This is a genomic window from Actinomyces sp. 565, from assembly GCF_010365615.1.
In the GTDB taxonomy this organism is placed as follows: domain Bacteria; phylum Actinomycetota; class Actinomycetes; order Actinomycetales; family Actinomycetaceae; genus Actinomyces.
The window spans coordinates 1-57671 of sequence record NZ_PIZD01000018.1 but is presented as its reverse complement, the minus strand read 5'-3'; the positions used below and the strand labels follow the sequence as shown (position 1 = coordinate 57671).

The following is a 57671-nucleotide window of genomic DNA, read 5'->3' as shown; positions in this document are numbered from 1 at the left end:
GGATCATTCAAGGCGAGGTGCGTGGTATGCGCCTTGCGGCGGTAGGACCATGTGGTTTCGCCGGTGCTGGGGTCCAGGCCCTCGGCGCCGTGTTCGGTGATGGCAATTGGCCCGGCCGAACCCGGGATGATGCCGTGGATCCGGTCCTCGGCTCGACGATCGAATACGCGTTGCCAAGTGAATTGGCTGCCGAGCGTCTCAGGCACGGGCTGTCCGGCCGCGGCGGCTACTTGGACCGACTGCGACACATAGACTCGGGCCGGTGCCGCTAGGGCTGTTACCGCTAGACCGACAGTCAGAATCATGGCGATCATCGCGGGCCAGTCCGCGCGCGGGCGCCTGAGTGTGCGACGCCGTACCCCGGGGGCCGCCACACTGGCTGCGCGCAGAAGCACTCCGGCCACTGCGCCCACTCCTAGTCCGGCGACGGCGACGGCATACTGCAATAGCACCGGGTAAGGGAGCCCGATGTCTTCCGACTGCTGCCACCACGATCTGCCGAGCAGGTAGGCGCTGATGGCGGGCGGTGCCGCCAGCAGAACCGTCATGAGCGCCATGGGCGCGTGCCTCCAGCGAGGACTCGCGCGAAGATCCTCCGCCATAGAAACGGCCGCTGCCCAGAAGATCGGGGCGAGGACTGCCAGGATCAGGATGAGGGATATGTCATCAATGGGCATTAGACCGATCAACGACCAGCAGGCGGCGACGATAAGCAGCATGCCCAACAGCAGCGCAGCCCGGACGCTGCGTCCGGTGAATGGCCTTCGCCCGCCTTCTGGGAGCGTACTCATCGTTATCCAAATGGCCGGGGCGAGAAGAATTAGGACCGGAATGAGCCCGGCGTCCGGTTGCAGCCTCTCCGGGAGTTCCGTATTGACGGTGATCCCGCGGCGCGCCCAGACTCCGGCAGTCCCTGCGATGGCGGCGGTAAGTAATCCGCCGGCCCGCAGTCCGCGCAGGAAGCCGGTGCGCTGGGCCTGGCCTCGGACCAGGTTCCTGCGCGGGGACCGCGAGCGGGTCCTGGCCGGGGAGGGCGTGGCGTCGTCGTCGGCGGCGGGGGAGGTGCGCATGCTGCCAGGGTGGCAGGAGGCGCCGCCCCCGGCCATGGGGCGCACTGCCCGCGGGCGGGCGTGGCGAGTCGGCCGTGGGCGGCCGACACCGCCACCCACGGCCGCCGGCACGCCATCTGCCCCGGCCCCGCGGCCCGAGCGCCTACGGAAGTGCAGGCAAGGGCTCTGCACTGCCGCGGCGCTCGGTGCGCGCGCCCTGCGGACACGGGGCTCGCGCCCGCAGGCCGGGATGGCATCACACGTTGGTTATGCCCAGGTGGTCCAGCAGGCCGGGCATGTTGATGCCGACCCCGTCCGCAGGGGTGCGTACCACGTACGCGGCGATGGTGGCCAGAGGGTCGGGGCCGAGGGCTGCCTGTACGTGGGCGAACTCCTCGGGCAGTCGGGCCCTCGTTCCGGCGTAGACCCGTTCCAGCGCGCTGCGCAGCCGACGGCGGGTGCGGTACTGGTCGTACTTGACCTTCACCATGTACTGACGGGCGTCTGCGAGTACTACACCTTCCACGGGGTGGTCCTGGCTGGCCAGCGCATCGTCGTGTAGCACCTGGTCCAGTTCGACGCGGGAGCCCGCAGTGGCGAGCACCTCCACGCTTGCCAGGCCGAGCCCGGCCAGCTCCCCCATCAGCTCGTCGCGGCGGTGGAAGGCAAAGCTGTTGTCTATGACTGCCAGGGCCGTGACCCCGGGGCGGTGTGACTCGTCCACAAGGTGGGGGTCGTTGGCCAGCGTGACCTCCAGTGCCACTGACACGTCATGATCGGATAGGAAGTTGATGAGTCGCCGACGCGCCTCACCGGCCACTACCCGCTCCACTGCCTGGGCCGCGGCCTGGCCGTAGCCGGTGTCCCCGGCCTTGGACCACACCCGCAGGTCCCCGTCCAGGGCGAACATGATCCCGAGGAACCCATTGACCTTGCGGGTCAGGGTCACGGGATACGTGAGATCGTCCAGGGTGGTGCCGCGCTCGCCGACGTTGAAGAACTTGTCGAACCCGCGGCCCACTACCTTCCCGTCGCGAACGAACAGCCCGCGGGCGGTGGAGGTCAGCTCGTCCCAGTTGCCGTTGTAGAAGGCCCGCCGGGTGAAGATGTAGGACACCACCCCGTCAGGTCCTTCCCGTCGACGGATGTCCGGGTGGGCTTCCAGACGGGCGACGACGTCGACCTGTGCGCCTGCCGATGGCGTGGGCGCCTGCTCCCTGGGCTGCCGCTCGCCGTCCCGAGCGTCCTCGTAGTCGCGGTACTCCTGGACACGGACCTCCAGGGCGCCACCATTCCCGGACCGCAGGCGTGCCACGCGCAGCGCGCCGCCCTCCTCCACCCGGTTCTCCAGGTTGTAGACGCCCGCCACGGCGTCGGCAGGGGCGGGTTGGCTGTCATGCTTGCCGTTGCGGTGCCCGTGGAGCTGGAGCACCTGCCCGCCCTCCAGGACCAGGAGCTCATCGACGTGGTCGTAGGTGGATCGACCCGAGTAGGTCAGGGCCCTTTGGGAGGTTCCGTAGACGAACTCGTTGTCCACCAGGTGCGCCAGGCCACAGCCCGACTGCCTCCCCGCCAGGGCGCGCTCCAGCGCCGCCTGAGTGACACCGCCGTGAGTGACCACGCAGACGGTGTCACAGCCGTGGACACGGAAGGTGCACAGGGGCACGGTACGCCGCAGCAGATCCAGGATGTCACGGTCGCCGTAGCGGGTCCTGATCTGCTCGTGGCTCGTGCCGGTCCGGGCGGACGGCTTGCCGGTACGGCGGATGAGCTCGAGCATCCGCAGCTCGTGATTGCCTTGGACCAGCACCACTCGGGTGGGATCCAGGGCGCGCACCTGCTCGAATACGCCCAGTGCGTCAGGCCCGCGGTCGAACAGGTCACCGGCGAACACGATAACCTCACCGTCTGGGGTGTCGGCCAGCGCCTGGGACAGGGCACGGGAACACGACTGCACGTCACCGATAACCGTTACGCCCCGCGCGGTGAGCATCACGTCCTCGCCGGAGAGCAGACCGGTGCCGGTGGCTGTGGCCTCGGATGCGCCAGTGGCTGGGGCGGCAGCGACGTCGGCTACGTCATCCGCGTAGGAGAAGAACCTGGCCACAGCGGCCGGGTCATCGGGGCTGATCCGCTCTACGCCCTTCACCACGGCGTTGCCCTGGGCGCGCTGGAGCATGCGCTCCAGGGCGGACTCGTCCAGCCGGTCTGGCCCCCGGGTGATGTTGCGCCGACGCAGCTCGGCGTCGCTGATGCCCTCCTGGCAGTCCACCAGGCCTACCCGGTAGTGGTGGCGCAGCGCCAGCTCACGCCACTGGTTCTGCTCCTTGGAGCTCAGATTGGTGGAGTCGACGACGACCGTCGCTCCACGGGCCATGCGCGCCTCGGCGGCGTCGAACACCATCCGCCAGATCATCTTGTCTGCGCCACCTAGCAGCGAGGTGGCACCGTCCAGGGTCATGGCGCGCGGGTACACCAGCTCGCGGAACTGATCGGCGGAGACCACCTGGTCCTCCAGCCCGTGGCTACGTACCCAGGTGGTCTTGCCGCACCCGGGCGCCCCTCTCATCAGCAGCAACCGCCGCATTGTCTTGTTCTCCTTCCTGTTGGTACTTCATCTCGACTTCCTGTTATCTGCCGACCCGTTCGTGCTGGCCTGCCTGCGTACCTGTGCCGGTGCCCCCGCGAGGCCAGGGCGGCCTCCGGGCTGACGGGGACCGGGCAGGCCCCTGGACCGGCTGGCTGCGGGCGGTGTGGGCGCCGGGTTCTGCCGGTTCCTGGCGGGGAGCAGGGTCGCCGACGCCGTTTCGCGCCGCGCAGGTCCGCTCTGGGGCTTGGGGTGCCTGGGGCACACGCACAGTCGGCGGGCGTCACCGTCCCCGGCCCGGGGAGCCTTGGGAGTGCTCGGGACCACGCCACGGGCGCCGGAGTTGTCAGTGCGACAGACCAGCGCCGCCCCCGGAAGGGCAGTCACTCACGGAAGATGGAACGCCCAGGGGGACCTGCTGTGTGATGCCCGCCGGCCACTCGCACACGGTGTCGCAAGGCGTGGGCGCCTGCGGTGCGGGGGCCGGGGAACGGGTCAACTGCGCTGTCGTCGCGGATTCAACGGTTTTCGTCCCCACGTGGCTGCAATGCGCACGTCACTCCGGCGCCGCTTGACATGGAGCAGCGGCGCTGGAGACATTGAGGATGACGAGAACACGGGCCATTTATACATCCTTGACGACTTGGGGACAAGAGGCGTTCCCGGCGCGGGGTGGCCGGGGCGGAGGCGGGAGAGGCGTCGTCGTCGACGGGGTCGGGGTGATCCCGCCCCGGACCGGCGACGACCGGGCTGGCCGGGAGCCGACGCAGATTCCCGGGTACCGGGGTTGAAAGGGTTATTCTCCCGGAACTGCGCGGTCGTCCGCGCTCGCAGTTCCGCGCGCCCGGTCCCGACCGCCTTACTTCCCACATGTAGGAGAAAGGACGGAAACATGACTCTCAAACGCGCAGTGGCCCTGTATGCGCTCCAGGACGCCTACGGGCGCGGCGGCCTCGGCCTGGAGGGGTGCATCAGTCTGGTCGAGAACATGGGCGCCCGGGTTCGACGGATACATGACACATCCGGTTCTTCGTGTTGGCGAGTGCGGTGGGTTGGCTGGTTGCGGTTCTCGCCGCTACCTGGCGAACCGTTGTCCAAACACACGAGCCGTCCGCACCCGCAACGGCGCCGACGACGTTCCTGCCTGCCCGAACACGACCGCATCAGCGCGAGACGACCCCCCGCGCCCGAACACGGCCACCAATTGTCAATCCCCAGCCGGCACCATCACGCCTCAAACCGGGAGAGCCGTATGCCCTGGGGCGATGGAAATCAGGCCGGCTCGTACTGGACGATGGCCGGATCGCTGGTCGTTAGGGCGATCAGCTGTGGGATGAGCGTGGTGAAGTGCGCGGAGGCGTTGTGCGCCTCGATGGCGGTGTCGTCGGCCCATGTCTCCAGGAAGGTGAGGGTAGTGGCGTCGTCGCGGGCGCGCAGCAGCTCGTAGGAGACGTTGCCGGACTCCGCGCGTGAGGCCTCCACAAGCTGACGGGCCTTGGCGGTGAACTCGTCGACGGCGTCGGGCCGGACGGGGAAGGTGGCGATGATGCGGATCATGGGGGCTCCTTTGTGCATGGGTACAGCTGCCGACAGTGCGGCTGTGTCATTACTACCGACCTCGGCACGTAACGTCTACCGACCTCGGTAGGTAACGTCTACCGACCTCGGTGAAGGGGGACTGCGGGGTGCTTCCTGGGGCACCCCGGGGTTACCCCTGCCGCTCCAGGGCGACTCCAGTTCGTCCTGGCCTACTCCAGCTCGAAGGCGCCGGTGTAGAGCTGGTAGTAGGTACCGCGCTGCTCGATGAGCTGGTCGTGGTTGCCGCGCTCGATGATGCGGCCGTGGTCCAGCACCATGATCGCGTCGGAGTTGCGCACCGTGGACAGCCGGTGGGCGATCACGAACACCGTCCGCCCCCGCATGAGGTTGTCCATGCCGGCCTGCACCAGTGCCTCGGTGCGGGTGTCGATGGAGCTGGTGGCCTCATCCAGGATCATCACCGGCGGGTCGGCGACGGCGGCGCGGGCGATCGACAGCAGCTGAGCCTGTCCCTGGGACAGGCTCGAGCTATCGCCCGAGATCACCGTCTGGTACCCCTGGGGCAGACGGCGGATGAAGCCGTCGGCGTTCGCGAGCTTCGCCGCCTCGATGCACTCCTCGTCAGTGGCGTCCAGGCGCCCGTAGCGGATGTTGTCCATGACCGTGCCGGTGAACAGGCGCACGTCCTGGAGCACCACGCCCAGCGAGCGGCGCAGGTCTGCCTTGGCGATCTTGTTGATGTTGATGCCGTCGTAGCGGATCTTGCCGTCGTCGATGTCGTAGAAGCGGTTGATCAGGTTGGTGATCGTGGTCTTCCCGGCGCCGGTGGCGCCCACGAAGGCGATCTTCTGCCCCGGCTTGGCCCACAGGGAGACGTCGTGGAGGACCTCCTTGACGCCGTCGTAGGAGAAGTCCACGTGCTTCATGACGATCTCGCCCCGCAGCCGCGTGTAGGTGACGGTGCCATCCGCCTGGTGGGGGTGGCGCCAGGCCCACACGTCGGTCTTGCGGTCGGCGGGCTGGACACCGCCGTCGGCCGTCTCGACGGCGTCGACCAGGCCCACATACCCGCCGTCCTGCTCGGGCTGCTCGTCGATGAGGGCGAAGACTCGGCCGGCGCCGGCCAGGCCCATGGCGATCAGCGCCACCTGCTGAGAGGCCTGGTTGATGGTCTGGGACAGCTGCCGCACCATCGTCAGGTAGGAGACGATGATGCCGACGGTGATGGTGCCCATGCCGGCGAAGCCGATGTTGGTGACCTGCAGCTGAATGAGCAGGCCGCCAACCAAGGCGATCAGCACGTACAGCAGGTTGCCGAGGTTGCCCATGACGGGGCCGAGGATGTTGCCGTACTGGTTGGCCTTCTCCGAGTCGGAGAACAGCTGCCGGTTCAGGACGTCGAAGTCGGCCTTGGCGGCCTCCTCGTGATTGAAGACCTGGACGACCTTCTGCCCGCCCATTATCTCCTCGATGAAGCCCTCCTCGGTGGCCAGTGACTGCTGCTGGGCGACCATGTACTGCGAGGACTTCCCGCCCAGGCTGCGGGTGGCGGCGACCATGATCGCGGCCACGACCAGCACCAGGATCGTCAGCCAGAGGCTGTAGTAGAGCATCATCGCCAGCATCGCCCCGAGCGTCAGGCCGGACTGAATGAGCGTGGGCACCGACTGGCCGATCAGCTGGCGCACGGCGTCGGTGTCATTGGTGTAGGTCGACATGATCGCGCCGTGGGCGTGGGTGTCGAAGTACTTGATCGGCAGGGACTGCATGCGGTCGAACATGTCGTCGCGCATGTGCTTGAGCGAGCCCTGCGTGACCACCGCCATGATGCGTGAGTACAGGAAGCTGGTGATCACCCCGAGGGCGTAGACCACGCCCATGGCGGTGATAATCCGCACCAGCGTGGGCATGACGGCGTCTAGGCCCGCGCTCAGGCCGGGGGTGATCACCTCGTCGACCACCCGCTGCATGAAGATGGAGGCGACCGTGGATGCCACCGAGGCGATCACGATGCTGATAGCGACGACGATCAGCTGCCACGGGTAGTAGTGGAAGACGTAGGCCAGCAGCCGACGCGCCGGGCGGTCGATGTGCGGCAGAGCGTGCGGGTCAGACTGGCCATCGGGGTGCTGTGCGGTGGCGCTGGCCTCGACGACGGCCTCCGGCTGCTCGGCGTCGGGACGCTCCTCGGGCCGGTCGGTGCGGTTGCGCGCCATGATCACGCCACCTCCTGTTCCTGACTGGTGCGATTCTGCGACTCGTAGATCTGCTGGTACTCGCCGCCCAGGGCCATCAGCTCCGCATGGGTGCCGCGCTCCAGGATGCGGCCGTCGTAGAGCACGATGATCTGATCGGCGTGCTCAACGGAGGAGAGCCGCTGGGCGATGATGATCTTGGTGGTGTCGGGGATCTCCTGGTCGAAGGCCCGGCGGATCAGGGCGTCCGTGCGGGTGTCGACGGCGGAGGTCGAGTCGTCCAGGATCAGGATCCGCGGCTTCTTCAGCAGGGCGCGGGCGATGCACAGGCGCTGCTTCTGCCCGCCGGAGACGTTGGTGCCGCCCTGTTCGATGCGGGTGTCGTAGCCGTCGGGGAACTGGCGGATGAACTCGTCGGCCTGGGCCAGCTCACAGGCGCGGACGAGCTGGGCGTCGGTGGCCTCCGGGTCGCCCCAGCGCAGATTGTCCTTGATGGTGCCGGCGAACAGGACGTTCTTCTGCAGCACGACGGCGACGGCGTCACGCAGGGACTCCAAGCCGTACTCGCGCACGTCGACGCCGCCGACGCTCACCCGTCCGGAGGTGACGTCGTACAGGCGGGAGATTAGCTGGATGAGTGTGGTCTTAGCCGAGCCAGTGCCGCCGACGATCCCCAGGGTGGAGCCCGACGGGATGGTCAGATCGATGTCGTGCAGAACGTCGGCCTGGGCATCGGCGGAGTAGCGGAAGGAGACGCCCTCGAAGCGGACCTCGCCGTCGGGAACCTCGGTGCGGCCGTCGGCGGGGGAGGTGAGGGTGGGGCGGTGCTCGATGACCTCGGCGATACGGTTGGCGGACTCCACCGACATCGACACCATCACGAAGATGAAGGCGAGCATCATCATCGAGGCCAGGATCTGCACGCCATAGGTCATCAGCGAGGAGAACTCGCCGGTGGTCAGCTCGGTACCGCCGCTGCCTACTACCACCCGGGCGCCCAGGTAGTTGACCAGCATCAGCGACACATAGATGAAGAAGACCATGATCGGGCCGTTGAGAGCCAGGATCTTCTCGGCGTAGGTGAAGTCCCTGCGCACCTGCTGGGAGGCGGCGCGGAACTTCGTCTTCTCGTGCTCCTCGGTGACGAAGGACTTCACCACCCGGATCGCGGAGACGTTCTCCTGCACGGAGTTGTTCAGGGCGTCGTACTTCTTGAAGATCCGCCTGAAGATTGGGAACACGTAGGCGGCCAGGCCGATCAGCGCGCCCCCGAGCAGCGGCAGCATGATGATGAAGATCAGCGCCAGTCGGGCGTTGATCGTGAGCGTCATGATGATGGAGAAGATGACCATCAGCGGGACGCGCACGGCAACGCGGATGATCATCTGGTAGGCGTTCTGCACATTGGTGACGTCGGTGGTCATGCGGGTGACCAGCGACGATGTCGAGAAGCGGTCGATGTCTGCGAAGGAGAACTCCTGTACCCGGTAGAACAGGTCCTGGCGCAGGTTGCGTGCCAGGCCGGCGGCCGCCGTGGCGGCGCGCACGCCGGACATGACGCCGCACACGAGCGAGATGAGTGCCATGACCACCAGAACCAGGCCGATGCGCAGGATCGGGCCCATGGAGCTGCCGGTGAGGGTGTCGATGAGCTCGGCCATCAGCAGTGGCAGGACGCACTCCAGCCCGGCCTCGCCCACCATGAACAGCGGTGCCTGCAGTGATGGCCTGCGGTACTCGCGCAGGCTGCGCAGGAGGGTACGTACGGTCTTCACAGGGGTCTTTTACCAGCTTCCCGGTAGATTAGGTAGTGGCCGATCGACGTGATCTGTGGCCAACGGGGAGAATGGCAATCCTGCTACCGGCTTGGGCATGCAAGTTCTACCGATCTTGGTGGAGAGGTGGCGACGGCGGGCTGCCGCATGAGCGCTCAGTCTCCGCGCCGCTGCAGGTAAGCGACCAGGCTGATGACGATGCCTCCCAGCAGCGCCACCGTCATCACACGTGGCACCCAGACTGCGGCCAGCACCAGCCCCAGGATCTGGATTGCCCACTCCGCCGGCGCCAGGGCCCGGCGATCGCGGCGCAGCGGAACCAGCGCCTGATTGTCCGGGTCGGCGGCCTGCAGTGAATGGTGCACAGCGACGCGACTGACGGAGGTCAGCAGGAAGACCAGACCGTAGAGCACCTGCGCGGTGCTGTTACCCGGATTCTGGGCCACCAGCGTCGTGGTGTAGGGGAAGAACGAGGCGAAGAAGAGTAGTAGCAGGCTCAGGCCCACCGTCGCGCGGGTTACCACGGCGGCCGGGTCCCACTCGTAATGCAGGCGCGCCCACAGCAGGCCCAGCCAGGCGAAGGAGACCGTATAGGCCAGCAACTCGTTACGCAGTCCCCACAGCCCCGCGAGGCTGACCGCCTCGGGCTGGGGCAGTTCCAGGATGAGGATGGTGATGATGATGGCGAGGACCGCGTCCATGAAGGCGGCGAGCCTCTCCTTGCCCATGGTTACGGGCGGCTTCTGGGGCATGCAGTTTCCTCCGTAGTCTGTTATGCCGGTTCGCCGTCTGCTACGCCACTTAGGGGTTTGCTGAATGGCTGTGGGCCGTTCAACAAAGGTCTAACCGGCGTACCCAACGGTGAAGTAGCGTAGTAGACGACTGGCGACGGGCGCGGATGGGGGGGCGGCTAAGCGGAAGTACTCGGGGCGGGCAGTCCGATGAACACCGTCCTTGGCCGCGGTCGTCCCAGTCGGCGCGGGTGGCCGGTCAGGGCGTCACCGGGTCGGCGGCATCGGGAATCCATGCCAGCAGGGCGAGTGCCAGGGCGATGTCGGTTCGGTGCCCCTCCAAACCGTCCGGAAGCATGCCGACCGCCTGGGCAATGCGGTAGTTGACCGTATTGCGGTGAACGTAGAGGCGTTCAGCAGTGACGCTAGCGTTCTCACCTGCTGCGAAATAGTGGCGCAGGGTGAAGCGCAGCCGCTCCGCGTCCGCGGTCCCGCCTGCCAGTGGGCCGAGCGTGGCTCCGAGCCAGCGCCGGGTGTGTTCCGGGCTGTGCAGCATGAAGGTCAGTGGCGCTACCTCGCTGTAATCTGCCGCTCTGGGTCCGTCCGCCGATGCGGTCACTACCTTGAACGCCGCCGTGGCCTGCTCATAGGTTCGCACAAAACCGGTGATGCCCCACTCCGGCTGCCCGAAGGCACCGACCAGGGATTCGTCCTTACGGATCTGCTCCGCCCAGTGCTGCTGGGCGGGCTGCGACTGGCAGGAGGACCACAGGGCCGCCGTGTCCTCCGCCAAGTTCACGACCAGCGTCCTTTCGGTCGGCAACGTCTCACGTAGCCGTCGCTCCAATCCGCTGATCGCCTCGTCGAAGTCATATTTGGTCCGCACCACGGCGGCAATATTCCAGGAACTCACCGGATACCCGAGCAGGCGGGAGGCCACTGCGCCGTCGGTGACCTCACCGTCCAGGACCGAACGGAGACGTGCCTGGAGGGCCGCGTCGCTGCGCTGCTGACGGCGTTGCCGCCGTTCGAAGAAGGCTCCCACCGTTTTGCGGTGCCGCGCCGCGAGCTGAGCCAGCACGACGTCGACCAGGGGCGGCAGCACCTGCGACGTCATGCCGGCGGGCAGCACCTCTACCGCCGTGGACACCACATCCCTGACGAACACCCTGCTGGCATTGAGGAACACGGACTCGACGACGTCTGCCGCGGCACCCCGGTCCGCCAAGTGCTGGACGATCTCCTCCGTCGCGGCGAGCAAGGGGTCCTGCCCGGAGGTCTCCAGCAGGAGCGTAGTGCTGAGTGACTGAAAGGAACCCTTGATTACCTCGGTGGTCAGTCTTCGCAGCTCGGCGTCGACCACCAGATCCGGCAGGTCGCGTGCAACTTGTCTAAGAGTTGCGGCGGCCTCGCAGTCTGCACGGTTGGTGAGCCTTCGTACGAACTCGTGGCGCAGCTGCTCGGGAAGTTCCAGCGGCTCCGGTGCGGCGTCGGCGGGATTCACGGACAGCACTGTGCGCGCAACGCGCGCCTTGTGCAAGTTGCACGACGGCATGGGCGAATTCTGGTCGCGGGACCATGGCTGTTACGGGATGCGGCCGGTTGACTGTTCACCGAACGCGCGGTGAGGGACGCCGTGCGTCACGGAAGGAGCAGAACATGACCGACCATAACTTCGCCGTCGTCACCTTCACGGAGTCGAGCAAGGCCTATGAGACGCTGAGCGACCTGCGCGGGGCCTCCCGTGAGGGGCGCATCGGCGTCGCCTCGGCGATCATTGCGGAGCGCGAGCCCGACGGCCGCCTGCACCTGGCGGAGGGCAGCGACGCGGTCATCGGCGCCGGAGCAAGCACCGGCGGCCTGGTGGGCATGTTCGTCGGCATTCTCGGTGGCCCGCTGGGCGTGCTGCTCGGCTGGGGCACCGGCGCGTTGGTTGGATCCATCGCTGACAGCAAGCGGCTGGGCCGCAACGAGACCATCGTCGGCGAGTTCAGCTCCCGTCTGCCCGCGGGCACGACGGCGATCCTCGCAGAGGTGAACGAGGTGACGCCGGAGGTACTGGACGGGTTGGCCGCGTCCCAAGACGGCGTCGTCCTGCGGCGTGCCGCCGTGGACGTACTTGCCGAGCTGGAGGCGGCCGAGGCTGCCGCGGAGGCGGCGGATAAGGAGGCCAGCCGCGTCATGCGCGAGCAGCGCCGTCAGGATCGCAAGGACTCCTGGGATGAGCGTGTCGCCCGCCTCAAGGGGAGGTGGTTCCAGCGTAAGAACTGACGCCTTACGCTAATGGCGGTGCTGCGTTGGGCGCGACTACTTGCATCCGACTACGAGCCGGGGTGCCCGAACACGTCCCCGCCGGCGGCCGTCCGCCAGGCGAAGGTGTGGAGGAGGGCGCTGGTGGCGGCGCGCTGGGCAGAGACCGCCGTGCCGGCGTGCCCGCCCTCGCTCTGCTCCACATATCCGGCCGCGAGCCCCAGTGCGCGCATCCGGTAGGCCATGGCGCGGGCGTGCGCCGGATGCACGCGGTCGTCGGCGGTGGAGGTGAGCAGCAGCAGCGGGGGATACTCCCGCCCCGGCACCAGGGCGTGGAAGGGGGACAGGGGCCGCATGGACTCCCATTCGTCGGGATCGTCCGGGTCCCCGAACTCGGAGCGCCACATGGCGCCGGTCAGCAGCCGCGTGTACCGCTCCAGGTCCAGCACCGGCACCTCCGCGATCGCCCCGCCGATCAGCTCGGGGTGACGGGTGAGCAGCTCACCGGCAAGCAGACCGCCTGCACTGGCCCCGTGCACTACGAGCTGTCCCGCTGTGGCCACCCCGCGGTCGATCAGGGAGCGCGCCACCGCCGCGAAGTCCTCCACCACCAGCCTCCGGCCCCGGCCGGTGCCCGCCAGGTGCCAGCTGGGACCGTACTCGCCGCCGCCACGGGTACAGGCCACCACATAGGCGCCACCCCGCTCCAGCCAGGCCTTCCCGGTCAGTGGCTGGTAGCAGGGCGTCTGGCTGGTGCCGAAGGCGCCATAGCCATACAGCAGGGTCGGGCCTGGGACCGTCCCACCTTCGCCTGCATCCGCTCCGGTGCGTGGCCGACCGATCTGGAAGTAGGGCACGCGCGTGCCGTCCGCGCTGACCGCAACGTGCTGGCTGACCCGCACTCCGCGGGCGTCGAAGCGGGCAGGCGCCTGCCGCAGCACCGACATGCCGGTCACCTCGCCCGCCTCGGTCAGGCGGGCGAGCGTGAGCGTGGGCGGGGTGGTCCACCCCGAGGCGGAGATGAACAGGTAGTCGGTGTCCCGCTGCCGTACCGCCTGCGCGCTCACCTCCAGCAGGGGGCGGCCCGGCCGCAGCTCGGTGGGGTCCGGGGCCGCGGCTACCTCGGCTTCACTCGGGCGGTAGGCGGCGCCCGTCAGGTCGATCCAGTGGTGGTGCCATCCGCCCCGGCTGACGGCGTGATCGCCCGCCTCCGGCTCACGCTGCGACGGCGGCGTGCACACCTCCAGCCGACCGGCGACGTCGTCCAGCACCGTGAGCACCAGGTGGTGGCGGGTCCAGGTGGCGGCGGACAGGAAGGACGAGGACGTGGGGGCGAACAGCACCTCCAGCCCGTCGCGCTCCCCGCGCAGCCACTGATCCAGTGGAGCGCCCAGCAGCACGCCCGCCTCGTAGCGTTCCCCCGACACCTCCCAGGGTTCACGCAGCTGGATCGTCAGCCACTGCGCCCCCACGCCGACGGAGGCCGACGGTGGCGCCTCGACCCGGATCGCGCCCGCGGGCACGCCCTCGCCGTCGGCCACAAGCGCCCGCCGCGCCTCCGCCTCGCCGACGGGCACGACGGCGTCGTCGGGCAGCCACCACACGCGGGTGTCACCCATGCCGTCCATGCTCATGAGCCAGGTGCGGCCCCAAGCATCGCAGCTGGCCCGGGTGACGATCGCATCCGCGGCGCCGGTGATCAGCACCTCGGCGTCCCGGGGCGCCTGCCCGCGGCGCAGGCGACGCGCCTGGCGCGGCAGTCCGGCCGGCGACAGCGACCCGGCACCGAAGTCGTCCGAAAGCAGGCAGGTGTCGCCGTCGGCGCCCCACGTCAGCGTGCCCTTGGACAGGGGCTTGCGGAAGCCGCCCTCGGCCGTCCCCAGAAAGCGCCGCTCCTCCAGGTCGAACTCCTGGGTGGTGGTGGCGTCCGTCCCGCCGTCGGACAGGCTCACCAGGGCGCGGCGCCCGGCCAGCGGGCCGGTGTCAAGCACCTGCGCCCCCGCCCAGGCCAGGTCGTGGCCGCGCCGACGGCGCTCAGCATCCAGGTCGAGCAGCACCTCCCACTCGGTGGCGGAGGCGTCGTCGGGGCGCGGCGGGCGGGAGGGGGCCCCGGCCGCGTATGACGCCCAGGTGGTGCGCCGCCACACTCCGCGGGGGTGCTCCGGGGAGGTCCAGAAGTTGTAGACCATGCCGGCGGCCTCGGTGACTGCGGGAATGCGGTCCGGGGAGTCGAGTATCTCCTGAAGGTCCTGGGTCAGGCGCAGGTAGTCGACGTCGTCAGTGAAGGCGGCGACCGTCTCATCCGTCCGTGCCGCCGCCCAGGCCAGGGCCTGCTCGCCGGTTGGCTCGTCCAACCAGCCGGGCACCGGTGACAGTTCGCGCGCCTCGGTGGGGTCCGGCGGCGCGGAGTCGTCTGCACGGGGCGGGGCGTCGGTGCGATCCACCGGCCCATTGCAGCACATCCCGGGCTGGTGGCGTAGCCTGCCCGCTGCCCGGGCGAGCGCTGCTGGCGACCGCTGCCATATGTACGCGGCGAGCGGGACGCCGTCTGAAGCTGATGGAAGGGGAGCGGGACACCCCGCCGACGCCGATCCCCCACTTGCTCGGCCTTGTCAGGCGAGCGCGCGGGCGGGCACAATAGGGGGGAGCCACCCGGCAGCAACCCGGATGACTCCCCGACGTAAGCGGCTCAGCCGAACCACTTACTGAGGGCATCCGTCAGGACACCTACGGCCCGGACCAGGCGAGCGATGTCGTTAATTATCTCGCTCACCTGCCGGGCCGTAATCCTGTCCTTCCGGACTTTGGCGTGTCGGCCTTTCGGTTTGGACACGGCCCTCACCTCCTCCCCAACCTCCTTCTTCCCCGGCTGTCAGGACAGTGGTGTCCCGGGAGAAGGGGCCGGAGAAGGCGGGCTCAGTGTAACTGCGGGCACAGACGCATATCGGTGCGGGCGTCCTAATGGGCCGTTCAGGCGTCGTCGAGATCTCGCAGCGAACCGCGCATGTGGCACGCTGGGGCCATGCGCAAGGAAGCCTTCCCGCGGGCCGACTGGCCCCGCGTCGTGGTCACGACCGACCCCGAGCTGGATGACCTGAACTCCATGATCCGCCTGCTCACCCACGCCGCCGAGATCGACCTGTGTGGGCTGGTGTACGCGGGCAGCAAGTTCCACTACGCCGGCGACCCCGCCCGCGGCATCGCCTCCCACCGCTGGCCCGCCCCCGGTGACAGGCTCCACATCGACGAGGCCATCGACGCCTACGCCCAAGTGGAGGACACCCTGCGCGTGCACGACCCCCGCTTCCCCACCGCCGCCCACCTGCGCTCCCTGGTGCGCATGGGCAACATCACCGCCGAAGGGGAGATGGACGAAGACACCCCCGGCTCAACGCTCATCGCCGATCTGCTGCGGGACATCGCGCTGACCCCGGACGCCGCCACCGGCGAGGGCGGCGCGCTGCTGGACGCCGCCCGCCCCCTGTTCATCCAGGCCTGGGGCGGCATCTCCACCTTCGCCCGCGCCCTACGCACCCTGGAAGAGGAACTCGGAGGCCGGGAGGACTGGCCGACGCTGAAGCAGCGGGTGCTGGACCGGGTGGTGCTGTCCTCCTTCGGGGAGCAGGACTCCACCCTGAGTGAATACATCCGGCCGCGCTGGCCCGGCCTGGAGCACCGCGAGGTCGCCACCCGCGCCTGGGGATACACCACCCGGGACGTGCTGCTCCCCGCGGACCTCGAGCTCGTTGGCCCGCAGTGGACGCGCGAGAACGTCAGCGCCCGCGGGCCCCTGGGGGCCGCCTACCGGGTGTGGGGCGACGGGCGGCGCATGGCCGCCGACTTCGACCCCGAGGACTACTTCGGCGAGACGGGCAAGACCGAGGCGCAGCTGCGCGCGGAGGGCTACCGGGTGTGGTGCCCGGTGCAGGAGGCGGGGTCCTTCATCTCCGAGGGCGACACCTCCAACTTCACCCTGCTGATCCCCAGCGGCCTGCACTCCTGGGAGGACGCCACCTTCGGCGGCTGGGGCGGCCGCCAGGTCCCCCACCCGCAGCTGCCCGACACGCTCACCTCCGACATGCGCTTCGACCTGCCCGGCCTGCCCCAGCCCGACTACCCCCAACAGGTGGTCGACCACGCCGCCGACGGCTCCGCCCCGCCCGAGTACCACATGACCCGCTGGTGGCGGGCCCTGCAGAACGAGTTCGCCGCCCGCCTGACCTGGTCGGTGACGCCACGCTACGAGGACGCCAACCACCCGCCGGCCGTCGTCGTCGAGCACCCCGACGGCGGCAGTGGGCTGGTGCGCCGCGTGCGCCCCGGCGAGGTGGTCACCCTGACCGCCACCGCCACCGACCCCGACGGCGACCACGTGCTGCTGCGCTGGTGGGCCTACCCGGAGGCCGGGCCGAATCCCTGCCCGACGCCGCCGCGCATCCAGGACGACGGCGCCGGCACCGCCGTCGTCACCGTCCCCGCCCAGGCGCGCCCCGGCCAGGCGATCCACCTGATCGTCGAGGGCACCGACACCGGCACCCCGCCGCTGACCCGCTACCAGCGCGTGGTGCTGGAGGTCGCGGACGCAGGCTAAGCCAGGAGTCAGGCGCCGGGCTCGAGCGAGGCGGCATTCTCGGCGGCGATGCGACCCAGCCAGGCCAGGGAGGGCTTGGGCGTGCGGGCGAAGTCGCGCTCGCGGTCCACGGCGATCAGCCCGAAAGTCGGCTCCCAGCGGCCCCACTCATAGTTGTCCAGCAGTGACCAGTGGCAGTAGCCGCGTACATCCGCGCCGTCGGCCACGGCCGCGATCAGGCCGCGCAGCGCCTCGGTGGTGTAGGCGATGCGGCGGGCGTCATCGGAGGTGGCGATGCCGTTCTCGGTGACCAGCAGGGGCTTGCCGTAGCGCTCCCAGTAGCGGCGCAGGTTGATGCCCAGCGCGTCGGGACGGTAGGCCCAGCCGGTCAGCGTGTTCTCGGGCGAGTCGGGGTGCGGGACGGGGCCGGAGGCGTCCACCGGCTGGGAGGTGTATGCCTGCACGCCGATGAAGTCGTCCTCGCCGGTGGCGTCCAGGTAGACGCCCTCCCACTGGTGGAAGACCCGCTCGAACGCCTCATCATTACCGGGGGTGGGGGTGAAGGCCTGGGCGGCGATCGCCCAGCCGACCTGCGCCTGCGGCACGGTCTGGCGCAGCACGGCACGGGCGGCGGCGTGCATGGCGATCAGCTTGGGCGCCAGCTCGAGCGACGGGGCGGGCAGGGCGGCCATCCGCTCGGTGGGCGCGGCCGCCTCGACGTCGTCGGCCCCATGTTCGGCGTTACCAGCCGCCACGCCCCCGGCCGGAGCGCGCTCCGTCCCGGGGTTCTCGCCGATCACGGCGGTCAGGCCGCTCATCAGGTTCAGGATGTTGGGCTCGTTGATGGTGATGATCCAGCGCACGTCGTGCAGGATCTCGGAGACGTAGCGTACGTAGGCGGCGAAGCGGTCGGCGGCGTCGGCGCGCTGGATGCCGCCGCCGAGCGTGAACCACAGCGGGCAGGTGAAGTGGTGCAGGGTGATGATCGGCTCCAGGCCGTACTCATGGCAGGCGTCAATCATGTCCCGGTAGTGCAGCAGGGCGGCGCGGGAGAAGTCGCCGTCGGCCGGCTCGATGCGAGCCCACTCGATGGAGAAGCGGTAAGCCTTCAATCCGCCCGCGGCGGCCAGGCGGATGTCCTCGCGGTAGCGGTGGAAGGAGTCGCAGGCGGAGCCGGACTTCTCCGGCAGCAAACCGGCGGGGGAGTGCTCCACGGCCCAGAAGTCTGAGGCGATGTTGTCGCCCTCCACCTGATGGGCGGCGGTGGAGGCGCCCCAGATGAAGTCGTCGCGCAGGATGGTCATGGCTGGTCCTTTTGCTGAGGTGAATGGCGCAGTGGTCAGTGTCCAACGGGAGCGGACCGCATTGCGCCGCTTCGACCGAATTCGGCACGTTACTTCTACCGACCTCGGCACGTAACTTCTACCGACCTCGGTGAGGGGGAGCGGCGGGGTGAGCCGTCAGATCGACGGTGGTGACGACGACGGCGCTGGGGTGGTCGGCGTCGTGCAGCACCCGCATGGCCACCGGGGCGCCGTCGGCCGGGTCGGCCACGCTGTAGCGCGGCCAGTTGGAGCCGGCCAGGTCCAGGCGCAGGCGGTGTCCGGCCGGCAGGTGCACGCCGGTGGCCCACATGTCCACCTTCGCCTCCACGGGCTCACCCGGCGTGAGCGGGTCACGCCTACCCGTTCCGGCGCGGGCGCTGAGCCGCAGCACGCCGTCGGTCAGCAGGGTGGAGGTGCCGTCCGGGGCCACGTCGGTCAGGGCGGCGTGCAGGTGGGCGTCCACGGCGTCGGCCGCCACCCAGGCCTCAAGGCGCACCGGCCCGAGGATCGTCACCGGCTCGGTCAGCGGCGCACTGGTGAACGCCGCGACGTCCCCGCGCGCCTCGACGTCGCGCTGGTCGTGCGGGCCGGCGTTCTCCGGCGGCCCCATTAGCATCTGGCCGCCCGCGGTGGGCACCGGATCCGCGGGGTCATGCACCCAGGCGGTGAAGCCCGGAGCAGCCTCATGGGCGGACCGTTCCCGCGGCGAGACCGCATCGGCCGCAGTGCTCGTGACACCGTCGGACTGTGCGGCGGGTTCAATCCGCCCCTCTCCTGGGGCGTCCAGTATTCCGCCCGCGCCCAGGTGCCAAGCCTGTTCGACGGCGTCGGGGGCGGGCCAGGCGGGCAGGTCGATCCACCGGTCCGCGCCCATGATGTAAACGCGTACCGGGTCGCGGGGCAGCCGCGCCGCCGCCTGCGCGTCCCCGAGCACCGCCTTCCAGAAGTCCAGGCTCAACTCGCCCAGGCCGACGTCGTCGATGCCGCCGCCGGGGAAGTCGCGCCCGGCCAGGTGCCCGTCGAAGGTCAGGTGAGTCCAGGGTCCGACCACCAGGCGTACGTCGCCGGGGCGGCCCCGCGCCGCCGCACCGGAGGCCATGGCCGTGAAATTGCGCAGGGTGCCGCCCTGGAACAGGTCGTACCAGCCGGACACGTGCAGCGTCGGCACGTCCAAGTCGGCCAGGGCATCGGTCGGGTAGGCGACGGACTCCCAGTAGGCGTCGTGCAGCGGATGGTTCACCCAGTCCACCACGTGCCCGCCGGCCCGGTGCGCGGCCGCCAGATCGCGTGCCGCCTGTGCAACGCCGACCCGCTCCAGGTAGCGGGTGAATGCGTCCACGGGTTCGGGCAGCGCCTCCTGCGGGGCGTCCGCGCGACCGTCGCGCCACAGCCCGGTGCGTACCTGCTGGCGCGCCCACTCATAGGACGGGCCCTCCAGCAGCACACCGCCGCGCATGGCCAGGTCATCGTCATAGGTGGAGGGAGACACCCAGGCGGTCATGCCCGCCAGGTTCTCGGTGCTCGCCAGGGCGGCGGTGAACTGGGTGGTGGTCAGGTAGGAGTTGCCGAAGGTGATCACCCTCCCGTCGCACCAGGGCAGCGCGGCCAGCGCCGCGCGCGTCGCGGTACCGTCGGCGGCCTCATCGAAGTAGAAGCGGAAGTCGCCGTCGGAGATGTCCGTGCCGCGACAGGCCTGGGCGACCACCGCGAAGCCCGCGGCGACGGCCCGATCCAGGCTCACGCCCGCCTGCATGCCCAGGACGCCCGCCATGAGCCCGGGCGTGGCCGGGTCCGCGCCTGTGACTTCGGCAACCATAGGGCGCCAGGCGCCGAAGTAGGGGCAGCGGGTCAGCAGCGCCGGGTGGGCGGCGGCGTCGGCGGGACGCACGACGTCGGCGCGCAGCACGGTCCCGTCCGGCATCGGGACCTCTAGCACCTCGTGGATGGCGCGGGAGGCGGGTCCGTCCGCAGCGGGCAGCTTCAGGGTGGTGCGGACGGAGTCCGGGATGGCGGTGGCCCGGGTGTTTTCAGGGCTGTCGGTCATGGGCACTACTCCTGTCCGCGGTCGGTTGTCGGCTACTCCGGTGAGGTCGGCGTGGCAGCGGCATCGGCTCGCACGCCGGCCCACTGGCTCTGCCTCAGGCCACCAGGTGGTGGCGGCCGTGGGGCAGCTCGAGGGGCTCTTCGTCCTCGTGGCCGGGCAGGGTTATGCGAGCCCGGGCCCCGACGGGGACAACGACGTCGACCTCCAGCCGCCCCTGCCCGGTCGCTGCCGCCTGTGAGGTGATCTCGTGTCCGTCCTCGTCCACCAGCCGCCAGGAGGATGCGGCCCAGCCGTAGGGGGTGCGGTGCACGGACTCGGCGTGGGTCAGGCCCCCGCCCGGGGCCGGGGCCACCTCGATCACTCGGTAGCCGGGCGCCGCGGGAGCCATGCCCGCGACGCTGCGCTGCAGCCAGGCCGCCACCGCGCCCAGGGCATAGTGGTTGAAACTGGTCATGTCGCCGGGGTTGATGCTTCCGTCGGGCAGCATGGAGTCCCAGCGCTCCCAGGTGGTGGTGGCGCCCATGGTGACCGTGTACAGCCAGCTCGGGCACGTCGTCGTCAGCAGCAGCCGGTAGGCGGCGTCGGCATGACCGGTGGCGCTAAGCGCGCCGGTGAGCACGGGCGTGCCCGCGAAGCCGGTGGACACGTGCCCGCCGGAGGCCTCCACCAGCTCCGCCAGGCGGTTGCCGGCCACCTTGCGGTTGCCTTCCGATCCGGTCAGGTCGAAGGTGATCGCCAGGGCGTAGGCGGTCTGGGTGTCTGAGGTCATGCGCCCAGCGCCGTCGGTGAAGCGGGCGCGGAAGCCCTCCCCGATCGCCTCCGCCAGGGCGGCGTAGTGCGTGGCGTCCTCCTCATTGCCGAGCACCTGCGCCCAGCGTGCCACGATCCGGGCCGACTGGGCGAAGAAGGCCGTGGCCACCAGGTGTGGCTCGGTCATCGCCTGCATGGGGTTGTCCGGCGGGGCGGAGGGGTCGAGCCAGTCGCCCAGCTGCATGCCGGAGTCCCACACGTGGTCATCCGCGGCCAGGGAGTCCACCAGGTCCACCCACGCCTTGGCGGAGTCGTACTGCTGCGCCAGCAGGTCCCGGTCGCCGGTGGCCCGGAACAGCTCCCACGGCACCACGGTGGCGGCGTCGCCCCACACGGCCGCCGGCCGCGGCGGCGTCCACAGGCCGCCCGGAATCACGGGCACGTACCAGGGCACGGTGCCATGCGCCTGCTGCTCGATGGCCAGGTCCGCCAGCCAGGAGGACAGCAGCCCGGTGCAGCCGTAGTGGAAGGCGGCGGTGGGGGCGAAGGCCTGGATATCGCCGGTCCAGCCCAGACGCTCGTCGCGCTGCGGGCAGTCGGTGGGCAGGGCGACGAAGTTGTCCCGCATGGACCAGCGCGAGTTCTCATGCAGGCGGTTCACTCTGGCGTCCGAGCATTCGAAGGCGCCCAGCCGCTCCATTGAGGTGTGCACGACGACGGCGGTGATCGCCCCGGCCTCGATGTCCCGCTTGGCCGCCGCCGCCCCGCCGGGCCAGCCCGAGACGTCGGCGTAGCGGAAGCCGTGGATGGTGAAGGCCGGCTCCCACTCCTCCACGCCGTCGCCGGCCAGGGTGTAGCGGTCGGTGGCGGTGGCGCCGCGCAGTGGGCGCGTGCCCAACTGGCCGTGCTCGAGCACCTCGGCGTGCCGCAAGGTGATGGTGGTGCCGGCCGGGCCGGCCACGCGAATGCGCAGGCGGCCGGAAATGTTCTGGCCGAAGTCGATCAGCGCCCGCTCCGGGGAGGTCTCGATCTCAGCCTCCCCGATGCGCATCGCCCGCCGCTCCTGCACGGTGACCGCCACCGGGAGCAGGGTCTCCTGCGCGCGCACCGGGGCATCGACCGGCATGATCAGCCGCTCGGCGTCGGAGTCGCCCACCGCTACCAGTGACCAGGCGTCGTCGTCGAAGCCGGGGGCGGACCAGCCGGGAGTGGTCAGGCGGGCATCGACTGTCTCGCCGTCGTACAGGCCGGTGAACAGGATCTCGCCCGCGCCGGCCCGCCACTCGGGGCCGGTGGCGACGGTGCTGCGGCTGCCGTCGGCGTGGGTGAGCTCGACCTGGATGATGGCGGCGACGTCGTCGCCATACAGGTTGCGGTAGCCGCCGTCGAAGCCGATGTGTCCGCGGTACCAGCCGTCTGCCAGCTGCGCGCCGAGCGCATGAGTGCCGACGCCGTCGCCGGCGGGGGAGGCGTCCAGCAGCTGGCCGGTGACGTCGTAGGTGCGTGCGACCAGCCGCTGCCCGTACACAGTCCAACCGGGTACCAGCTCGTCGGCGCCGACACGGCCGCCATCGAGCTCGGCGCGAATGAGCCCGTGGGCGCTGACATAGGCGCGGGCGGAAACCACCGGGCGGTCGACCCTGAACTCGTGGCGTACACGCGGCGGGCGGCGGTCGCTATCGGGGTTCTCCGGCCAGGCGGGGCCCACCGGCAGGGCCTGCCAGTCGGCGGCATCCAGCAGGCCGGCCTCGTAGACGGCGGGCTCTGACCATCCGGTGGTGGCGGGCACCGCAGTGGCCGGGGTGGTGGCGGAGGCGGCGACGGCGACCGAGCCGGTCACGCGTACCCGCACCACTACCCGCTCGCGAGAGGCCAGCGCGGCGGCGGGCCAGTCGGCCAGGACGCCGTCGGCGGTGGCCAGCGGGAGTGTTTGCGGGCTGCCGAGTGGGTTGCCGGCGGGATCGGTGCGGGTGAGCTCCACCTCGGCGTCGGTGGCGGACCAGCCTGCCGGGGCGGTGGGGATTTCCCAGGACAGGCGGGGGGTGGGGGAGGCTCCGCCCAGGACGTCACCAGGCAGGTACTGCTCGAACTTGAGGTGGGTGGGGGCGGTCAGCTCGCCGACGGGGTCGGGCAGGGCGGCGGCGGTGATCGCAGCCTCGGGGGTGGAGGGGTGGGCAGCGGGGAGGGCGCCGTCGGGTTGGGACAACGAGACTTCGGGTAGTGGGGCATTTGGTGAGGCCGAAGTATCGTGCTGCTGCGGCGCGGGGGACGTCTGCGATGTCTGCACTAACACGATGTGGCTCCGTCTGCGGTGACGAGGGGCGGGCGTTGAAACGACTCAAAGAATAATTGCCGGGGTGGGCGCAGTCAACGGGGACGGCGAGCCGTCCTCGGCCGCCACCACCGACTTCCCGAGTACGTCCTCGGCGGGTCGAAGACTTCCTCGGCGGCTCGGGTACGACCGCGTGAGCCCCAGGACGACCTCCGCGCTCACCTGAAGACAACCTCGGCGCGGCGAGTACGTCCTCATCGGCCCGAATACGACCTCGGCGCGGCGAAAACGTCCTCATCAGCCCGAAACCCTCCACGATGTGGAGGGTTTGGGGAGTACGAGGTCGTATTCGGCTGGTGTGGGGTGGTCGAGTGCGACCTCGTGAGCCCGAATACGTCCTCATCGGCCCGAATACGACCCTGTGTGCTTGCTCGACTACGTCCTCATGAGCCCCAAAACGACCTCGGCGTGGCGAATACGTCCTCGTGCGCCCGAGTACGTCCTCGGGCGGGCAAACATGTCATCGCCCGGCCGAGAACGACCTTTTTACCCGCGCGGGTGCTCGCCGCGATTGATACTCGACCCGCGCTACTCCCACAGCCCGGGAACGCGGCGGGCACGCAGCGTCACGCTCGGCGGCATGCGCTCCATGATTCTCGCGGTCAGCCGCTCCTCGTCGTTGAGGTCCGCGTACGTCACCCGTATGAATGACCATCCCATGGCGCCGATGGCGTCCTGCCGGAGCTTCTCCTCCCAGAGGTCGTCATTCAAGCTGTACTTGCTGCGGCCGTCGAACTCGATCGCCAACCGCAGGTCCGGCCAGGCGAAATCGAGGAAGCGGTGGCCGTCGGCGTCGAGCATGATTTCGTGCTGCAACTCCGGCCCGGGCAACCCGAGCGCCACGACCAGACGCCGCGTCAGGCTCTCGCCTGGCGACTCCGAGAATGGGCTCGCCATGGCAGCGACGGCGCGAGCGCGCACCGCTCCCCGCCGTGGGCCTTCCGCCCCAACCGCCGCCAGCAGCTGGGGACGAACGCGCTCCCACTTTGCCTTCGCCTGCTGCGGGCTGAATCGGTCGGGTTGGCACAGCGCACGCATGGCCGAATCGACGATTGTGATCGACTCTCGCGCAGGCAGGTCGAAGGCGCAGTCGACCGCTGTTCTAAGCAGAGTCGTAACCGGAAGCCCGTTCACCACCTCCACATGTTCGTCCTGCAGTCGGGAACGGCGGCGCCGCAGGCCGACGACGCGACCCGCTCCGGAAAGGTGCGGGAGGTTCCCGTCCGTGAAGGCGACCGGAGCCAAGGGAAGCCGGGTGCGCTTGGGATTCGTGGGCACTGCGATGCGAATATCGGTCTCGCCATGGCGCAGCCACAGTCCGTGCACGAGTGCCGCCGCCTCGTGGGTGAGTACTACTGCGGATCTGGCCGAGTGCACGGCGGCCACACACCGGGCCAGGCCGACCTCGCGCTGCTGCGCCCACACCGCCCGCCCGGGAGTCGGAAGCAAGGCGACGCCGGGAGCGATCTGCACACGGGTGTCACCGGCACGGGACCTGCTGGGGCGCCCGGCATAAGTGAACTCAATCGTGGGCAGCGGGGGTGGCGCGGGGATGGTGTCCATGAACTGATGCTCGGACAGTTGCGGCTTTCGCGCACGCGGAGACCGCCGACTCTCCACAGGTGTTGGGCGAGCCCTGCGACGAGGATGAATTGTGGACTCCGGCGGCGCGTATTGCGGACTGATGACCCGCAGCCCTCCACGACGCCGTCGGCCGCGGACGGGGAAGAACTACCTGCCAGCCTATTTCAGCACCGCACAGCCCTTTCGGGCCGCGGTTACGGTGCCGGAGCGCCGTTTAGCGGCGAGCGGGAGTCGTCGGCACGTGGAACATGACGATCGAGCAGGCGGCCGCTGGGGTGAACGGCAGGGCCTACGTGCCGCTTCCGAGCCGCCCCTGGATGGCGGTGCGGGTGCGCTGCGACTGAATCGGCGGGTGTTCTTGCGCCAGCAGCAGCCGGGCTGAGCCAGGTAGATCCGCGTTTTGTTGGTATTGCGCGGAATTGTCAGTTGGGCTGGAGTTGGGTGATAGTGCTCCAGTGCGCAACGGGCACCTCGGCGCACACAGGAGGCAACCCACGGCCGCTAACGGTTTCGGTAGAACCGCGGAATCGTGTGGACTGTAGGAATGGGCCTTGCGGAGACGTGCACAGCCGTACAGCCGTCAACCGGGCTCATCCTGCCCGAGCCTGACGTGTCTACAGCGGTTGGTAAATGAAGCGCTCCATGGCTGCCGTGCCGCTTACTGCGCGCACGCCCACAACCCGGCCGGTGAAACCGCCGACGACCTCGGTGGACAGGTAGCGGCCGTCCAGCCGGCCCAGTTCGACGTCCCTGGCGCCGACGCGCACACCCAACACGAGCTCATCGGGTACCTGCTGGCCGAAGAATCCCATCTCCGGCGGCTGGGCGCTCACCCATAGTCTCACCGCCCGCCCCTGCGGCGCCTCCAAGTGCTCCGCCGCCGACTCTCCAAGAGTCTGCTCAAACGGCGCCGCGGTCGCGACGGCCACGGCACGGTCCCCGTCCCAGCGCACGGCGGCCCGGTGACCGGGGTCCAGGTACACGCACAGCTCGACGACGGCGCCCGACTCCACAGCCAGTTCCACCTCAGTCCGCCAGGCGGAGTCGCGGCAACGGACGGCCAGAAGCGGGCGCGGCGCGGCGTCGTCGCCGGGCGCAGTGATCGTCAGTCTCCCGGCCGCGTCGCGCGCCAGTGCGGCACGGGCGAGCCCGCCCGGGGAGACCCACCGGTCGGGCAGATCCCAGGGAGCGTCGGCGTCGGCCACCGGACCCGGCCGACCGCGCAGCTCATCGGTGAAGGCGTGCGTGGAGGCGGCGTCGCGCGCGGCGATCGCCTCCGCGTAGCGGTCCTCGATGACGGTCGGCCAGTCCCCCTCCCAGTCTGCGCCGACCAGGAAGGTCTCCCGGCCGTTGACGTGGTAGCCGGGGAAGGGCTCCAGCTGGCGAATGCCCAGGTGCACCATGGCGAAGCGGGCCCCGTCCCATCCGTCGGCGTCGAGTGGGACGAGGTCGGCGTGCCCGGTGGCCTGCACCGGGTGGTCGGTGGAGCGGTGGGTGAGGATCGGGTTGCCGGGGTGCTCCTCCCACGGGCCGGTCAGCTCGCGGGCGCGCGCCATGGTCACGCAGTGCCCGATGCCGGTGCCGCCCTCGGCCAGCAGCAGGTACCACCAACCGCGGCGGCGGTACAGGTGCGGCCCCTCCGCGTCGCGCATGCCCGTGCCCTGCCACAACTCGACCGGCTCGCCCAGGCGTCGGCCGGTGTCCGGGTCGATCGGCACCGAGCGCAGCGTGGATACCGCGGTGCCGGTCTCGAAGGACACTCCGCGCCAGCTCAGGTGGCAGACGCCCTCCTCGTCCCAGCACAGGTCCGGGTCGATGCCCGGGGTGTCGGGCACTTCCACCGGGTCGGACCAGCCGGCGGCGGGATCTGTGGTGCGCACGATGCGCTGGCTCAGCGGGTCCTGCCCCATATTGGTGACGATCACGTAGAAGACGCCGTCGTGGTGGCGGATGGTGGGGGCGAAGGTGCCCTGGGAGCCGGCGTCGCCTCCCGGCAGCGGCAGGGCGGAGGGGCGGGCGTAGGCGTGACCGACCTGCTCCCAGTGCACCAGGTCGGGGGAGCGGTGCACGGGCACGCCCGGCAGGTACTCGAAGCTGGAGTTGACCAGCCAGAAAGCTCCGTCCACGCGGCAGATGGACGGATCCGGGTAGTAGCCCGGCAGAATCGGGCGGGCGGACCGGGTGGGCACGGTGTCCTCCTTTGACGCGGCGTTCTACTTCGGGCGCTGGGGGCGGTGGTCCGAGAGGACACGGGGCGCCTCGGACCACCGCCATATCTACCGGTCTCGGTGTGTAACTAATGCCGGTCTCGGTGTGTTACAAGTGCCGGTCTCGGCGGGAAGTGGGGGTTAGCCGCGCTGGGCGGTGGGGACCTGGGGTGCGTTCGGCGCCACTTCGGCGATGACGGCGTCGAGCGCGGCCTTTACCGCCTCCATGCCGGGAATGAAGCCGTACATGGTGGCCGCTCCGGGCACGACCCGCGCCGTCGAGTCGAGCTCGTGGGTGAGGAAGCCGGTTAGCGTGGCGGCCGGGTCGTCCATGTAGGCGCCGTGCTTGCCGCGCACCGCCTCCACCACGCGCTCCCAGGCCGCATCATCGTCCATCAGGTCCCGTACCGTCCGGATCTCTCCGTTGCCGTCGCGCAGCTGCGCGGGCAACGCCACCGTGCGCTCATGCAGCCCGTGGCCGAGCGCCTCCGGCGCCACACCGGGCAGCACCAGCTCGGCACTCGCCCCCACCGGCACCTGTACGCTCACGTGCAGCGTGTCGCCGTCGATCCCCCAGGCGGTGCGGGCGGTGCCCAGCGGCAGCCGCCGCACCACGCTCGCCGAGGTGAAGCCGTGGCCCACCTGCGGGGCCACCCGCAGCGCGCGCCCGCCGGCGTCGACCACGTCCAGGCCGGCCAGGTCCGTAATCAGCCACTGGGTTACGGCACCCAGGGCGTAGTGGTTGAAGCTGGTCATCTCCCCGGGGTTGATCTCCCCATTGGGCAGCATGGAGTCCCAGCGCTCCCAGATGGTGGTGGCGCCCATAGTCACCGGGTACAGCCAGCTGGGGCACTCCCGCTCCAGGATGAGCCGGGCCGCCGTGGCCGCCTGGCCGCCCTTGACCAGCGCCGTCGGCACCAGCGGGGTGCCGACGAAGCCGGTGGAGATCCGGAAGGACCGCAGCCGCACCAGGTCCGCCAGGCGCTGCCCCGCCCCGGTCACGCGTCGCGGCGTGTCCAGCAGATCCCAGGCCAGTGCCTGGGCGTAGACGGTGGCGCAGTCGGACAGGATCAGCCCGTCGGCGGTGACGTAGGCGTCCAGGTACGCTTCCCGCACGCTCGCGGCCAGTGCCTCGTAGTGGGCGGCGCGCTCGGCGTTGCCGAGGATCGCCCAGGCGCGAGCGGTGATGTCCGCGCTGCGGGCGAAGTAGGCGGTGGCCACCACATCCGGGTCGGCCTTGGCCGCGCCCGGGTTGTCCGGCGGGGCGTCCGGGTCCAGCCAGTCGCCGAACTGGAAGCCGCCCCGCCACAGGTGCGAGTCCCCGGCCACGGCGGCGACGCCGTCGACGAAGCAGCTCATCGCCTCCACGCTGGCGGCCAGCACCGCCGGGTTCCCGGTGGCCTCATATACCGCCCAGGGCACCAGGGTGATGGCGTCGCCCCAGGCACACGTGAGCTTGTTGCCCTCCAGCACATCGGGGGAAACCACCGGCAGGGCGCCGTCCGGGGTCTGGGCGGCGGCCAGGTCCCTCGTCCAGGAGTTCAGGAAGGCGGCGGCGTCGTACAGACTCAGGGCGGTGGGGGCGAAGGCGCCGATGTCCCCGGTCCAGCCCAGGCGCTCGTCGCGCTGCGGGCAGTCGGTGGGGACGGTGATGAAGTTGTCGATGGCGGACCAGCGGGTGTTCTCCACCAGCTTGTTCACGAGCGGCTGGGAGCTGGTGAACCAGGCGGACCGATCCATGCCTGCGGAGACCACGCGCGCCGTGAGGGAGGCGAGCAGCGCGTCGTCGTCGCCGGGGAAGCCCTCGACCTCCACATAGCGGAAGCCGTGCTGGGTCAGAGTGGGGGCGAAGACCTCGGGCCGCTCGGGGGTGCCGGTCCCGGCCAGGGTGACGCGGTCGGTGCACTCCGCATTGCGCAGCGGGCGCGTGCCCAGCTCGCCGTGCTCCAGCACCTCGGCGTGGCGCAGGGTGATCACGTCCCCCGCCTGGCCGCCGGGCACCGTCAGGCGCACGTGCCCGGTGAGGTTCTGCCCCAGGTCCACCACGCGCCTGCCCGACGGCGTGGTGATCACCTCCACGGGCCGCAGCTCGCCGATGACGGTGGGCAGGGGCAGCGTGGTCGGCTCCAGGGCGGCATCGGGCAGGTCCAGGACGGTGACCGGGGACTCGGCCTCCGCCTCGCCCAGCGCGGGCAGGCGCAGGTCGGTGGACTGGCCGTTGTACAAGTCGTTGGCGGTGATGCTGGAGGGACGCCAGGTCCAGCCGCCGTCCGTGCCGACGACGGTGGTGCCCGCGCCGTCGCTCAGCTCGACCTGGGCCAGCAGCCACAGGTCCTCCCCGTATACGGCCTCGCGCATGTTCCAGGTGAGGTGGCCGCGGTACCAGCCGTTGCCCAGGACGACGGCGAGTTCGTGCTCACCGGGGGTCAGGACGGTGGTGACGTCGTGCGTCTGCACCAGGATGCGTCGGGAGTACTCGGTCCAGCCCGGGGCGAGCTCGTCGGTGCCTACCTTGACGCCGTCTATGAAGGCCTCGTAGGTGCCGCCGGCGGTCAGGTGCAGGCGGGCGGCGGTGGTGCCGGCGGGGACGGTGATGCGGCGCACCATCACCGGTGCCGGATCGGTGCGTCGGTTGCCGGGGGCGGTGATGGGGCGGGCGGTCCAGTCGTCGCGTTCCAGCAGCCCGGTCTCGACGACGGCGGGCGCCGACCAGGGGGACCAGACTCCGTCCTCCCCGGCCACGCGCACCCGCCAGGCGGCGCTCTCACGTGCTTTCAGCGGCGGGGCGGGCCAGGGGACGAACAGGGAGTCCGGGCCATCCAGGGCGAGCACCTCGGGGGCTCCGGGCAGGGCGCCGACGGGGCCGCGGACCACCTCGATCTCGGCGTGGGCCTGGGCCCAGCCGGCGGGGGCGGACGGCACTTCCCAAGACAGCGCCGGGGTGGGGCCGGTGCCGCCGAGGACGGGTCGGTCGGGGCGGTGGTGGTCCACGCGCAGGCCGACCGGAGCGGTAAGAGCGCCGACCGGATCGGTGACCTCCGGCGCGGGGACGGTGAGAAGGTCGGCGTTGGGGGAGATGGAGCCGGCAGGACTGTCGGCCGCGGTCCGCTTGATGTCCGTGCCAGTGGAGTCGGCTGAGCGCCCCGGGGACGTGGGGCTGTCACCTGCGGGGAATGCGGCGCTGCCGCCTGCGCCCCCGGCGGGGGAGGCGGATTGATTTGAACGGTGTGCGGGCATGAGGCTCTCCGGGTCTTCGTTGAACCGTTTCACGGATTGGGGTGAGCGTATGCGGGCTGCGGGGATTCGTCAACCGTAGCGCATGTGCGGTCGAGCGCCTCCGGCCTTGGGCGGCGGTGCTTGTGTCCTCCCGCGTACTGCACGACCCTGGGCGACGTTAAACGACCTTGGTGCCTGTTCCACGACCCCGGGGTGGTCGTGGAACAGGCACCAAGGTCGTGGAGTATCACCAAGGTCGTGGAATGGGGGTGCAAGAGACGGCTTTCAGTCCCATGCCGGACAACGTCAAGCCCGATCTGGCCTGGTTGGGCGCAGCACCACTTGCTGCCGCGTGCTGCTCAGGTGTGAGTCGCTCCGTGTGTGGCCGCTCGGTGCGGGGAGGATCCACGCCGTTGGCGCCAGGATCGCGGAAACTCGGGCGGGGCGGTGGCTCCGGCTACCGGGTGGCTAGGCCTTGCGCAGGCGCTCGGCGAAGTCTCGCACCACGGCCGCCATGTCCACGCTGCGGTCCAGCAGCCACTCCGCCTGCACGCCCTCAATGAGCGCCACAAGCTGCGTGGCGGCCAGATCCAGGTCCACGTCTTCGCGCAGTCGCCCCGCCTCGTGCTCGCCCTCCAGGTCTGCGCGGACCGCCGCCCGGAAGCGACGTGTGAGGCCAACGATGTAGTCGTGTGCGGGGTGCTCGGGATTGACCGCCTCGGCGCGCATGACGGCGTCGAGCTGGATGAGGCCCGGAATGGTGGCGTTGTGCTCCATGACCAGCGGGAGGGCCTCCAGCAGGCCGTGCTCGGTGAACAGCCCCGCGCGCCACTCGGACTCGGTCTCCTCGCGTCGTTTAAGAACCGCCTCAAGCAGCTTCTCCTTGCTGCCGAAGTGGTGGCGCAGCAGGGTATGGCTGACCCCTACGGCGTCGGCGATCTGCCGCAGGGAGAGGTTGTTGTAGCCCTGCTCGGCGAAGACCTCCATGGCGGCGTCGGCGATGGCGGCGCGGCGTCGCTCCCCGTTGGCGTAGCGCGTGCGCCCGTCGGGCGGGGCGACGGCGTCTGAGTCGGACACGGTCAACCTCATCTCCGGGCAAGTCGCGGTTCTTGGGCGCGCGGGCCCGGCGGGTGGAGCCGGGCCCGCCGCAAGCCTAGACGATCGACTTTTCGGGGGAGCGGTGGGCGTGGCGCAGCTGTCTGCGGGGGCGCGGTGGTCGCGACCGGCTGTGAGCCGCGCAGAAAATCTAGCCCGCATTGGAAGTGATCTAGATCTTGACCAAAGTGGTGCATGTTGGGTTAAGGTGTTGCCCGCAAGGCGCCGCGGGCTCCGCGAGCGCGCCGTCGCCGGCACTGCCGCCGGCCGCACATCAAGGACGATCGATGACTACCCCGCCCAGCACCAGGCGTGAAGACGCCGATGCTCCCCACGCCCCCTCCGCCGCAGACGGCGCCTACTCACAGCAGGTGGCCGTGAACGCCTACCCCGCCGGCGCCGCCGCCATGAGCCCAGAGGATGAGGAGGCGGCGCGCATAACCGCCAAGTTCGGCAACCCGCGCAAGACCATATGGCTGGTGCTAGTCGCGGCCATCGGCGGATACATCATGATGATGGGCATGGGCACGGCTCTGCAGCTGCGCCTGAGTGTCATCGACGAGGGACTGGCCACGCTGGTCTACTCGCGAGCCACGTCCCTGTCCGCCCTGCTCATGCTCGCCGTGGTCCCGATCGTGGGGGCGCTGAGTGACCGGACTCTTTCGCGGTTCGGACGCCGGCGCCCCTGGATTGTCGGCGGCTACCTCGTCGCCTTCGCGTGCTTCCTCGTCATCGGATACTCGACGAGTTCCATCGTCATCATCGGCGCCTACATCGTCGGCATCGCCTCCGCCCAGGCCGGATTCAACGCCTATTCCGTCATTCCCGTCGAAGGTGTTCCCGCCAACATGCGTGGACGCATCATGGGCTTCATGGGCCTGTGTGGCGCACTCGCGATGAGTGCGGGATCCTACATCGCCGGCGCCCTCGTCGACATCTCCACCATCCTGCTTATGACAGTGCCCCCGAGCCTCGCGATCATCAGTGCCCTGCCGCTCCTGCTCCTCTACAAGGACCCGCAGCACAGCCGCGAGGAGATCCCGCAGGGCGGCACCCTGGACATGTTCGCCCACATGTTCGTCAACCCGGTCAAGTACCCGAACTTCGGCATCGTCTGGCTCGCACGCTTCCTCGCCGGCGCGGGCATGGCGGCCTTCCTCGGCTTCTTCGTCCTTTACCTCATCATCGGCCTGCATATGAGCCCCGCGGAGGCGGGTGCCCAGGCGGGGCACCTGTCCCTCATGAGTGCCCCCGTTTCCATCGTTGTCTTCATCGGCTCCGGCTGGATCTCCGACAAGCTCGGCATGCTCAAGCCCCTCGTCGCCCTCGCCGCCATCATCATGGCGGTCGGCCTGGTCGTCGCCGCCACCTCCACCACCATCGCCGGATTCACCGTCGCCTGGATGATCTTCGCCGTCGGCCAGCCCATGTACCTTACGGTGGACCTCGCCCTGTGCGCCAAGGTCCTGCCAAACGAGGCTGACGCAGGCAAGGACATGGCCGTCTTCGGCCTCGCACTCAACCTCGGAAACGTGCTTGTGCCGGCCGTTGCCCCGACGCTGCTCGGTCCCGCGTCAAACAACTACCCGTTGTTGTGGGGCACGGCTGCTGCGCTCGTCTTCGCAGGCGCCCTGCTCATGCCGTTCGTCAGGGGCGTCAAGTAAGCGGGCCGACGGGCGGCGGTCGGTGTCCTTTGCTCCCAGCCGCCGCCCGTCGGCGGAGGCCGATTGGTCGTGTGCGGACCCGCCGCACGGCCTCCATACTCGATCTCAGCTTTCCCCACCACCGACAATCAACAACATGACGGAGATAATCACCTCATGACTTCCCCTGCATACTCGCCGGCACCCGCCGCCGGCTCCTCTGCTGCAACCCGCACCACCCCCTTCCCGGAGGGATTCCTCTGGGGCACCGCCACCGCCTCCCACCAGGTGGAGGGCGGCAACACCAACAACGACGTCTGGCTGTACGAGCACGTGCCGAACACCATGTACGCCGAGTCCTCCGGTGATGCCTGCGACCACTACACGCGCTACCGGGAGGACATCGCCCTGCTCGCCTCCCTGGGACTGAACTCCTACCGCTTCTCCCTGGAGTGGAGCCGCATCGAGCCGGCCGAGGGGGAGTTCTCCGCCGTAGCCATCGCGCACTACCGCGACATGCTGCGCGCCTGCCGCGAGCACGGGCTGACCCCGATCGTCACATACCACCACTTCACCTCCCCGCAGTGGCTCATCGCCCGCGGCGGCTGGGAGGACGCCGACACCCCCGCCCTGTTCGCCCGCTACTGCCGCCGCGTCACCGAGGAACTCGGCGACCTGTTCGACGTCGCCTGCACCATGAACGAACCCAACCTTGCCATCCTGCTGGGGGAGATGGGCATGTGCGAGCGAGATCCGGCCCAGCGGCTCGGCAACCCCACCTGGGAGGGGGCCGCCCGCGCCCTGGGGACGACGGCGGACAAGGTCGCCGGCTTCCAGCTGTCTGCCACGCCGCAGGCCTACGAGATCAAGTGCGCCGCCCACAAGGCGGCGGTTGAGGCCATCAAGGCCGTCAAGCCCGAGATGCAGGTCGGCTGGACCCTGGCCAACTCCGACTTCCACGCGGCTCCCGGCGGCGAGGAGCGAGTGGCGCGCATGAACGAGGAGAACAACCTGCGCTACCTGCGCGTGAGCGAGGGTGACGACTTCGTCGGGCTGCAGACCTACAACCGCACGGTGCTCGGCCCCAATGGCCCGGTCCCGCCCGCCGAGGGCGCAGTGCTCAACCAGGGCGGGGAGGAGATCTGGCCCTGGGCGATCGGCGCCGTCGTCCGCCAGGCCTGGGACGCGGTCCAGATGCCGATCTACGTCACCGAGAATGGGCTGAACACGGAGGACGACACCCAGCGGGTGGACTTCCTGCGCACCGCCATCGGTGAGGTCGGCGCCGCGATCGCCGACGGCGTGGACGTACGCGGCTACATGTGCTGGTCGGCCATGGACAACTTCGAGTGGATATTCGGCTACGGCCCCAAGTTCGGCATCATCGCCGTCGACCGGGACACGCAGGCGCGCACCCCCAAGCCCAGTGCCCATGTGCTCGGGGAGATCGCCCTGTCCAACGGGGCGGCGCTGGTCTGGAGCTGAGGCGAGCGGATCTGAGGTGAGCGGGCCCGGCCGTGTGCCCGGCGGTCGGGCCCGCTCACCATCCGCGCCGAGGCCGGTAGATATAACCGCCGAGGTCGGTAGTAGTTACGCATCGAGGTCGGTCGTTATGGCGGCTGCGCTCGTCCGCGGATTGCGTGGTCTTAGAGGAAGTAGCAGGGTCGCCAGGCAGCAAGAAGGGCGAGGACCTCGTCGTCCTCGCCCCGTGTATTCCGTGGCCTACGGCCGTCGCGGGAGCGCCCGCGGGGTGATCCGCCTCAGGCGGTCACCGGTTGCAGTCGCTTTCAGCGCTGCTCGTTCTCGGCGGCAATCGCGCGCTCGAGCTCGCGCTCACGGGCGGCAGCGGCACGGACGGCCAGATCGATGTCGAAGAACATGTTCGGTTCCTTTCGGTTGAGTTCTCCCGGCCGGTTCTCCGACCGGGGTCGGCTGGCTGTTCCTGCCGACGCCCATAAATGTACCGATCGGTCGGCGCCCGATCCAGCCCTGAGAGTGTGCAGTCTGTCATGCTTTCAGTAACGACATGAAACTGGTTGCAGCCGGTGTGCGTGGTGCCTCCGCGGCGGTTACGCGACCAGCACCGTGCGCCCACTGGCCAGCTCGCGAACGTTGCCGTCGGGCGTCGCCAGCTCACCGGTGACCCCGGCCGGCAGGGTGATCTCGTAACGCACCGGCGTCCCCGCGGCGGGTGAGTCCGCCCCGGCGGCCCCGAGCGCCTCGCCGTCGGCGCGCTCCCAGGCGACCTCCACCCTGCCGAAGGGCGTGTCCCGGTGCGCACGCGCCCAGGACACCGGCCCGTCGGTCAGCGGCGCCACCCGCACGCGCCGGTAGCCGGGCTCGGCGGGGGCGATCCCGCCCAGGCGGCGGAACAGCCAGTCGTCCACGCAGCCGAAGGCGTAGTGGTTGAAGCTCATCGCCCCCACGGTGCCGTCCGGGGCGACGGCGTCCCAAGACTCCCAGATCGTAGTGGCCCCCTCGGCCACCTCATACAGCCAGGACGGCACCGTGTCCTGCATGAGCACCGCCCAGGCCACGTCGGCGTTCCCGGACTCGACCAGCACGTCGAGCAGGAACGGCACCGACAGGAAGCCGGTGTCCAGGTGGTCGCCCGCCTGGTGCACGAGCCGCACCAGCCGATCCGCCACGGCCCGACGCCGCGCGCCGCCGTCCGGATCATCGGCCGCGACGATGCCGAAGGCGAGCGCGAGCACGTACATGCCCTGCAGGTCCGGGGTCATGGCGCCATCGGCACCGATGTACTCCGCGGCCACCGCCGCCCGCACCGCCTCCCAGCGCTCCCGATAGGCGGCGGCGTCGCCCGCATACCCGAGCACCCGCGCCACCTCGGCCAGCGTGCGCAGTGCCTCGGCGTGGAAGGCGGCGCCGACGAACTCGCTGGTCAGGTGCGGCGCCGTCATGATCGCGTCCGGTGCCCCACTGGCCAGGGTGGAGGGCGCCAGCCAGTCGCCGAAGTGCATGCGCGAGTTCCACAGCAGTCGCTGCCGGGCGGCGGTGGCGTCGTCGAGCGCATCCCAGCCGGCGGTGCGGTCCGTGTCCTCCCAGTCAGAGCCGCGCAGGCGGGGTGGCAGCTCGGTGGCGGCCTGGCGGGACTGCAGCTGAACCCAGGCCTGCATGGCCGGGTAGTTGGCCCGCAGGGCGTCGACGTCGCCGTAGCGCTCCCACAGGGCCAGCGGCACGCGGATGACCGCGTCGCCCCAGCCGGCGGCGGCGGTGATGCCGCCGATGCCGGGCTGCCCCTCCATGGCCGCCTGGCGGGGTGCGAAGGGGGAGATGATGACCACGCGGCCGTCGTCGAGCTGGTCGGCACGGACGTTACGCAGCCAGCGGGCCAGGAAGGTGTGCACCTGGGCGTTGTTGGTGGCCGCCGGGGCGAAGACCTGGATGTCGCCGGTCCAGCCGACGCGCTCCCGCTGGGGGCAGTCGGTGGGGATGGACAGGAAGTTGGCGCGCTGGGACCACACCGTGTTGGCGTGCAGCCGGGTCAGGCGCTCGTCGGAGCAGGCGAAGTCGCCCGCCGGCTCCAGGTCCGAGCCGACGACGACGGCGACCGCATCCCTTGTGCGCAGCTCGCCGGGGTAGCCGGTCACCCGGGCGTAGCGGAAGCCGTGGAAGGTGAAGGTCGGCTCGTAGACCTCGGGGGCCTGCGGCGTGCCCGTGCCGGCCAGGATCCAGACGTCGCGCTGGTCCTTGTTCGGCCCCTGCACGTTGGAGAAGAAGTTTCCGTCGGCGGCCAGGTGCTCGGAGTGCTCCAGGGTGATCTCGGTGCCGGCCGGGCCGACGGCGCGCAGCCGCACGCGCCCGGCGATCACCTGCCCGAAGTCCAGCACCGTCTCCCCGGCCGGGGTGGTGATCACCCGGGCGGCGGGCAGCTCTGCCAGGCGCCGCACCGGTTCACCGCGGAAGGGCTCCAGGGCGGTGGCCGGGTCCAGCTCGGAGGTCGGGACGATGCGCACTGGGTCCCAGGGCGAGTCGTCGAAGCCGGGGCAGTCCCAACCGGCGATGGCGGCCGCGAGTCGGTCGTCGCGCCATTCGCCGACCATGATGTCGCTGTAGCGCAGCGGCCCGGAGGTGGTGCCGCGGGCGGTGCCGTCCGGCCCCCAGGTCTGGTGGGCGCCGTCGGCGCGGGTGACCGACAGCTGCCACCAGCCGCGCAGCAGGGTGCCGTACTGGCCGGACTCCCCGGTGATGGTGGCTCGGCCGGCGAACCAGCCGTCGCCGAGGCGCAGGCCCAACGTATGGGGCCGGGGTGCCCCGGCGGGGTCGACGAGGGCCGCGGTGACGTCGTGGACCTCGAACTCGGTGTAGGTGTGGTAGCTGGTCCAGCCCGGTGCCAGCACCGTGTCGCCCACCGGGATGCCGTCGATACTCGCCTCGATCACGCCCTGAGCGCTCAAGTACAGGCGGGCACGGGTGATGGGGGCGTCCTCGGCGTCGGCGCGGGGCAGGTCCTGGCGGATGAGCTTGACCGGGTGCAGCCGCTCGCCGGCGGGTTGGGGGTCGCGCGGGGCGAACAAGGTGGCGAAGGAGGCCTCCGGTTCCAGTTCCACCGGCGTCTGGGCGGGTTCCACCCAGTCGGCGACGGCGTCGTCCCCTTCCAGCAGGGAGGTGGAGAAGGATGCCTCGGCCCATGGTGAGGGCGCGGCGTCGGGGGCGGAATCGGTCCAGATGCGCACCCGCCAGGTGTAGTCAGCATCTGAGGCCAGGGGCTCGCCGTCGTAGGGCAGCCAGGGCGAGGCGGGCGGGTCGGGGACCTGAACGCGGCCGGTGGCCGGGTCGAGGCGGCGCACTTCGACTTCGTAGGCGGTCGCGGGTGCCTCGCCGGGTACCTGCCAGGACAGTACCGGCCGCGGCACCGCCACTCCGAGCGGGGCGTGCTGGTGGTCGACGGTCAGGTTGACGGGGGCGGCGGGCATGGAACTCCTTTGTTCGGCAGTGGCGTGTCAAGGCGGAGTGTTGCGAGGCCTGCGGCAACGGAGAGTGCCACTGTGGCCGACTGTGCGCCGGCTCAGTCCTCGTAGAAATGCATATCCGCCCAAATGTTCATCAGTTCCCGGCGGTCGAGGCGCTCGGTGCGGGTGATTCGATCGTATATGCGCACCGGCGAGTCGGCGCCTTCGAAACGGGGCCAATCACTGTTGGGCTCCCCGGTCTTGATGAAGGACACCCAATCGCCGTGAATGGTTTGCGTCATTCTCGTGAACAGATTGGCCGACTCCCCCCGCAGCATCATACGTGAGAAGTGGTGGTCGGGTTTTTCAAACACGAAAGGGAGCTCGAATGCGTGGGAGGCGCCCATCCCCGTCTCGTAGCCGGCAGCGGTTATCAACTCATAGCGGTACATCCAAACGTCATTGGTGTGCCTCTTTTGCGCCGAGGCCGTTCTGATCGCGGGCATCTCGAAGGCGTAGTCGGTAGCGAACCTGATGAAGGGTTCGGTGTCGAATCCGCGCGCATCTCCGATGGCGGGGGTCGCGGATGCGGCGGTCCGGAACGCCTCGCGGGCACGTTGGGACTGCTTGTGGTAGTACCAGGCGATCGGCGGGAGGCGATCCGCGCAGTCGTTCTTCTCCAGCATTTGCGCAATCATGCTCCAGCTGTTGGGGAAACCGGTGTTCTCCGGATGGACGAACATGGTGCCCTCGTGCATATTGGTGCCGATCATCAACGGGATGCCGTCGGCCGAGCCCTGCGCGATGGCCTCAAGGGGGCGCAGCGGCATGAGGTCGTCCTGAACCGGTCCGGGCAGGAACATCCCGGGATTCTTGTACTGGTGTCTGGCGGTTACGTACTCGTGTCCGTTCAGGAACAGGCGCGGGTCCTCGGTGTGCAGTCGGTGCAGGTCAGCGGTGCTCCAATGCATGCCCTCCAGGAAAAGGTCGATGTTCTCCCTCGCCGTCCGGTGCGTCATCACGCAGTTCGGCAAACCGCTCTCGACGATCGCCCGGGTGAAGGTGCCTCTGGCGCCGGGGCACGCCAGCATGTTGATGACGGAGGAGCCGCCGGCCGATTCTCCGCCGATGGTGATTCGGTCCGGATCTCCCCCGAACGCCTCCACATTCTCTCGGATCCAGTTCAGGGCCAGAATCTGATCCGACAGTCCGCAGTTGGAGTCTGTGTCATCGCATCCCGGATATGTGGTGAAATCGTAGAAACCAAGTACGTTCGTGCGATAGTTAAATGAGAAGAACAAAATGCCGTCGCGGACGAAGGCCTCGCCCCGATACATCTCGTCGGATGAGCTCCCCGTGTTGTAGCCGCCTCCGTATATCCAGACGAAGACCGGGAGACGGTCTCCGCTTAGGGGGCGCTGCACGTTGACCGTCAGACAGTCCTCCCGTCCCACCACGGCGCCGTTGTTGTACTGCACCGGGCAGGCTCCGTAGTCTCTCGCGTCCAGGACGCCGTCCCAGGGGGTGACCGGCACCGCGCGCTTCAGACGCAGCGGGCCGACCGGAGGCTGCGCGTAGGGGATGCCGAGGTAGTCGACTCGGTCTCCCCTACGCGTGCCGCGTACGGTGCCGGAGGTAGTGTGTACAAGATGCTCTGCCATGTCCTGACTCCTGGTTGTGTGGTGCGGCCGCCCGTCGGGTCGATGCGCATGCGCCGTGGATCGTTGAGGATGTTCGCGGGATCGGCGGCGAGCCGTCTCCTCGGCTACGCGGCCGGGGCGTCCGCCGCGTTCCTGGATTTGAGTGCCGCTAGATCGCGCTCGAGCCGGAAGAAGAAGGCCAGCATGAGGAACACGATCAGGAACAGCCCGAACGGGATCCAGTTGTAGATGAGTTCGACGGCGGTGGTCACCGTGGCGGGCTGGCGCACACCCTCCAGATCCAGGGCGCCATCGAATCCCGACGCCGACAGCACCCACCCGAAGACCGCCGTGCCAAGCCCCATGCCGATCTTCTGGGCCGCGGACATGCCCGCATTGCCCATGCCCACGGCGTCGATGCCGGTCCGGAGCCTGCCGTACGTCAGGGTGTCGGCGACGATGCCCATCGCCATACCGCCGGCCATTCCCATACCGGCACCCTTGAGGATATTGTATACGATCATTGCGGGAACGTTGAAGGCGAACAGGCCGAAGCCCAAATAGCCTGCCATGGAGACCGCAATTCCGGCGATGTAGACCTTCTCCTTGCCGAACCGCGCCATGAGGAACGGGGTGGCGAACATGATGGCGAACTGCGCAATGGTGCCTGAGTTCGACAGCCAGCCGTACTGGGTCATATCATAGAAGACATACAGGCAGTAGTAGATGCCTCCCACCGCGTTGAAGATGATGGCAAAGAATATCGCCAGCATGGCGATGGACATCATCACCCAGTACCTGTTGGTGAGCAGCGCCTTGACCGTGGTCCAAAACCCCGCGCCGTCGGTGGACGCCGTGGGCTCGGGCTGGGCGCCGCCGCCTTCGTGCACGCGCTCCTTTGTGGTGAATACGCAGATGAGCGCGAACAGGACCATGGCCGCGCAGAAGCACAGCATGGTCAGGGTGTAGGCCTGCTGGGTGTTGGGATTGGCGGCGTCGGATGAGAACCTCGCCAGCATGGTCACAAATACCGCGTTGACAATGACATTGCCGAGCGTTTGGAAGATCTGTTGGATGTTTCCCAGCAGACCCCGCTCGTAGGAGTTGCGCGTCATCAGCGAGATCATCGAGTAGAACGGAACGAGCATCGAGGTCAGAAAGACGGCATTGACCGCGTTGTACATGACGAACACGTACACGTATTTCACGGCGCCGGGCCAGTTGGGCGGCACCAGGAAGAGCAGCATGACCGCCACGGCGAATGGTATGCAGACTCGCAGCAGCCAACTGCGTGCCTTGCCCATCTTCGACTTCGTGCGGTCGACGAGCCGTCCGACGATGATGTCCGAGACGCCGTCGAACAGCTTCGAGACGGCGATAATGGTGGAAATGACGGCTGCGTCGAGCAGCGCCACGTTTGTGAAGTATACGGTTAGGAATGAGCCGATTATTCCATTGATGGCGTTGATCCCCAGCTGGCCGGAGCCGTATCCTACGCGCTCGACCCAGCTGAGCCGGGCGTCGGGATCATCGTGAGGTGTTGCGAGTGATGTCGCCATAGAGGTGTTCTCCTTTGAACTGGTTGCAGGCAGGGGGTGCGCGGGCATGGCGTCGGTAGGTGCGTCGCGCATCAAGTGGGGCTGATGGGCGCGGCGACACGCGCGGGCGCGCACGCGGTGGAGGAATCATCCATTGATTCGTTCCAATCTTAGGATTGACACGAGGTTACACGAGTAACCACAAGGTTCACGATAGAGTGTCTGCCGCGCGGGTGCAAGTGTGGCGTCTCGAACAGGGTGCCCAGGGCCGTCGGTGGACTCCAAAGCTGCGCGACGCCCCACGCGCCGGCGAGGTTTCCCGCAAACAGATGGAGGCATGGATGGCCCGGGTGCTCAGCAGCGATGTGGCGCGGCGTGCCGGCGTCTCTCGCGCCACCGTCAGCTACGTCCTCAACCGCCGCCCCGACAAGACGATCTCCGAGCAGACACGACGTCGCGTCATCGAGGCGGCGCGGGAGCTCGGCTACATCCCATCGGCTGCGGGCGCCGCGCTGGGCTCGGGACGGTCCCAGGTGGTGCTGTTGCGCGACTCGGGACACATACCGTCGCAGGGGCAAGAGGTGCTTCCGCTGGGATCCCTGGCCGGGCTACTGCGCGACGCCCTGGCCCGCGAGGTTCACTCCTGGGGCATGACCCTCGTCTCCTGCGGTTCGGATACGCCTATCGCCGATGTGCTCAAACACGTGGATCCCGCACTCGTCATAGCCCCGGGGGGCCTGGACGAGGACGAGGCGGATGTGGTCGCCGCGGTGGGCGCGTCCGTGGTGGACCGCGACGAGCGGGGCGGTCCGCTTTCAGATCTCGTGCTTGGCCGATTGCCGGTCCTGCAGGTGCAGTACCTGGCTGAACACGGCCTGCGCGCCCCCGCCTATCTGACCACGCGCATGCCCGGGCTCGAGCCTCTGGTCGCCTCTCGCAGGCGGGCCGTTTTGACCGCCTGCGGGCAGGAGGGGCTTCCCGTCCCGCGCGAGTACGCCGTCGGCCCTCTGGACGAGGATGCGGTTGCCGAGTTCACGGGGGTTCTGCACGACTGGTCACAAGCCGGAGTTGACGCCGTGGTCTGCTTCAACGATCTGCATGCGGGTCTGGCACTTGCCGCCGCCAGGGGCGCCGGGCTGCGCGTGCCCGGCGAACTGGCGGTGATCGGGGCGGACGATGAGGTGCTGGGCAGGTTCCTCGATCCGCCGCTGACCACGGTGGCTCCCGATATGGTGGCCTTCGCGCAGTACCTGGCGGCTCGGGCGCGGGCAGTGCTCGATGGGACAGAAGTACCCGCTGTCCCCACCACGCTGGCACGGGTGATCGAGCGTGCCACTGTGCCCGCACCCCGATTTCCCGGCCCCCAGACGTGTCGAGACCGGCACTAACGACGTGTCGAGACCGGCACTAACGACGGGGCCAAGGCCGGTTACGCGCGCCTCCCGACCTGCGGGGCGACGGGCGACTTTCAGCTCCGGGCGAGCAGGCGCACCGGGCCGAGTAGGCCGTAGCTGCGCACCGGCACGTCGTGCGTGGCCTCAGCCTTGCCGCTGAGGGCGGCGGAGATGTCCGGGATGGTCTCGTAGTAGCCGCGGGCGCGCAGCCGGTTGGACAGCGATGAGGACACGCGCACGACGACGTCGTTGCCGCCCGGGTGCAGCAGGCCGGTCACGTCCACGCGGGGCGCCGAGGTGTCGAAACCGATCGGTGCGCCGCCGTTGATGCTCACCGATCCCAGGCCGCCACACACGTCGCCCAGGTCGAGGACCAGGCGTCCCGCGGGCACCGCCGCGAGGGTGAACGTGGTGCGGTACTCGCCCACACCGGACACCTCCGGGCCCACTCCGTCCAGGTCCTTCCACGGCTCCAGTGCGCTGGCGCCTGCCCGCAGCCGGGTGGTGACGGTGGTGGGGAGTACCTCGCGGGTCACGTAGCCCAGGCCGCGGTCCTCCTCGATCAGTTCATCGGGGCCGGCGTCCCAGGAGTCCACCGTGATCTCCCAGTCGGGCAGTTCGACGACGATTGCGGGCGCAGTTCCGGACTCGCCCAGGGAGTACCCGGCGGAGCGGTCAAGGGTGATGATGGCGGCCTCGCCGGGGCGCAGGCGGACCGGGACGACGGTGACATCGGAGCGATCCGGCCCGATCGGCTCGGCGTGGGCATCGCCCAGCTCGTGGAACCGGCCGCTCCACTGGTCCAGCCAATAGGCCGTGCCGGCGCCGGGCAGGTGCAAGGCCACCTCGGTGTCCTGCCCGGTCTCATACAGGAAGTGGTAGACGTACACGTGGGTCAGGTCCCCGTCGATGCGCTCGTAGGCGAGTACGTTCTGGTTCGGGACGCCGAACTCGTGGTAGCCGACGAGCCCGAGGCTCCGCAGCGCCTCGACAGTATGGGCGGGGTCGTCGATCTTGGCCACGCTCGGCAGCGCCTTGAGGGCGGTCATGGTCGTGGCCAGTTCCTCGTCTCGCCCGTCGCGCCCGGGCGTGCGGGCGGCCGCGGCCGCATAGTGGAAGTACTCGCCGGTCTCCAGCCGCTTCAGCTCGCTAGCCCCGTTGACGATCAATACCCGCAGGCCCGCGCGCGCCCAGTCGAGCAGCCGGGCGGCGACGTCGGCGTCGAGCGCCTCCTGGTACACCACCAGGGCCTGGTAACCGGGCCCGTCCGGCTGGACGACGCCGTCGGCGAAGGTCATGTCCTCACGCAGCAGCAGTGAGCCGTCGAAGAACTCGTATCCCCAGCCGGCGTCCTGCATGCCCAGGTCCCGCCACCAGTGATTCTGGCGGTTGCGCATCCACATGGTCCCGTAGGCGACCTCATCGGGTATGCGCGTGTCCCCGTCGTAGAACATCATGCCGGAGGAGTTGTCGGTGAAGTGGTCGGTGCGCAGGATGCCGACGTCGATGCGGGGGCGGCCCCGACGCAGCACCTGCTGCATGCGCCCGACGGCCCGATTCCACAGCGGATAGAACTCCGCGGCGGGCTGGCGCGTGTCGAAGCGCTCGGAGAACATGGGCAGCATGCCCTCGTGACCGGGCCACTCGGTGGTCCCCGCGGCACCCGCCGGGCTGGACCAGCCGTGCAGGACGGTCTTGGTGATGCCGGCCGCCAGCTGCGTGTTGATGATCTGGTCGTAGAAGCGGTGGGGCAGCATGTGGTTGCGGGTGGTGGCTCCGGTCTCGGAGGAGTACTGCTTGCCCAGCAGGTGGGCGGGTCCCGCCATGAGCCGGTAGGCGTCGATCTGCGCGCCGAACTCCAGGGACTCGGTCTCGATGCCGTCGACGGCCGCGCCCGGGCGGGTCAGCTCGAAGGGCAGCCCGTAGGAGATCTCCGCGCGCAGCGAGATGCCGTACTCGTGCAGGAACTGCGCGAAGGGCTGGAGCATGTGCTCGATGTACAGGTCGGTGAGTGTGGCCACGTAGTCGTGGCGGACCTTGGTCACCTCGACGCCGTGGGCGGCGTCGGGCTCGAAGCGATAGCGGGTGGACACGGCCATCAGTGGTGCCGACCGGGTGAGCAGCGGCAACCAGGGGGTGATGTCGTAGCCGCGGCGGGTGCGGAACTCCTCGGCCACGCAGCGGCCCCAGAACATGCCGCCTTCGCCCCAGGTGTTCAGCTCGAGGGAGTCCATGTACATCTGTGCGCGCGGGTTGCGGGCGATGTCTGCCTTCAGGGCGTCGGTGAGGACGACGTCGCGCCAGTAGTCGATCACGGCGTCGACGCCGTCGCGATCCAGGTAGTTGACCGTGTAGTTGACGCTCGCTGACGGGCTCGCGGTCTGCCCGGTCCCGTGCATCCAGAACACGAACAGCCGCCAGTCACGTGAGTCCGGCGGAGTCCAGTCCAGTGCCTCGGCACCCTCATGTCCGCTCACGTGGGCGGTCAGGTCGGTGAGGGTGTCGACGTCGAGGATCGGCGCGGGCTGCTGGGCGGCGGGGGAGGCGGCTCCGGTCGGGCCGACGGTGCCGGGTGCGGCGTCGTCGGACGCGTCGACGTGATCCGGGACGACGACGCCGGCCACGGCCGCGACGAAGTGCTGCCGCTTCGGGGCCACCCGGGATCCCGGCAGCCCGCCGGCGCCGTGATCGGCGTCGAGATCGATGCGCGGCAAAGGGCCCGAGCGGGCGCCGCGGACGGATTCATGGGCGACGTTGAGCTCCTGGGCGGCCGCGGGATCGTCCGGAGTGATGGTGGGCAGATTCGCGTTGGACCAGTTGGTGCCGGAGGTGAAGGAGAAGGACATGCCACGGGCGGTGGTCTCGGCGACGATCATGTGCGAGTCGTGGGTCCACTCCTCGCTGCCCCAGCCGTAGCGGGTCTCGTCGATGTTCTCCTCGGGCATGGCCAGGAACTCCATGCCGCCGAAGCCGAGGCGATGGGCCGCGGCGATCTCGCGGCGGATGGTGGCGTCGGTGTGCAGCCCCTCCGCCAGCCACCAGCGCAGTTCCGGCCGGTACTCGATCGGCGGCTCGGCGATGGCGGCCCGCAGCGCGTCCAGCGTGGGTGACAGAGTGGGCCCTGCGGCGGGGACCGTGTTGCGCGCATCCTCGCCGGTGAAGGGCGCCCTGGCGGGTTCGGTCATGGGATTCTCCTTTGAAGTCCTCTTAGAAAAGTGTCCGAATTCGGCACGAACGCGCCTACGCCGCTGAAACGCTATGTGCAGGCCGTTGGAATCATGCGATTTCTGCCCCGGCGTCGTGGGCACTCGATGCCGTTCATGCCGAATTCAGACAATCTGGGCACCGCGTCGTAACTTCGACCGGTCTCGGTGTGTTACTTGTGCCGGTCTCGGGGAAGAGGCGGGTCAGAACAGGTCGGTGTCGACGTTGAAGGCCTCGACGACGGCGTGCAGCTCGGCGTCGGTCACGCCCTCGCCGAGGCCCCCGGCCATGATGTTCCGGACCTCGTACATCGCACCGGTCTCGGCGTACTCGACCTTGTCGACGGCGGCCAGGGGGGCGACGTCGGAGCGGACCATGATGCCGTGCTTGGACCACAGCACGATCACGTGGTCGCGCAGGGCGCGCACGTTGTTCTCCATGAGGGTGGCCGATCCGGGCACCATGAAGTCGAGCACCTCGATGCCCTGGGGGAGCTGGACGATCGTCTCGGGCTCCCAGCGCAGGATGCGGCGGTTGAAGTCCGCCGTGTTGCGGATGTCCTTGATGTGGCTGAGCTGGACCAGGTAGGGCGGCTGGGCGTGGATGACGGCCTGGAAGTCCACGCCGCGCTGCGCCACCTGGTCGTTGTGGACCGCCAGGTGGGAGTTGAACTCGCTGGTGGGGCGCACGTAGGCGCGGTCGGGGTGGGTGTACCAGGTGCCGGTTACGCCCCCCTCGTCCACGACGAAGGCGGAGACATTCGCCTCCGGGGACTCGGCGACGTCGCGCAGGCGGCAGCCCGAGCCGGTCACCAGGACGGTGCGGCCGGCCAGCGCGGGGGCGGGTAGCGGCAGCTCGGTGCCGGGGACGACCTGCGGGAAGCGGTCGGTCAGCCTCAGTTGATCGGCCGAGGCGTTGATGGATACGGAGATGTTGCCGGCGCCGGCCTCGACGGCGCCCATGTGGTCCAGGCGGCGTCCGGCGGCACCCATCTGGGCGAGGATCTCCGACAGGGGCATGGTGGTCACGGTGAATCGTCCTTTCGGTGTTTGTTTCTGGGGAGTTGTTGGTAGATGGCTGGTTGGTGCGGAGCCCGTCTACGGCGGTCGTGGTTGCTGGTTTTAGCCGCGGCCCAGCCGGGCCGCGAAGCGGTCGAGGCTGGCGGCAGTCAGGGGGCTGCCGACGGCGTTGAGGTGCCCGTGGGGCACACCCGCGCAGGTGAGCACCTCGACATCGGCTCCCGCTTGCCGGAGCTGGCGGGCGAAGGCCTCGCCGGAGGCGCGCAGGTCGTCGTTCTCGCAGTTCTCGATGTAGGTGGCCGGCCAGCCCTCCAGCCGGGCGGCGTCCAGGTCCCCGGGGAAGGCGTAGGCGGGTGCGTCCGCGTCGAGCGGGGCGCCGAGGTAGTTGGTGTTCATCGCCGCCATCACGTCGGTGGGTAACCGCAGAATCTGCGGCATCTGCTCCAGCCGCGCCGCCAGCTCCGGGCTGGGGGTGGGCCAGAGCCCGCCGTGGGCCACTGGGTAGGCGAGCAGCGCCTGCCAGGGGGCAGCGCCGTCGTCGACGCCGTGCAGCGTCACCCCGGCGGCCAGGTTCCCGCCCGCGCTGGCACCGCCGACGGCGATGCGGGCGGCGTCGATGCCGATCTCGGTGGCGTGCTCACGCACCCACCGGTAGGCGGCGTAGGCGTCGTCGTGCGGGACCGGGTAGTGGATGCCGCCGGTGCACAGCCGGTAGAAGACCGAGACGACGACCGCGCCGGTGCGGGTGGCTAGGCCCCGGGCGACGGCGTCGGCCTCCGGCATGTCCAGGTCACCGCCGATGAAGGCGCCGCCGTGGTACCACACCAGTCCGGCCCGCAGGCCCGTATCCGTGGCCGGCGAGGGCGTGGGCGGGGCCCAGCCGGGTTCGGGGCGGTAGATGCGCACCGGTATCGGCCCGTGCGGGCCGGGCAGCTCGCAGTCCTCGACGGCGGCGCGGGTGGGCTCCGGCTCCCCGAAGGGTGCTTCCCATGCCTCCATAGCGGCCAAGGCCTCCGCGGCGAAGGGCACCCCGGCGGCCGCGGCGGGATCGGCGGTAGCCAGGTCCTCGGCGCGCGGCGCCGGGAAATCGGCGATCAGGTGCAAGCGCTCGGCATAGGGCGGCAGGAAGCCGCCAGCCAGCGGCGCCACGGGCACGCCGTCGCGGGTGGTGGTGGGCTGCGGCGTCGATGGGGCGGCGCCGGGAGCATCGGTCATGATCTTCTCCGTGGGAAGTGGTGGATGGTGCGGTGGAGTGCGCTGGTGGTGCCCGTACCCCGCGGGGCCGGTGCGCTCAGCCGAACAGCTGGCGCTCGGCGGCGTCCCAGCCGGCGGCCGCGGCCGGGTCGGGGGCGTACTCGGTGATGTCGCAGGAGGCGCGCACCAGCTTTCGCAGCGCGGTCAGGTCGCCCTCGACCAGCCCGGCACCGCGGGCGGCGACGACGATATTGCCCAGGGCGGTGCCCTCGGCGGGCCCGGCCACCACCTTCAGCCCGGTCGCGTCTGCGGCCAACTGGCACAACAGGCGGTTGCTGATGCCGCCCCCGACCATGTGCAGCACACCGACGTGCTTGCCGGAAAGCTCGCTCGCCTCGCGCACCGCGCGCCGGTAGGCCAGGGCGAGGGAGTCGTCGATGCAGCGCACGTACTCGCCGACGCTGCGCGGGCGCGGCTGGCCGGTGCGGATGGCGTAGTCGTCGATGCGGGCAGCCATGTCGCCGGGGTCGAAGAAGACCGGGTCGTTGATGTCGACGATGGTGCGCAGCGGGTCTGCGGCCGCGGCGGCGGCGTCCAGCTCCCGGTAGGAAAGCTCCAGACCCTGCTCACGCCAGGTGCGCACGGCCTCGTTGAACACCCACAGCCCCATGACGTTCTTCAGGTAGCGCACGGTGCCGTCCACGCCGAGCTCATTGGTGAAGTTGGCCCGCCGGGAGGCCTCGGTGAGCACCGGCGCGTCCAGCTCCAGCCCCACCAGCGACCAGGTGCCGCAGGAGACGTAGGCGAAGTCGCTTCCGGCCGCGGGCACGGCCGCCACCGCGGAGGCGGTGTCGTGGGAGCCGACGGCCACCACCGGCGTCGGGGTGCCGTCGGGTCCGAAGACGTCGACGACGTCGCGGCGCACCGGGCCGACGACGGTGCCCGCCTCGACGACGCCCGGTAGCACGCCGTCCAGGTCGAGGCCCAGGTCGGTGCGCAGCCGCTGAAGCAGTGGCGCGGACCAGGTGCGCTCGCGGGAGTCGACCAGGCCGGTGGTGGAGGCGTTGGTGATCTCGGCGACCGGCCTGCCGGTGAGCCAGTAGGTGAGCAGATCGGGCAGCAGCAACATGGTGCGCTGGGCGGAGCAGGCGCCCGGGGCCGCCGGGGCGACGCCGCCGTCGGCCGGAGCGGCGGCGCGGGGCAGGCCGCCGTCGCGGGACTCGGCCACCAGCTGGAAGAGGGTGTTGAAGTCCTGTACCTGCAGTCCGTTGACCGAGTACAGCTCGGCGGCGGGGATGGCCGCGAAGACCTCCGCCGGTACGCCGCGGGTGCGGGGGCAGCGGTAGGAGGCCACCTGCCCGGCGAGTAGGCCGCCCGGGCCGAGCAGTCCGTAGTCGACGCCCCAGGTGTCGATACCGACGGCGGACAGGGGGCCGACGTCGCGCACGGCGGCGAGCAGCCCCTGGCGGATCTCGTCCCACAGGTGCAGCACATCCCAGAACAGGCGTTCGCCGCCGGGCCCGGGCAGGGGGATGGGGCCGTTGGCGAAGCGGCGCGTCTCGGTCAGCTCGATGCGGCCGTCGGCGATGGTGCCGACCATGACGCGCCCGGATGAGGCGCCCAGGTCGACGGCCCCGACGTGGATGGGGCGGGCGTTGGTCATGGTCGGCACCTCTCTCAGGCTCCCCAGCCGGCGGCGGTGCCACCGACGCGCTCGGAGCGGACCTTGTCCAGGTAGCCGGACTCCAGGAAGGCCTTCATCGGGTCGGGGGCCAGACCCTGGGACTCGCGCAGCTCCGCCAGCAGCGGGCGCACGTCGGTGTTGTAGGCGTCAACGAGGATGTCGTTGGCGGCCAGCACGTCGCCGGCGCGCTGCGCCTGGTCGAGGGCCTCACGGTCCACCAGGAGTGCCTTGGCGGTCGCCTCCTGCACGTTGGTGGCGGAGCGGATCTCGCCGGGGATCTTCTCCTCCAGGTTGTGGCACTGGTCGAGCATGAAGTTGACCCCAGAGTCGGGTGCCAGCGCACCGGCGGCGACGATCTCGTTCATGATGCGGAACAGCTGGTAGGGGTCGGCGGCGCCCACAATCAGGTCGTCGTCGGCGTAGAAGCGCGAGTTGAAGTCGAAGGCGCCCAGGCGGCCCAGCCGCAGCAGCTGCGCGACGATGAACTCGATGTTGGTGCCGGGGGCGTGGTGCCCGGTGTCGAGGACGACCTTGGCGCGGTCTCCCAGTGCCAGGCAGTGCACCAGGGAGGTGCCCCAGTCCGGCACGTCGGTGTGGTAGAAGGCCGGCTCGAAGAACTTGTACTCCAGCACCAGCTCCTGATCGTCGTCGAGGGCGGCGTAGATCTCCGCGAGGGAGTCCGCCAGGCGGTCCTGGCGGGCACGGATCGAGTCCTGACCGGGGTAGTTGGTGCCGTCGGCCAGCCAGATCTTCAGAGCCGGGGAGCCGGTGGCGCGCATGATGTCGATGCACTCCAGGTGGTGGTCGATCGCCTTGCGGCGGATCCGCTCATTGGAGTTGGTCAGGGAGCCGAGCTTGTAGTCCTCGTCCTGGAAGACGTTGGAGTTGATGTTGCCGATGGTGACGCCCTGGTCCTCGGCGTGAGCGCGCAACGCCGCGTAGTCGTCGACCTTGTCCCACGGGATGTGCAGGGAGACCCGGGGGGTGACGCCGGTGTACTGGTTGACCTGGGCGACGTCGTCGATCTTCTCGAACGGGTCGCGGGGCACGCCGGCGGTGGTGAAGACGCGGAAGCGGGTGCCGGAGTTGCCGAAGGCCCAGCTGGGCAGCTCGATCGACTGGGTCTGCAGCAGGCTGCGGGCCACATCACTGAGGTCGGATAGCGAGGGGGTGTTGCCGGTCATGGTTTCTCTCCGTTTCGTGAGGGTGGATGGATGCTGGTGGTCCTGTGGTTGGTTCCGTGAGGCGGTGGTTGGTGGTTGCTGTGCCGGCTCTCAGGCGTTGGCGTTGGTGACGCGCTCGCCGTAGCGTTCCAGCTCGATGTCCTCCAGGGACTTGCCCTGGGTCTTGGGAGCGCCGATGGTGCCCACCAGGGTGGAGACCACGAGGAAGCCGATGAGGATGAGGCCGTCGATCATCAGACCGTTGTCCCACTTGAGGATGACCGGGAAGATCAGCGAGATCAGTCCGGAGGCGAGCCGTACCGCGAAGAAGACAATGCCCTGGGCGGCCGAGCGGTACGGGGTGGCGAAGAGCTCTGGGGACCACACCGAGTAGAAGGCCTGGGCGGACGGTCCGGCGGACAGACCCCAGATGATGGTGTACGCGAAGGCGGTCCAGGCGGCGTCGGAGGGGCCGAATACCAGGATGATCCAGGAGAAGATGGCCGCCAGGCCGCCGACCAGATAGTGCCAGCGGTAGGGGACGCGGTCCACCAGGTTCATGAAGATGAAGGTGGAGATGATGACGAAGCCCCACGACAGCATGGAGAACAGGTCGGTTTGGATGGTCTCGTAGCCCATGGAGCCGAGAATGGTGGGCAGGAAGATGCCGTTCTGGGAGGCCGCCTGGTTCCAGCAGGTGTAGATGACGGCCAGGAAGATGAGCGCGGTGATGTTGACGCGGCGGTTGAACAGCTTGCGGAACGCCGTCCACATCGACGGCGGCTTGGCCTGTGCCCCGCCCTTGGCGTTCTGCCAGGTTTCGGACTCCTCCAGGCCCTGCCGGATGTACCAGGTGACCAGGGCGATCACGACCAGGTGAGCGAAGACGATGCGGCTGCCGAGCAGGCCCAGCGGCGCGAGTGCCGCGGCCAGGCCGAAGCCGATGAACGGGCCGAATGACCAGGCCAGCTGAGTGGCTCCGATGTGCTTGCCGCGTTGACCGGTGGGGGCGAATTCGGCGATGTAGGTCCAGCCGGCGGGGACGGAAGCACCCACCGCCAGGCCGACGATTACGAAGCCCGTGAACAGCATGGGCAGGTTGACGGTGAAGACGACGATCAGGCCGCCTAGCGCGTACAGCAGCAGGTCGTAGGTGTAAATGAACTTGCGCCCGTACTTGTCGCACAGGGGGCCGCCGATCAGCGCGCCGATGGCGGCGCCGAAGGCGTTGGAGCTGAAGGCTGCAAGGAGCCCGGCGATGGTGCCGTCGTCGTCGGGGAAGTAGGCGGCGCTCCAGAAGCCGAGCGAGGTGGCGATGGCGATGATGGAGCCGGAGTCGATGTAGTTGGACATGGAGACGGCGGCGGTCGCCTTCCAGCCGGTTAGTGGCTTACGTGCCACGGGTTCCTCCTTGAGTCGTGGGGGATGGGGTGGGGCGGGGGCGTCAGGGAAGATAGAAGTACTGGGGCAGGATCTCGTTGGTGCCGCCGTCGGGCTGGACGAAGTACTGGGCCATCTCCGCCTGCCAGCGGGTGTTGACCTCTTCATCGTTCATGGCGGCCTGGGCGGCGTCGACGTCGTCGGATTCGAAGTAGCCGACGACGAGCCCGTCCCCGGGGCGCAGGAACAGCGAGTAGTTGCGCCATCCGCAGCGAGTCAGGGCCTGGCGCATCTCCTCCCACACGTGCTGGTGGACCTCGACGTAGTCGGTGAGCCGGTCCGGGTGTACGTGCAGTAGGAAGCAGCAGCGGTGAGGGGAGCGGGCGGAGGTCGTGCTGAGTAGCTCGGTGAGGGCCGCTTGCTTGGTGGTGCCCGAGGCGGAGGCGTCGGCGGTGGGGGAGTCGGTCATGGAACGTCCTTGTTCGGTTCGAGCGCCGTGGTTTTCACGGTGCCGGTCAACGGCGTGAACCGTTTCAACGCAATCGACTGTAGTCCGTTGGCTGGGCGCTCGTCAAGCGCGGATGGGAACTGCTGGGTGCGGTCGTTGCTTGCGCGCGACATGCTGGCGTGCGAGGCTTTGTAACGTCCTGATGACGTTGCCCTTACGTTGGCCAGTACATGCGAGGAGCTGCCCATGCATCATTTCCTGAGTTTCCCGACCGGCTCGTCCGGGCTCGGCTCGTCCGGGCTGCGCCGTGCCGCCGCGGGTGCTGCGGCGTTGCTGCTGGCTTGTGGGCCGGTGGTTGCGTGCTCGCAGGACCCTGGCGGTGGTGCCTCGGGGGTTCCGGCCTACGATCCGGAGGCGGCTGCCTCGGCAAGGGCCTCGGAGTCGGCCGCGGCGGCCCAGGCATCGGCGTCGGCTGCTGCTTCTGCCGAGGCGGCCGGCGTGGTGACGGCGGAGTCGCTGTCCACCGACCGCTACCAGGTCACCTCCATCCCCGAGGACCTGGACGAGCAGCAGACCGAGGTCCTGAGGGCCTTCGTCCACTACGACCAGGTCACCTGGAACATCTGGTTCACCCGCACCGGCGCAGAGAACGCCCAACCCCTCATGACCACAGAGGCATACCAAAGACTCACGAACGGTCTTGAGGAACTCGGCGATGGGCGTACCGATGGGACAGTCAGAGTTTCAGTTGAGGCGGTTACCGTCCTTGCCTATATGCAGGCGCAGGTCGTGATCTGCGGCGACCAGTCTGATCTCATTTCCTATGATGAGGACGGAAATGATATCAGTAATCCGGAGACCCTCCAAGGGCGTTATGGGACCGTTATTGCCATGGTGTATGAGGATGGGGTTTGGAAGGAATCGGATGAGGCAACTCTGACTGTAAACGAATGTGTGGTGTGAGAATGGTGGGCTTCAAGGGGCGATTGCTGTCAATAGCTTACGTCACGGTACTGTTATTTGCTGTGTCGGTCGGTATTGTTCCAGCCGCTTATGCAAAAGAGATACAAGACGTCCATGCCGGTTCTGGTTCGTCGTCTGGTTCGGTTGCCCAGGGCGGGGATGGTTCGGTGACGATAAGTGTCACGGCAGCCTCCACGTCGGCTGCCGCTGACGGCTCGGGCGGCAGCCCTGGTGGTGGTGCTTCGGCGTGGTCGCAGTCGGTGACTACTGCGGTGCATCCGGTGTGCTGGTACACGCGGGGCATGTCGGGCGCAGAGACCGCGAAGTGGCTGGAGTCTCCGGATGGCGCCGCTGTTCGGCCTGTTCGACCGCAATAACAGCTTCGACCGCAATGACAACAACGACGACCCGGAGGGGCTGGAGGAGCAGAAGACGCGTTGCCCCGACTGTGAGTCCTGTGCGGACGGTGTCGAGGGCTACTGGTGCGTGGTGCCCTGTTCCTCGGAGCTGGTGGATGGTGGCGGCCTGCACGACAAGGCCTGCATGAGGCCCCCTCGTCCTGCGTGAGGCTCCCTCTTTTCGGGAGCACGGGCGCGGGCCCGACGCCCCATTTGGTTGCCCGCTAGTACGTTTGGCTTGACGGCAACGGCCCGGCAGGGGCGCCGGCGCTCACGCTCAGGAACAACAGGAGCAGCGGAGGCGCTGAAGCCGCCTCCGCCGGCCCTGGCCGGGTTGCGCACACGCCGGGGGCGTGCGAGGCTTTGTAACGTCCTGATGACGTTGCCCTTACGTTGGCCAGTACATGCGAGGAGCTGCCCATGCATCATTTCCTGAGTTTCCCGACCGGCTCGTCCGGGCTGCGCCGTGCCGCCGCGGGTGCTGCGGCGCTGCTGCTGGCGTGTGGGCCTTTGGTTGCGTGCTCGCAGGACCCTGGCGGTGGTGCCTCGGGGGTTCCGGCCTATGATCCGGAGGCGGCTGCCTCGGCAAGGGCCTCGGAGTCGGCCGCGGCGGCCCAGGCGTCTGCGTCGGCTGCTGCTTCTGCCGAGGCGGCTGGTGTGGTGACGGCGGAGTCGCTGTCCACGGAGCGGCATGTGATCACATCGATCCCCGAGGACCTGGACGAGCTGCAGACCGAGGTCCTGAGGGCCTTCGTCCACTACGACCAGGTCACCTGGAACATCTGGTTCACCCGCACCGGCATCGAGGACGCCCAACCCCTCATGACCGCGGAGGCATACCAAAGGCTCACGAACAACGTGGACCAGGCTGTCGCCGGACACACTGACGGTACGGTGAGGGTCGCGGTGACGTCGGTGTACTTGACGTCGCTGGATGCTGTACGGCCCGAAGCCGTGGTTGAGGTCTGTGCCGACCAGACCGACCTGGTGAAGTATGACGCTGAGGGCAATGACATCAGCAACCCTGACACTTTGCAGGTGCGGCGCAATATCCGCGTCACCATGGTGTACGAGGACGGCACCTGGAAGGAAGCCTCCGAGGGAACCCTGTCGATCAACGAGTGCACGGTGTGACCCCAATGCGGCAGACAACTCGAAAACTAGCCGCGCTGGCGGGCGCAGCGCTCCTGTTAGCCACATCATTCGTAATCACGACTCCGGCCCAAGCCTTCGAGCTGGACGATGAAACTGCTGGCGGCTCGTCTTCCGGTTCGGTTGCCCAGGGCGGGGATGGCTCGGTGACGATAAGTGTCACGGCAACCTCCACGTCGGCTGCGGCGGATGGGTCGGCTGGTTCCGGTGGTGGGGTGGTGTCGTGGTCGCAGTCGGTGACTACTACGGTGCAGCCGGTGTGCTGGCATATTCCCTTTAGGACGGGTGAGGAGACTGCTAGCTTGTTGGAGTCGGACGCTACTATCTATAACGTCACCCGTTTTAGTGGTCATACGCTGGAAGAGTATCGTTCTCGTTTCCCGGATTACGAGTCTCATGCGTCCGACTCAGAGGGGTATTGGTACATTCCCCAGTGCTCTCCCGAGTATTACAGGGGGGAGGATCTTGCGGACTTCAGCGCGTTGTCAAAGAGTTGGGTTGAGAGGAACATGGCTGTATGGGTTCCTGCTGGTAGTTCGCCCCCGGAGCCCGAGATAGATGGTGAGACGTTGGCGCGGGCTGCGTGGGATGCGGTGACGATCCCGACCGCCACGATCGGCTACAACCCCATGGTCGGGGACATGCAGGCCACGATCGTGGGCTGGGATACCTGGGTGTGGGCCACCGGCGACACCCCCAGGGAAGTGACCGTGACGGCTACAGCGGGTGCCACCACCGCCACAATCACGGCGACGGCTTCGATGCTGACTTTGCAGCCCAAGGACGGCACTGCCAAGTGCACCGGGTTCGGGATCCCGTGGAGCCAGGACAACGACTCCAGGGGAACGGACTGCAAGATCATCTTCAACCGCTCCAGCGCCCACTTCAAGGACTCTGTGACGCCGGTGGATGTCAAGGTGTCCTACGCGATCGAGTACACGGCTTCTGATGGCGCCACCGGAACCATGGACACCCACACCACCAGCACAACCACCACCATACCGGTAGCCGAGATCCAGACGCTCAACACCAGACCCACCACCGAACCATGAGTAGCCCTTCCCTGCTCTATCTGTAAGAGCAGGGAACTCTGCTTGTTGTTTCACCAGTCGCCGCCGTAGTGTTCATGAGAGTTATTCATGGGGTGTATATGAATATGAGTGCGAGTGTGGCGGGGATGGTTGTCGGGAAGGTTTTGATTGGTCTTCTGTAGCCGGTGTGCAGGGTGCGCCAGGTCTTGAGGTTGGCGATGGCTCTTTCTACTACGTAGCGGATGCGGTTGATGGAGGGGTTGTAGGCCCTGTCGGCCTCTGGCAGGGGGTGTCCGGGCTGCTTCCTGACCGGGGTGGTCATGTCCAGCCCGATATAGTCCTTGTCCCCGATACGGAGGGCAGCTGTGGCGCCGTCGGGCAGGTCTTGGGGCGGGATGTCCAGTAGGCCCGAGGCCCGCAGTGCGGCGGCGTCATGCACGGATCCGGGCAGTGGGTCGCAGACCCAGGCGATCGCCCCGGAGGGGGTGCAGGCGACCTGGACGTTCAGCCCGGTGGTGCGGTACTTGCCGGAGAACAGTCCCGGGACGTCCTTCCAGTCCCAGGTCTTCAGCGCGGTGCCGTCAATGATCAGCACCTGGGTGGGGTCGATGTCCTCCACCGCGGACACGTTGTCTGCCAGGGCATCGGCAATGAGAGCGGTGTAGGAGCTGATGATGCGGGAGACGGTGGGCTGGGAGACGTCGAAGGACTCCGCCAGGACCTGCTGGGTGAGGTTGTGGCGCAGCGCCATGACCGTTAGCTTGACTCGCTGGTACAGGCCCAGGGCCCGGCTGCCGACCTTGGGCAGCTCACCGTGCTTGTGTAGGGCGGCGCACAGGTCGGCGAGCTGGTGGCGGTCAAGCTTCGTGCTAGCATTCATAACCGGCGGCTCGTTCTTAGAGGATATTCGATGGACAAACGAATCCTCGCAGGAACGAGCCGCCCTAGCACACACCCGCCACACGCGCGTGTCGCAAATCCCCCACACCCCCCCATGAATAACCCTCCAGGGCGACTGCACCCAGGTGTGCATGCGTATCGCGTCGCAACGTAACGGCGTGCTGCAAAAATGCGGCACTCAGGACAAGAGCTTTAGGTGGTCTCATTTGATAACTTTGGCTGCCTGTCCCTCGTCGTAGCCAAGGCTGTAGCCAGCATTAATCTCGGTGTCGAGCATGTGCATGGTGGGATCGTTGACTAGCGTTCTCCAGTTCATATAGCCCTGTGCGGCGTCGGGGGCCATGGGATCAGACGCGGTGATGGTGGGTTTCCCGTCGACCTCGGTGTAGAAGGAGAATGGGCCTCCGTTGTTGCCGGTAGCAGCCGCCTCCATGGTGGCGTCGCTGAGCAGGCCGTAGTTCGCAGCATCAACGTAGGCCTGAGCACGCAGCACGGTCCTGATATCAGCGACGTCGATGGTGTCGGAAGTACTGTCGCCTGCTCGCAGCTCAGCAATGCCATCGAGATAACCCGTGGTCATGCCCGCATGCTGGTGTCTTCCTAGTAATGTCTCGCTAGGGTCGGTTGCCGTGGGCATCTTTGAGTCGATCTGGTCGTGGTTATACTCGAGCATGGCGGTAACCAGTGTGTCTGCGGCGTGCTCGTCGTCGATGACACGGTACAGGACGGTCTCGAACTGTGCGTCAGTCACGAGGCCA

37 protein-coding genes (1 of these 37 running past the window's edge) are annotated in these 57671 nt (G+C 68.9%); 9 read left to right on the top strand and 28 right to left on the bottom strand.

Features of this window, described 5'->3' with window-relative positions; all coding sequences use genetic code 11:
- The 7 genes from GZ997_RS03570 to GZ997_RS03540 form a co-directional block, all read right to left on the bottom strand.
- Nucleotides 1–1070, bottom strand: partial view of a hypothetical protein gene (locus GZ997_RS03570; RefSeq protein ID WP_162678888.1) — the start only. It extends 1117 nt beyond the left edge of the window; 1070 of the gene's 2187 nt are visible here — the first part of the coding sequence; the start codon lies at nucleotides 1068–1070; its stop codon lies beyond the left edge, outside the window.
- A gap of 235 nt (nucleotides 1071–1305) precedes the next feature.
- Nucleotides 1306–3636 carry an AAA family ATPase gene (locus tag GZ997_RS03565; protein WP_162678887.1) on the bottom strand — a complete coding sequence of 777 codons (2331 nt, stop codon included), beginning with the start codon at nucleotides 3634–3636 and terminating at the stop codon, nucleotides 1306–1308.
- A 1272-nt stretch (nucleotides 3637–4908) separates the two neighbouring features.
- Entirely contained in the window at nucleotides 4909–5193 is a 285-nt protein-coding gene (locus GZ997_RS03560; protein ID WP_162678886.1) for a putative quinol monooxygenase, read from the bottom strand.
- A gap of 191 nt (nucleotides 5194–5384) precedes the next feature.
- Nucleotides 5385–7391, bottom strand: coding sequence for an ABC transporter ATP-binding protein (locus GZ997_RS03555; RefSeq protein ID WP_162678885.1), 2007 nt, complete (start codon nucleotides 7389–7391; stop codon nucleotides 5385–5387).
- A 2-nt stretch (nucleotides 7392–7393) separates the two neighbouring features.
- On the bottom strand, nucleotides 7394–9145 hold the full coding sequence (locus GZ997_RS03550; RefSeq protein ID WP_162678884.1) for an ABC transporter ATP-binding protein: 1752 nt from the start codon (nucleotides 9143–9145) through the stop codon (nucleotides 7394–7396).
- Between the two features lie 155 nt (nucleotides 9146–9300).
- The gene (locus tag GZ997_RS03545; RefSeq protein WP_162678883.1) at nucleotides 9301–9897 is read right to left on the bottom strand and encodes a TMEM175 family protein; all 597 of its coding nucleotides are present in this window, start codon (nucleotides 9895–9897) and stop codon (nucleotides 9301–9303) included.
- A gap of 238 nt (nucleotides 9898–10135) precedes the next feature.
- A complete protein-coding gene (locus tag GZ997_RS03540; protein ID WP_162678882.1) occupies nucleotides 10136–11380 on the bottom strand; it encodes a helix-turn-helix domain-containing protein in 1245 nt (414 codons plus the stop codon).
- A gap of 155 nt (nucleotides 11381–11535) precedes the next feature.
- Here GZ997_RS03540 and GZ997_RS03535 point away from each other — a divergent pair, with 155 nt between their 5' ends.
- On the top strand, nucleotides 11536–12147 hold the full coding sequence (locus GZ997_RS03535) for a DUF1269 domain-containing protein (protein WP_162678881.1): 612 nt from the start codon (nucleotides 11536–11538) through the stop codon (nucleotides 12145–12147).
- 50 nt (nucleotides 12148–12197) lie between these two features.
- Here GZ997_RS03535 and GZ997_RS03530 read toward each other — a convergent pair whose 3' ends face one another.
- Entirely contained in the window at nucleotides 12198–14570 is a 2373-nt protein-coding gene (locus GZ997_RS03530; RefSeq protein WP_343212261.1) for a prolyl oligopeptidase family serine peptidase, read from the bottom strand.
- A gap of 578 nt (nucleotides 14571–15148) precedes the next feature.
- Here GZ997_RS03530 and GZ997_RS03525 point away from each other — a divergent pair.
- A complete protein-coding gene (locus tag GZ997_RS03525; protein ID WP_162678879.1) occupies nucleotides 15149–16717 on the top strand; it encodes a DUF1593 domain-containing protein in 1569 nt (522 codons plus the stop codon).
- Nucleotides 16718–16725: 8 nt separating this feature from the next.
- Here the strand turns inward: GZ997_RS03525 and GZ997_RS03520 are convergent, their stop codons facing one another.
- From GZ997_RS03520 to GZ997_RS03485, 7 genes are all read right to left on the bottom strand, one after another.
- Nucleotides 16726–18000: a family 1 glycosylhydrolase gene (locus GZ997_RS03520; protein WP_162678878.1), complete on the bottom strand. Its 1275-nt coding sequence runs from the start codon at nucleotides 17998–18000 to the stop codon at nucleotides 16726–16728.
- A gap of 118 nt (nucleotides 18001–18118) precedes the next feature.
- Nucleotides 18119–20065, bottom strand: coding sequence for a CocE/NonD family hydrolase (locus tag GZ997_RS03515; protein WP_162678877.1), 1947 nt, complete (start codon nucleotides 20063–20065; stop codon nucleotides 18119–18121).
- Between the two features lie 94 nt (nucleotides 20066–20159).
- Nucleotides 20160–23021 (bottom strand): alpha-L-rhamnosidase, encoded by a 2862-nt coding sequence (locus GZ997_RS03510; protein WP_162678876.1) that lies wholly within the window; start codon nucleotides 23019–23021, stop codon nucleotides 20160–20162.
- Nucleotides 23022–23675: 654 nt separating this feature from the next.
- Complete coding sequence (locus GZ997_RS03505) at nucleotides 23676–24710, bottom strand: hypothetical protein (protein ID WP_162678875.1); 1035 nt, start codon at nucleotides 24708–24710, stop codon at nucleotides 23676–23678.
- A 635-nt stretch (nucleotides 24711–25345) separates the two neighbouring features.
- Nucleotides 25346–26920 carry a glycoside hydrolase family 43 protein gene (locus GZ997_RS03495; protein WP_162678873.1) on the bottom strand — a complete coding sequence of 525 codons (1575 nt, stop codon included), beginning with the start codon at nucleotides 26918–26920 and terminating at the stop codon, nucleotides 25346–25348.
- 159 nt (nucleotides 26921–27079) lie between these two features.
- Entirely contained in the window at nucleotides 27080–30175 is a 3096-nt protein-coding gene (locus GZ997_RS03490) for an alpha-L-rhamnosidase (protein WP_162678872.1), read from the bottom strand.
- 447 nt (nucleotides 30176–30622) lie between these two features.
- Nucleotides 30623–31231, bottom strand: coding sequence for a TetR/AcrR family transcriptional regulator (locus tag GZ997_RS03485; RefSeq protein ID WP_237564258.1), 609 nt, complete (start codon nucleotides 31229–31231; stop codon nucleotides 30623–30625).
- Between the two features lie 305 nt (nucleotides 31232–31536).
- Here GZ997_RS03485 and GZ997_RS03480 point away from each other — a divergent pair, with 305 nt between their 5' ends.
- Both GZ997_RS03480 and GZ997_RS03475 read left to right on the top strand, forming a co-directional pair.
- Nucleotides 31537–32913: an MFS transporter gene (locus GZ997_RS03480; RefSeq protein ID WP_162678871.1), complete on the top strand. Its 1377-nt coding sequence runs from the start codon at nucleotides 31537–31539 to the stop codon at nucleotides 32911–32913.
- A gap of 156 nt (nucleotides 32914–33069) precedes the next feature.
- On the top strand, nucleotides 33070–34377 hold the full coding sequence (locus tag GZ997_RS03475; protein ID WP_162678870.1) for a family 1 glycosylhydrolase: 1308 nt from the start codon (nucleotides 33070–33072) through the stop codon (nucleotides 34375–34377).
- A 584-nt stretch (nucleotides 34378–34961) separates the two neighbouring features.
- Here GZ997_RS03475 and GZ997_RS03470 read toward each other — a convergent pair.
- From GZ997_RS03470 to GZ997_RS03460, 3 genes are all read right to left on the bottom strand, one after another.
- A complete protein-coding gene (locus GZ997_RS03470) occupies nucleotides 34962–37829 on the bottom strand; it encodes an alpha-L-rhamnosidase (RefSeq protein ID WP_162678869.1) in 2868 nt (955 codons plus the stop codon).
- A 92-nt stretch (nucleotides 37830–37921) separates the two neighbouring features.
- Nucleotides 37922–39466 (bottom strand): carboxylesterase family protein, encoded by a 1545-nt coding sequence (locus tag GZ997_RS03465; protein ID WP_161923510.1) that lies wholly within the window; start codon nucleotides 39464–39466, stop codon nucleotides 37922–37924.
- A 104-nt stretch (nucleotides 39467–39570) separates the two neighbouring features.
- Complete coding sequence (locus tag GZ997_RS03460; protein ID WP_238994229.1) at nucleotides 39571–41004, bottom strand: glycoside-pentoside-hexuronide (GPH):cation symporter; 1434 nt, start codon at nucleotides 41002–41004, stop codon at nucleotides 39571–39573.
- Between the two features lie 320 nt (nucleotides 41005–41324).
- Here GZ997_RS03460 and GZ997_RS03455 point away from each other — a divergent pair, with 320 nt between their 5' ends.
- On the top strand, nucleotides 41325–42371 hold the full coding sequence (locus tag GZ997_RS03455; RefSeq protein ID WP_162678867.1) for a LacI family DNA-binding transcriptional regulator: 1047 nt from the start codon (nucleotides 41325–41327) through the stop codon (nucleotides 42369–42371).
- 80 nt (nucleotides 42372–42451) lie between these two features.
- Here the strand turns inward: GZ997_RS03455 and GZ997_RS03450 are convergent, their stop codons facing one another.
- From GZ997_RS03450 to GZ997_RS03415, 8 genes are all read right to left on the bottom strand, one after another.
- Nucleotides 42452–45562, bottom strand: a complete 3111-nt coding sequence (locus tag GZ997_RS03450; protein WP_162678866.1) for a glycosyl hydrolase — start codon at nucleotides 45560–45562, stop codon at nucleotides 42452–42454.
- Nucleotides 45563–45784: 222 nt separating this feature from the next.
- A complete protein-coding gene (locus tag GZ997_RS03445) occupies nucleotides 45785–46600 on the bottom strand; it encodes a class II aldolase/adducin family protein (protein ID WP_162678910.1) in 816 nt (271 codons plus the stop codon).
- A 102-nt stretch (nucleotides 46601–46702) separates the two neighbouring features.
- Nucleotides 46703–47815 carry an alpha/beta hydrolase fold domain-containing protein gene (locus GZ997_RS03440; RefSeq protein WP_162678865.1) on the bottom strand — a complete coding sequence of 371 codons (1113 nt, stop codon included), beginning with the start codon at nucleotides 47813–47815 and terminating at the stop codon, nucleotides 46703–46705.
- 76 nt (nucleotides 47816–47891) lie between these two features.
- Entirely contained in the window at nucleotides 47892–49457 is a 1566-nt protein-coding gene (locus GZ997_RS03435) for a rhamnulokinase family protein (protein WP_162678864.1), read from the bottom strand.
- Between the two features lie 14 nt (nucleotides 49458–49471).
- The gene (rhaI, locus tag GZ997_RS03430; RefSeq protein WP_162678863.1) at nucleotides 49472–50662 is read right to left on the bottom strand and encodes an L-rhamnose isomerase; all 1191 of its coding nucleotides are present in this window, start codon (nucleotides 50660–50662) and stop codon (nucleotides 49472–49474) included.
- A 90-nt stretch (nucleotides 50663–50752) separates the two neighbouring features.
- On the bottom strand, nucleotides 50753–52042 hold the full coding sequence (locus GZ997_RS03425) for an MFS transporter (protein WP_162678862.1): 1290 nt from the start codon (nucleotides 52040–52042) through the stop codon (nucleotides 50753–50755).
- Nucleotides 52043–52085: 43 nt separating this feature from the next.
- On the bottom strand, nucleotides 52086–52490 hold the full coding sequence (locus GZ997_RS03420; RefSeq protein WP_162678861.1) for an L-rhamnose mutarotase: 405 nt from the start codon (nucleotides 52488–52490) through the stop codon (nucleotides 52086–52088).
- The gene (locus GZ997_RS03415) at nucleotides 52487–52717 is read right to left on the bottom strand and encodes a hypothetical protein (RefSeq protein WP_162678860.1); all 231 of its coding nucleotides are present in this window, start codon (nucleotides 52715–52717) and stop codon (nucleotides 52487–52489) included. Before GZ997_RS03415 ends, GZ997_RS03420 begins: the two co-directional genes overlap by 4 nt.
- Between GZ997_RS03415 and GZ997_RS03410 the strand changes: the two genes are divergently transcribed.
- From GZ997_RS03410 to GZ997_RS03395, 4 genes are all read left to right on the top strand, one after another.
- Nucleotides 52716–53432: a hypothetical protein gene (locus GZ997_RS03410; RefSeq protein ID WP_162678859.1), complete on the top strand. Its 717-nt coding sequence runs from the start codon at nucleotides 52716–52718 to the stop codon at nucleotides 53430–53432. The two genes, GZ997_RS03415 and GZ997_RS03410, sit on opposite strands and share 2 nt — an antisense overlap.
- Nucleotides 53433–53774: 342 nt before the next feature.
- Complete coding sequence (locus GZ997_RS03405) at nucleotides 53775–53999, top strand: hypothetical protein (protein ID WP_162678858.1); 225 nt, start codon at nucleotides 53775–53777, stop codon at nucleotides 53997–53999.
- 251 nt (nucleotides 54000–54250) lie between these two features.
- Nucleotides 54251–54964 (top strand): hypothetical protein, encoded by a 714-nt coding sequence (locus tag GZ997_RS03400; protein ID WP_162678857.1) that lies wholly within the window; start codon nucleotides 54251–54253, stop codon nucleotides 54962–54964.
- Nucleotides 54965–55575: 611 nt separating this feature from the next.
- Nucleotides 55576–56034: a hypothetical protein gene (locus tag GZ997_RS03395; protein WP_343212259.1), complete on the top strand. Its 459-nt coding sequence runs from the start codon at nucleotides 55576–55578 to the stop codon at nucleotides 56032–56034.
- Nucleotides 56035–56119: 85 nt separating this feature from the next.
- Here the strand turns inward: GZ997_RS03395 and GZ997_RS03390 are convergent, their stop codons facing one another.
- Nucleotides 56120–56893 (bottom strand): transposase family protein, encoded by a 774-nt coding sequence (locus GZ997_RS03390; RefSeq protein ID WP_162678856.1) that lies wholly within the window; start codon nucleotides 56891–56893, stop codon nucleotides 56120–56122.
- Nucleotides 56894–57115: 222 nt separating this feature from the next.
- The coding region (locus GZ997_RS03385; RefSeq protein WP_162678855.1) for a DUF6571 family protein at nucleotides 57116–57671 on the bottom strand (556 nt) is incomplete at its 5' end.

What these genes read in the sequence shown, in the direction of transcription:
- GZ997_RS03565 (WP_162678887.1), bottom strand. Translation starts at nt 3,636, where the DNA reads ATGCGGCGGTTGCTGCTGATGAGAGGGGCGCCCGGGTGCGGCAAGACC.
- GZ997_RS03560 (WP_162678886.1), bottom strand. Translation starts at nt 5,193, where the DNA reads ATGATCCGCATCATCGCCACCTTCCCCGTCCGGCCCGACGCCGTCGAC.
- GZ997_RS03555 (WP_162678885.1), bottom strand. Translation starts at nt 7,391, where the DNA reads ATGGCGCGCAACCGCACCGACCGGCCCGAGGAGCGTCCCGACGCCGAG.
- GZ997_RS03545 (WP_162678883.1), bottom strand. Translation starts at nt 9,897, where the DNA reads ATGCCCCAGAAGCCGCCCGTAACCATGGGCAAGGAGAGGCTCGCCGCC.
- GZ997_RS03535 (WP_162678881.1), top strand. Translation starts at nt 11,536, where the DNA reads ATGACCGACCATAACTTCGCCGTCGTCACCTTCACGGAGTCGAGCAAG.
- GZ997_RS03525 (WP_162678879.1), top strand. Translation starts at nt 15,149, where the DNA reads ATGCGCAAGGAAGCCTTCCCGCGGGCCGACTGGCCCCGCGTCGTGGTC.
- GZ997_RS03520 (WP_162678878.1), bottom strand. Translation starts at nt 18,000, where the DNA reads ATGACCATCCTGCGCGACGACTTCATCTGGGGCGCCTCCACCGCCGCC.
- GZ997_RS03515 (WP_162678877.1), bottom strand. Translation starts at nt 20,065, where the DNA reads ATGACCGACAGCCCTGAAAACACCCGGGCCACCGCCATCCCGGACTCC.
- GZ997_RS03505 (WP_162678875.1), bottom strand. Translation starts at nt 24,710, where the DNA reads ATGGACACCATCCCCGCGCCACCCCCGCTGCCCACGATTGAGTTCACT.
- GZ997_RS03490 (WP_162678872.1), bottom strand. Translation starts at nt 30,175, where the DNA reads ATGCCCGCACACCGTTCAAATCAATCCGCCTCCCCCGCCGGGGGCGCA.
- GZ997_RS03480 (WP_162678871.1), top strand. Translation starts at nt 31,537, where the DNA reads ATGACTACCCCGCCCAGCACCAGGCGTGAAGACGCCGATGCTCCCCAC.
- GZ997_RS03475 (WP_162678870.1), top strand. Translation starts at nt 33,070, where the DNA reads ATGACTTCCCCTGCATACTCGCCGGCACCCGCCGCCGGCTCCTCTGCT.
- GZ997_RS03470 (WP_162678869.1), bottom strand. Translation starts at nt 37,829, where the DNA reads ATGCCCGCCGCCCCCGTCAACCTGACCGTCGACCACCAGCACGCCCCG.
- GZ997_RS03465 (WP_161923510.1), bottom strand. Translation starts at nt 39,466, where the DNA reads ATGGCAGAGCATCTTGTACACACTACCTCCGGCACCGTACGCGGCACG.
- GZ997_RS03460 (WP_238994229.1), bottom strand. Translation starts at nt 41,004, where the DNA reads ATGGCGACATCACTCGCAACACCTCACGATGATCCCGACGCCCGGCTC.
- GZ997_RS03455 (WP_162678867.1), top strand. Translation starts at nt 41,325, where the DNA reads ATGGCCCGGGTGCTCAGCAGCGATGTGGCGCGGCGTGCCGGCGTCTCT.
- GZ997_RS03450 (WP_162678866.1), bottom strand. Translation starts at nt 45,562, where the DNA reads ATGACCGAACCCGCCAGGGCGCCCTTCACCGGCGAGGATGCGCGCAAC.
- GZ997_RS03445 (WP_162678910.1), bottom strand. Translation starts at nt 46,600, where the DNA reads ATGCCCCTGTCGGAGATCCTCGCCCAGATGGGTGCCGCCGGACGCCGC.
- GZ997_RS03440 (WP_162678865.1), bottom strand. Translation starts at nt 47,815, where the DNA reads ATGACCGATGCTCCCGGCGCCGCCCCATCGACGCCGCAGCCCACCACC.
- GZ997_RS03435 (WP_162678864.1), bottom strand. Translation starts at nt 49,457, where the DNA reads ATGACCAACGCCCGCCCCATCCACGTCGGGGCCGTCGACCTGGGCGCC.
- rhaI (WP_162678863.1), bottom strand. Translation starts at nt 50,662, where the DNA reads ATGACCGGCAACACCCCCTCGCTATCCGACCTCAGTGATGTGGCCCGC.
- GZ997_RS03420 (WP_162678861.1), bottom strand. Translation starts at nt 52,490, where the DNA reads ATGACCGACTCCCCCACCGCCGACGCCTCCGCCTCGGGCACCACCAAG.
- GZ997_RS03410 (WP_162678859.1), top strand. Translation starts at nt 52,716, where the DNA reads ATGCATCATTTCCTGAGTTTCCCGACCGGCTCGTCCGGGCTCGGCTCG.
- GZ997_RS03415 (WP_162678860.1), bottom strand. Translation starts at nt 52,717, where the DNA reads ATGGGCAGCTCCTCGCATGTACTGGCCAACGTAAGGGCAACGTCATCA.
- GZ997_RS03405 (WP_162678858.1), top strand. Translation starts at nt 53,775, where the DNA reads ATGGCGCCGCTGTTCGGCCTGTTCGACCGCAATAACAGCTTCGACCGC.
- GZ997_RS03400 (WP_162678857.1), top strand. Translation starts at nt 54,251, where the DNA reads ATGCATCATTTCCTGAGTTTCCCGACCGGCTCGTCCGGGCTGCGCCGT.
- GZ997_RS03390 (WP_162678856.1), bottom strand. Translation starts at nt 56,893, where the DNA reads ATGAATGCTAGCACGAAGCTTGACCGCCACCAGCTCGCCGACCTGTGC.